At 69.9% G+C, this 57,263-nt stretch carries 48 protein-coding genes and 1 pseudogene (1 of these 49 running past the window's edge); 24 read left to right on the top strand and 25 right to left on the bottom strand.

Annotation, left to right across the window (positions count from 1 at the left end):
- Positions 1 to 614 carry the 3' portion of an endonuclease/exonuclease/phosphatase family protein gene (locus SAOR_RS05930; protein WP_123630627.1) on the top strand. Its footprint begins 223 nt before the window's first position, so 614 of the gene's 837 nt are visible here — the last part of the coding sequence; its start codon lies beyond the left edge, outside the window; it ends in the stop codon at positions 612 to 614.
- Between the two features lie 292 nt (positions 615 to 906).
- Here SAOR_RS05930 and SAOR_RS05925 read toward each other — a convergent pair whose 3' ends face one another.
- The 6 genes from SAOR_RS05925 to mnmG all read right to left on the bottom strand — a co-directional run bounded on the left by SAOR_RS05925 (position 907) and on the right by mnmG (position 8,629).
- Entirely contained in the window at positions 907 to 2,358 is a 1,452-nt protein-coding gene (locus tag SAOR_RS05925; RefSeq protein WP_123630626.1) for a phospholipase D-like domain-containing protein, read from the bottom strand.
- Entirely contained in the window at positions 2,355 to 3,167 is an 813-nt protein-coding gene (locus SAOR_RS05920; protein WP_123630625.1) for an ABC transporter ATP-binding protein, read from the bottom strand. The genes SAOR_RS05925 and SAOR_RS05920 overlap by 4 nt, the downstream gene beginning before the upstream one ends.
- A 20-nt stretch (positions 3,168 to 3,187) precedes the next feature.
- A complete protein-coding gene (locus SAOR_RS05915; protein WP_123630624.1) occupies positions 3,188 to 4,072 on the bottom strand; it encodes an ABC transporter permease subunit in 885 nt (294 codons plus the stop codon).
- Positions 4,069 to 4,986 (bottom strand): oligopeptide ABC transporter permease OppB, encoded by a 918-nt coding sequence (oppB, locus tag SAOR_RS05910; protein ID WP_123630623.1) that lies wholly within the window; start codon positions 4,984 to 4,986, stop codon positions 4,069 to 4,071. Before oppB ends, SAOR_RS05915 begins: the two co-directional genes overlap by 4 nt.
- 19 nt (positions 4,987 to 5,005) lie before the next feature.
- Positions 5,006 to 6,649 carry a peptide ABC transporter substrate-binding protein gene (locus tag SAOR_RS05905; RefSeq protein ID WP_185015565.1) on the bottom strand — a complete coding sequence of 548 codons (1,644 nt, stop codon included), beginning with the start codon at positions 6,647 to 6,649 and terminating at the stop codon, positions 5,006 to 5,008.
- A 66-nt stretch (positions 6,650 to 6,715) separates the two neighbouring features.
- Entirely contained in the window at positions 6,716 to 8,629 is a 1,914-nt protein-coding gene (mnmG, locus tag SAOR_RS05900; protein WP_123630621.1) for a tRNA uridine-5-carboxymethylaminomethyl(34) synthesis enzyme MnmG, read from the bottom strand.
- Positions 8,630 to 8,895: 266 nt separating this feature from the next.
- Between mnmG and SAOR_RS05895 the strand changes: the two genes are divergently transcribed.
- Positions 8,896 to 10,611, top strand: a complete 1,716-nt coding sequence (locus SAOR_RS05895; RefSeq protein WP_123630620.1) for a sugar phosphorylase — start codon at positions 8,896 to 8,898, stop codon at positions 10,609 to 10,611.
- 45 nt (positions 10,612 to 10,656) lie between these two features.
- On the opposite strand, the gene SAOR_RS05890 is transcribed toward SAOR_RS05895, so the two are convergent.
- The 3 genes from SAOR_RS05890 to SAOR_RS05880 are packed head-to-tail and all read right to left on the bottom strand — an operon-like array spanning position 10,657 to position 13,484.
- Positions 10,657 to 11,442, bottom strand: coding sequence for an Ivy family c-type lysozyme inhibitor (locus SAOR_RS05890; protein ID WP_123630619.1), 786 nt, complete (start codon positions 11,440 to 11,442; stop codon positions 10,657 to 10,659).
- A complete protein-coding gene (locus tag SAOR_RS05885; RefSeq protein ID WP_123590652.1) occupies positions 11,420 to 12,652 on the bottom strand; it encodes a glycosyltransferase family protein in 1,233 nt (410 codons plus the stop codon). Before SAOR_RS05885 ends, SAOR_RS05890 begins: the two co-directional genes overlap by 23 nt.
- 1 nt (position 12,653) lies before the next feature.
- Entirely contained in the window at positions 12,654 to 13,484 is an 831-nt protein-coding gene (locus SAOR_RS05880; RefSeq protein WP_185015564.1) for an HAD-IIB family hydrolase, read from the bottom strand.
- A gap of 122 nt (positions 13,485 to 13,606) precedes the next feature.
- Between SAOR_RS05880 and SAOR_RS05875 the strand changes: the two genes are divergently transcribed.
- The 6 genes from SAOR_RS05875 (at position 13,607) to SAOR_RS05850 (ending at position 19,446) form a co-directional block, all read left to right on the top strand.
- On the top strand, positions 13,607 to 14,287 hold the full coding sequence (locus SAOR_RS05875; protein ID WP_123630617.1) for a response regulator transcription factor: 681 nt from the start codon (positions 13,607 to 13,609) through the stop codon (positions 14,285 to 14,287).
- On the top strand, positions 14,277 to 15,560 hold the full coding sequence (locus SAOR_RS05870) for a sensor histidine kinase (protein ID WP_123630616.1): 1,284 nt from the start codon (positions 14,277 to 14,279) through the stop codon (positions 15,558 to 15,560). The genes SAOR_RS05875 and SAOR_RS05870 overlap by 11 nt, the downstream gene beginning before the upstream one ends.
- A 21-nt stretch (positions 15,561 to 15,581) precedes the next feature.
- Entirely contained in the window at positions 15,582 to 16,742 is a 1,161-nt protein-coding gene (locus SAOR_RS05865; protein ID WP_123630615.1) for a glycosyltransferase family 9 protein, read from the top strand.
- A gap of 70 nt (positions 16,743 to 16,812) precedes the next feature.
- A complete protein-coding gene (locus SAOR_RS05860) occupies positions 16,813 to 17,772 on the top strand; it encodes a chorismate transformation FkbO/Hyg5 family protein (protein ID WP_123630614.1) in 960 nt (319 codons plus the stop codon).
- Positions 17,773 to 17,843: 71 nt separating this feature from the next.
- A complete protein-coding gene (locus SAOR_RS05855; RefSeq protein ID WP_123630613.1) occupies positions 17,844 to 18,953 on the top strand; it encodes a glycosyltransferase family protein in 1,110 nt (369 codons plus the stop codon).
- 163 nt (positions 18,954 to 19,116) lie between these two features.
- On the top strand, positions 19,117 to 19,446 hold the full coding sequence (locus SAOR_RS05850) for a hypothetical protein (RefSeq protein ID WP_123630612.1): 330 nt from the start codon (positions 19,117 to 19,119) through the stop codon (positions 19,444 to 19,446).
- 261 nt (positions 19,447 to 19,707) lie between these two features.
- On the opposite strand, the gene SAOR_RS05845 is transcribed toward SAOR_RS05850, so the two are convergent.
- The 3 genes from SAOR_RS05845 to SAOR_RS05835 form a co-directional block, all read right to left on the bottom strand.
- Positions 19,708 to 20,250, bottom strand: coding sequence for a gamma-glutamylcyclotransferase family protein (locus SAOR_RS05845; protein WP_123630611.1), 543 nt, complete (start codon positions 20,248 to 20,250; stop codon positions 19,708 to 19,710).
- Positions 20,251 to 20,596: 346 nt separating this feature from the next.
- Positions 20,597 to 21,313, bottom strand: coding sequence for an RNA polymerase sigma factor FliA (fliA, locus tag SAOR_RS05840; protein ID WP_184947459.1), 717 nt, complete (start codon positions 21,311 to 21,313; stop codon positions 20,597 to 20,599).
- A 299-nt stretch (positions 21,314 to 21,612) separates the two neighbouring features.
- Positions 21,613 to 22,950, bottom strand: coding sequence for a sigma 54-interacting transcriptional regulator (locus SAOR_RS05835; protein WP_184947461.1), 1,338 nt, complete (start codon positions 22,948 to 22,950; stop codon positions 21,613 to 21,615).
- 114 nt (positions 22,951 to 23,064) lie between these two features.
- Between SAOR_RS05835 and SAOR_RS05830 the strand changes: the two genes are divergently transcribed.
- Both SAOR_RS05830 and corA read left to right on the top strand, forming a co-directional pair.
- Positions 23,065 to 24,201, top strand: a complete 1,137-nt coding sequence (locus SAOR_RS05830) for a glycerate kinase (RefSeq protein WP_123590663.1) — start codon at positions 23,065 to 23,067, stop codon at positions 24,199 to 24,201.
- 48 nt (positions 24,202 to 24,249) lie between these two features.
- Positions 24,250 to 25,206, top strand: coding sequence for a magnesium/cobalt transporter CorA (gene corA / locus SAOR_RS05825; RefSeq protein WP_123590664.1), 957 nt, complete (start codon positions 24,250 to 24,252; stop codon positions 25,204 to 25,206).
- A gap of 278 nt (positions 25,207 to 25,484) precedes the next feature.
- Here the strand turns inward: corA and SAOR_RS05820 are convergent, their stop codons facing one another.
- From SAOR_RS05820 to SAOR_RS05805, 4 genes are all read right to left on the bottom strand, one after another.
- Entirely contained in the window at positions 25,485 to 26,261 is a 777-nt protein-coding gene (locus tag SAOR_RS05820) for an MlaA family lipoprotein (protein ID WP_123590665.1), read from the bottom strand.
- The gene (locus SAOR_RS05815; protein ID WP_123590666.1) at positions 26,258 to 27,553 is read right to left on the bottom strand and encodes an alpha/beta hydrolase; all 1,296 of its coding nucleotides are present in this window, start codon (positions 27,551 to 27,553) and stop codon (positions 26,258 to 26,260) included. Before SAOR_RS05815 ends, SAOR_RS05820 begins: the two co-directional genes overlap by 4 nt.
- A gap of 319 nt (positions 27,554 to 27,872) precedes the next feature.
- Positions 27,873 to 28,535, bottom strand: coding sequence for a hypothetical protein (locus SAOR_RS05810; protein ID WP_123590667.1), 663 nt, complete (start codon positions 28,533 to 28,535; stop codon positions 27,873 to 27,875).
- Between the two features lie 194 nt (positions 28,536 to 28,729).
- The gene (locus SAOR_RS05805; RefSeq protein WP_123630609.1) at positions 28,730 to 30,151 is read right to left on the bottom strand and encodes an amidase; all 1,422 of its coding nucleotides are present in this window, start codon (positions 30,149 to 30,151) and stop codon (positions 28,730 to 28,732) included.
- Between the two features lie 161 nt (positions 30,152 to 30,312).
- Between SAOR_RS05805 and SAOR_RS05800 the strand changes: the two genes are divergently transcribed.
- Positions 30,313 to 31,359, top strand: a complete 1,047-nt coding sequence (locus tag SAOR_RS05800) for a M23 family metallopeptidase (RefSeq protein ID WP_221179889.1) — start codon at positions 30,313 to 30,315, stop codon at positions 31,357 to 31,359.
- A 173-nt stretch (positions 31,360 to 31,532) separates the two neighbouring features.
- Here the strand turns inward: SAOR_RS05800 and SAOR_RS05795 are convergent, their stop codons facing one another.
- The 5 genes from SAOR_RS05795 to SAOR_RS05775 are packed head-to-tail and all read right to left on the bottom strand — an operon-like array spanning position 31,533 to position 36,653.
- Positions 31,533 to 32,480, bottom strand: coding sequence for an oxygenase MpaB family protein (locus tag SAOR_RS05795; protein ID WP_123630607.1), 948 nt, complete (start codon positions 32,478 to 32,480; stop codon positions 31,533 to 31,535).
- A 57-nt stretch (positions 32,481 to 32,537) separates the two neighbouring features.
- Positions 32,538 to 33,134 (bottom strand): exonuclease domain-containing protein, encoded by a 597-nt coding sequence (locus tag SAOR_RS05790; protein WP_184947463.1) that lies wholly within the window; start codon positions 33,132 to 33,134, stop codon positions 32,538 to 32,540.
- A 25-nt stretch (positions 33,135 to 33,159) separates the two neighbouring features.
- Entirely contained in the window at positions 33,160 to 34,641 is a 1,482-nt protein-coding gene (locus SAOR_RS05785; protein ID WP_123630606.1) for an SLC13 family permease, read from the bottom strand.
- Positions 34,638 to 35,237, bottom strand: coding sequence for an LOG family protein (locus SAOR_RS05780; protein ID WP_123630605.1), 600 nt, complete (start codon positions 35,235 to 35,237; stop codon positions 34,638 to 34,640). Before SAOR_RS05780 ends, SAOR_RS05785 begins: the two co-directional genes overlap by 4 nt.
- 39 nt (positions 35,238 to 35,276) lie before the next feature.
- Entirely contained in the window at positions 35,277 to 36,653 is a 1,377-nt protein-coding gene (locus SAOR_RS05775) for a hypothetical protein (RefSeq protein ID WP_123630604.1), read from the bottom strand.
- A 235-nt stretch (positions 36,654 to 36,888) separates the two neighbouring features.
- Between SAOR_RS05775 and SAOR_RS05770 the strand changes: the two genes are divergently transcribed.
- Positions 36,889 to 37,875: a TerC family protein gene (locus SAOR_RS05770; RefSeq protein ID WP_123630603.1), complete on the top strand. Its 987-nt coding sequence runs from the start codon at positions 36,889 to 36,891 to the stop codon at positions 37,873 to 37,875.
- Positions 37,876 to 38,045: 170 nt separating this feature from the next.
- Here SAOR_RS05770 and SAOR_RS05765 read toward each other — a convergent pair whose 3' ends face one another.
- The 3 genes from SAOR_RS05765 to SAOR_RS05755 form a co-directional block, all read right to left on the bottom strand.
- Positions 38,046 to 39,461 (bottom strand): alpha/beta hydrolase family protein, encoded by a 1,416-nt coding sequence (locus SAOR_RS05765; protein WP_123630602.1) that lies wholly within the window; start codon positions 39,459 to 39,461, stop codon positions 38,046 to 38,048.
- A gap of 506 nt (positions 39,462 to 39,967) precedes the next feature.
- Complete coding sequence (locus SAOR_RS05760) at positions 39,968 to 41,254, bottom strand: Glu/Leu/Phe/Val family dehydrogenase (RefSeq protein WP_245965407.1); 1,287 nt, start codon at positions 41,252 to 41,254, stop codon at positions 39,968 to 39,970.
- 77 nt (positions 41,255 to 41,331) lie between these two features.
- Positions 41,332 to 42,258 (bottom strand): LysR family transcriptional regulator, encoded by a 927-nt coding sequence (locus tag SAOR_RS05755; RefSeq protein WP_123630601.1) that lies wholly within the window; start codon positions 42,256 to 42,258, stop codon positions 41,332 to 41,334.
- Between the two features lie 146 nt (positions 42,259 to 42,404).
- Here SAOR_RS05755 and SAOR_RS05750 point away from each other — a divergent pair, with 146 nt between their 5' ends.
- The 9 genes and pseudogenes from SAOR_RS05750 (at position 42,405) to SAOR_RS05710 (ending at position 52,313) form a co-directional block, all read left to right on the top strand.
- The gene (locus SAOR_RS05750; protein WP_123630600.1) at positions 42,405 to 44,366 is read left to right on the top strand and encodes a ligand-gated channel protein; all 1,962 of its coding nucleotides are present in this window, start codon (positions 42,405 to 42,407) and stop codon (positions 44,364 to 44,366) included.
- Positions 44,367 to 44,460: 94 nt separating this feature from the next.
- On the top strand, positions 44,461 to 45,387 hold the full coding sequence (locus SAOR_RS05745; RefSeq protein WP_123630599.1) for an ABC transporter substrate-binding protein: 927 nt from the start codon (positions 44,461 to 44,463) through the stop codon (positions 45,385 to 45,387).
- A 47-nt stretch (positions 45,388 to 45,434) separates the two neighbouring features.
- Positions 45,435 to 46,427, top strand: a complete 993-nt coding sequence (locus tag SAOR_RS05740; protein ID WP_123630598.1) for a FecCD family ABC transporter permease — start codon at positions 45,435 to 45,437, stop codon at positions 46,425 to 46,427.
- Between the two features lie 62 nt (positions 46,428 to 46,489).
- Positions 46,490 to 47,522, top strand: a pseudogene (locus SAOR_RS17285) (FecCD family ABC transporter permease).
- Positions 47,519 to 48,364 (top strand): ABC transporter ATP-binding protein, encoded by an 846-nt coding sequence (locus tag SAOR_RS05730; protein WP_123630597.1) that lies wholly within the window; start codon positions 47,519 to 47,521, stop codon positions 48,362 to 48,364. The pseudogene SAOR_RS17285 and the gene SAOR_RS05730 overlap by 4 nt, the downstream one beginning before the upstream one ends.
- 65 nt (positions 48,365 to 48,429) lie before the next feature.
- The gene (locus SAOR_RS05725; RefSeq protein WP_123630596.1) at positions 48,430 to 49,068 is read left to right on the top strand and encodes an O-methyltransferase; all 639 of its coding nucleotides are present in this window, start codon (positions 48,430 to 48,432) and stop codon (positions 49,066 to 49,068) included.
- A gap of 159 nt (positions 49,069 to 49,227) precedes the next feature.
- Positions 49,228 to 49,782: a cytochrome b gene (locus SAOR_RS05720; RefSeq protein WP_245965404.1), complete on the top strand. Its 555-nt coding sequence runs from the start codon at positions 49,228 to 49,230 to the stop codon at positions 49,780 to 49,782.
- A 411-nt stretch (positions 49,783 to 50,193) separates the two neighbouring features.
- A complete protein-coding gene (locus SAOR_RS05715; RefSeq protein ID WP_123630595.1) occupies positions 50,194 to 50,931 on the top strand; it encodes a sulfite exporter TauE/SafE family protein in 738 nt (245 codons plus the stop codon).
- Positions 50,932 to 51,563: 632 nt separating this feature from the next.
- Positions 51,564 to 52,313, top strand: a complete 750-nt coding sequence (locus tag SAOR_RS05710) for an SDR family oxidoreductase (protein ID WP_123630594.1) — start codon at positions 51,564 to 51,566, stop codon at positions 52,311 to 52,313.
- A 305-nt stretch (positions 52,314 to 52,618) separates the two neighbouring features.
- Here the strand turns inward: SAOR_RS05710 and SAOR_RS05705 are convergent, their stop codons facing one another.
- Positions 52,619 to 54,253, bottom strand: coding sequence for an acyl-CoA synthetase (locus SAOR_RS05705; RefSeq protein ID WP_123630593.1), 1,635 nt, complete (start codon positions 54,251 to 54,253; stop codon positions 52,619 to 52,621).
- A gap of 161 nt (positions 54,254 to 54,414) precedes the next feature.
- On the opposite strand from SAOR_RS05705, the gene dsbG reads away from it, so the two are divergent.
- From dsbG to SAOR_RS05690, 3 genes are all read left to right on the top strand, one after another.
- Complete coding sequence (dsbG, locus tag SAOR_RS05700; RefSeq protein ID WP_123630592.1) at positions 54,415 to 55,194, top strand: thiol:disulfide interchange protein DsbG; 780 nt, start codon at positions 54,415 to 54,417, stop codon at positions 55,192 to 55,194.
- Positions 55,195 to 55,456: 262 nt separating this feature from the next.
- Entirely contained in the window at positions 55,457 to 56,200 is a 744-nt protein-coding gene (locus tag SAOR_RS05695) for a (Fe-S)-binding protein (protein WP_123630591.1), read from the top strand.
- Positions 56,197 to 57,263 (top strand): LUD domain-containing protein (locus SAOR_RS05690; protein ID WP_148077370.1); only part of this gene is annotated, 1,067 nt, incomplete at its 3' end. The genes SAOR_RS05695 and SAOR_RS05690, both read left to right, overlap by 4 nt.

Here is a 57,263-nt window from a genome sequence, read left to right as displayed (position 1 = left end):
GCCGCAGCGGCTATCGCAATCAGATCGAGCAGCTCGCCGAGCAGGCCGGCTTCGGCTACTGGCGGGTGCAGGTCAATCGCGACCTCGGCCGCGTCGCCCAGCACGGTCTCGGGCTGATCAGCCGCTTCCAGCCCTTCGAGGTCAGCGAACACAAGCTGCCGGGGCGGCTGCCGGGGCGCGGCGCCCTGCTCGCGCGCTTCGGCGAGCCGGGCAATGCGCTGACCGTGGTCATCACCCATCTGGCCCTGGGCGCCGGCAGCCGGGCCCAGCAGCTGGCGGCAATCTGCGAGCTGGTGGACGGCCACGACCCGGTCCTGGTCATGGGCGACACCAACTGCAGCGCCGCGGCCCTGATCGCCGATCCGGTCCTGGCGCGCAGCGGCCTGCGCGTCCACGAGGCGAACCTGCCGACATTCCCGAGCTGGCGGCCGCGCCGGGGCATCGACCATATCCTGACCTCGCCCGGCCTCGAGGTCGTGGACGCCGGCGTGATCGACGCCGTGCTCTCGGACCACCGGCCGGTGCACATGCGCATCGCCCTGCCGCCGCGGCTGGCTGCGGCGTTCCCGGGCGCGGCGCGGCCGGCGCCAGCGGCCGACCGCCCGGCCGGCTAAGGCCTGTCAGCGCTTCATAAGAGCGCCGCGTTTGAGACCGCATCTCGTGCGCGGGTCGCCGATCGTGGCGCGCCACGATCCAGACTGACAACGCCGCAGCGCACGCATGGTTGTTTCACGGGCGGCCGACCCCGAAGACGAGCGCCCCATGAAACGACCGGGATACGGCAATCCAGCGCTGTCGCACGCCGGCGCCGAGTGACTCCGCGGCGCGCACGGCGCCTCGTCCTGCCGCCTATAGTCGATCTTCAGGAAGCGCTTGGCGCCGGCTCACATGAAGTGTTGACAGCCCCTAGAGATAGGGCGAGAACAGCCAGAAGAAGGAGTCGCGCAGCCGGGCCGGCCAGCGACGGCGTCTCAGATCGGCCAGGGTATAGCGACGGCTGTCCGCGCGCGTGTCGCGCAGGTGTTCGGCCAGCCGCGCCACCGCGGCCGTATCGAAGATCTCGACCGCCAGCTCGAAGTTCAGGCGCAGGCTGCGCGGATCGAGATTGGGCGAGCCGACCAGCGCGTAGTCGTCGTCGACCACGAACAGCTTGGTGTGCGCGAACGGCGGCGGCCGATGATAGATGCGCACGCCGCGGGCTAGCAGCTCGCCGAGCCCGTGGCGCGCGGCCCAGGCCACGAACGGCAGGTTGTTGCGCTCGGGCAGCACGATCGACACGTCCAGGCCGCGCAGGGCCGCGGCCTGCAGGGCGCCGATCAGCGCCGGGCCGGGCAGGAAGTACGGCGTCATGATCAGCACCCGCTCGCGGGCGCTGGTCACCGCGGTGGCCAGCAGCGTGGCCAGACGCTCGGTGTCGCGCGTCGGCCCGTTCTCGACCGTACGGCAGGCGGCGCTCCCGTTGGCGGCGATGCGGCGCCGGCTCACCCCGCTCTGGCGCCCGGTGGCGAACGCCCAGTCGGAGAGGAACACGGCCTCGATCTGGCGCACGACCGGGCCGGCCAGCCGGAACTGCAGGTCGGCGGTGCCGCCGGTCTCGGTGACCATGTGCCGGTCGCCGATGTTCATGCCGCCGGTGAACGCCAAGCCGGCGTCGGTGACCAGAATCTTGCGGTGGTTGCGCAGGTTGAGCTGCAGCGACGGCGGGATCAGGCGCGGCGGCAGGAAACGCGCGGCCTGCACGCCTTCGCGGCGCAGCAGGGCCACCGCGCGACGGCCGGGCCAGGCGTAGTATTCGCCGACGCCGTCGATGAGCACCCGCACATCCACGCCGCGGGCCGCGGCCCGTCCCAGCGCCGTGATGAAACGCCGGCCCACGGTGTTGGTCTCGAGGATGTAGGTGGTCATGTAGACGAAGCGCGTCGCCCGTTCGATGGCCTCGAGCATGGGCGGATAGGCGGCCTCGCCGTTGTGCAGCACGGCGACGTCGTTGCCGGGCACGATCGGCCAGGCCGAAAGCCGGTCGCCGGCCGCGGCCAGGCCGTAGCGACGCGGGTCCAGAAAGGCGCTGTAGTCGCGCAGCGGCGCGTTGGCGCCCGGCTGGTGCGCGCCGAGACCGTGCCGCGAGGCGCGATCCAGCCGCCGCGCCCGGATGCGCACGCGGTTGATGCCGAACATGTAGTAGAGCAGCGGCCCGACCGGCGGAAACAGTAGCGAGACGCCGATCCAGCCGAAGGCGCCGCTGGGCGTCTCGCGGGTGAGCAGGGCGTGGATCGCCGCCGCCAGGGCGCTGCCGACCACGATGATGACCGTGGCCCAGAACTGCAGGGCGTCGACGAACTCGGCCGAGATCCCGGTCACGAGCCGCCCCCGCCGGGCGGATCGAGCCGTGGCACCGCCGCCAGCAGGGCCCGCGTGTAGTCGTGCTCCGGCGCGGCGAAGATGCCTTCGATGCCGCCGCGCTCGACGACCTCGCCCTCGCGCATGACCAGCATCCGCTCGCACTGGCCGGCGACCACGCCCAGATCGTGGGTGATCAGCACCAGCGCGGCGCCGGTGCGGGCGCGCGCCTCGGCCAACAGGTCCAGGATCTCGGCCTGGACGGTCACGTCCAGCGCGGTGGTGGGCTCGTCGGCGACCAGGATCTCCGGCTCGCAGGCCAGCGCCATCGCGATCATCACGCGCTGGCGCATGCCGCCGGAGAACTGGTGCGGGAAGTAGCGCGCGCGCCGGGCCGCATCGGGGATCCGCACCGCTTCCAGCATCTCGATGGCGCGTGCCCGGGCCGCCCGCCCGCGCAGGCCGCGGTGGCGCACCAGCACCTCGGCGATCTGGGTGACGATCCGCAGATGCGGATTGAGCGCGGTCATCGGATCCTGGAAGATCATGGCGATACGCGCGCCGCGCACCCGCTCCAGCACCCGGCGCCGCGCGCCGATCAGCTCGATGCCGCCGTCACCGCCGGCCAGACGCGCGCTGCCGCTGACCCGGGCGTTGGCGGCCAGCAGGCCGAGCAGCGCCAGCACGCTCTGGCTCTTGCCCGACCCCGACTCGCCGACGATGCCCAACGACTCGCCGCCGGCGAGTTCGAAATCCAGCCCGCGCACGGCCTCGACCACACCGTCGGGCGTGTCGAAGCGCACCTGCAGATCGCGGACGTCGAGCAGCATGGCGCCAGTCTAACCGCGGCTCAGCGGTCTTTCGGATCGAGCGCGTCGCGCAGCCCGTCGCCGATGAAGTTGAAGCAGAACAGCGTCGCCGCCAGCAGCACCGCCGGCACCACCAGCAGCCACGGCGCCCGGCCCATCTCGTCGGCGCCGTCCTTGATCAGCGCGCCCCAGGAGGTGGCCGGCTCGGCCACGCCCAGGCCCAGAAAGCTCAAAAACGACTCGAACAGGATCACCTGCGGGATCGTGAGGGTGATGTAGACCGCCACCACGCCGAGCAGGTTGGGCACGATGTGGCGGGCGATGATCGCGGGCGCCGGCGCCCCGGCCATGCGCGCGGCCTCGATGAAGGGCTGGCCCTTGAGCGCCAGCGTCTGGCCGCGGACGATGCGCGCCATGTCCAGCCAGTTGATCGCGCCGATCGCAACGAAGATGAGCAGGATGTTGCGGCCGAAGAACACCATCAGCAGGATCACGAAGAACAGGAACGGCATGGCGTAGAGGATGTCGACGATGCGCATCATCACCCCGTCCACCCGGCCGCCGAGATAGCCGGCAGTGGCGCCGTAGACCACGCCGATGACCAGACTCACCAGCGTCGCCACCAGCCCGATCAGCAAGGACATGCGCCCGCCCTCGAGCGCGCGCACGAACAGATCGCGGCCCAGGCTATCGGTGCCGAACCAGTGGGCGTCGGTCAGGCCGGGCTCGACCCAGATCGCGCCGTAGTCCTGGGTGAAATGGTCGTGCGGCGAGAACCACGGCCCGGCCACGCAGGCGGCCACGATCACGCCCAGCACCGCCAGCGAGGCGATCGCAGCGCGATTGGCCCGCAGCCGCACCAGCGCATCGCGCCAGAGACTGCGCCCGCGCACGGCCCGCTCGAGCGTCTCGGCGCGGGCGTTCATCGGTAGGCGACCCGCGGGTCGAGCCAGCCGTAGAGCAGATCGACCAGCAGATTGAAGCCGACGATGAGGATGCCGTAGAACAGCACCACGCCCATCACCAGCGTGTAGTCGCGGTTGAGCGCCCCGGAGACGAAGAACTGCCCCAGCCCCGGAATGCCGAAGATCGTCTCAATGACCACGGAACCGGTGATGATGCCGGCCGCGGCCGGGCCGAGGAACGACACGATCGGCGTCAGGGCGGCCGGCAGCGCGTGCACCCAGACCACCCGCGCCGCCGACAGCCCCTTGGCGCGGGCGGTGCGCACGTGGTTCGAGCGCATGACCTCGATCATCGATGCCCGCGCGAGCCGGGCCACATAGGCCATCATCGCCGTGCCCAGTGCGATCACCGGCATGACGTAGTGCTGCCAGCCGCCGAGCCCGCCGGCCGGCAGCCAGTCGTTGTAGACCGCGAACACGAGGATCATCAGCGGCGCGAGCACGAAGTTGGGGATGGAGATGCCGAGCATCGCCGCGGTCATCGCGGTGTAGTCGACCGCGCCGTTCTGGCGCAGGGCCGCGGCCATGCCCAGGGGCACGCCGAGGATCAGCGCGAAGGCCAGCGACGCCGCCCCGAGGGTGGCCGAAACCGGGAACCCGGAGGCGATCAGATCGTTCACGCTGACGTCGCGATACTGGAACGAGGGGCCGAAATCGAAGCGGGCGACGTCCCAGAGATAGCGCCCGTACTGGACATACAACGACTCGTCGAGATGGTACTTCGCCTCCAGATTCGCGCGCACCTGCGGCGGCAGCTCACGATCGCCGTCGAACGGCCCGCCGGGCGCGGCGCGCATCATCACGAACGCCAGCGTGAGCAGGATGAACAGGGTGGGCACGGCGCCGGCGAGCCGGCGCAGCGTATAGCCGAGCATCAGCGCAGTCCCTGCCGCATCACGGTTCGATCGCCAGATCCTTGCTGTAGTAGATATCCAGCGGATTGCCCTCGAAGCCGGTCACATAGGGCTTGACCAGATACTTGCTGGTATAGAAATAGATCGGGATCACCGGGCTGTCGGCGAGCAGCCGCGCCTCGGCGGCATGCATGACCTCGTCGCGCTCGGCGCCGTCGGGCATGTGCGCCTGTTTCTCCTGCAGCCGATCGTAGGCATCGCTGGCGTAGCCGGTGCCGTTCAGGCCGAAATCGGAATTCATCAGTTCGAAAAAGGTGTTGGGGTCGTCGTAGTCGCCGATCCAGGCCAGCCGGTAGGCCTCGGTGTCGCGGCCGCTGCGGACCGCGTCCAGAAACACCTTCCATTCCTCGTTGCGCAGTTCGACTTCCGCGCCGAGCACGCTCCGCCACATCGCCTGAATCACCGAGGCGATCTTTTTGTTGGCTTCGTTGCTGTTGTAGCGGATCTCCACCTGCAGCGGCTCGTCCTCGGAATAGCCGGCCTCGCGGTAGAGTGCCCGGGCCCGCGCCTCGCGTTCGTCCGCCGGCAGATCGGCCCATTCGAAGCGCGCGCCTTCGTAGCCGTCGACCGCCGGCGGGATCCAGCCGTAGGCCGGGATCTCGCCGCCACGGGTGATCTTGTCGACGATGACCTCGCGGTCGATGGCCATCGACAGGGCCTGGCGCAACTCGGGCGCGTCCTTGAAGGGCGCCCGCCGCACGTTCAGCCCGTAGTAGTACACGCCCAGAGTGGGCTCGATCTGCAACTGGTCGGGTATGTGCTCCCGGGCGGCGTCCAGCCGCGACGGCGGGATCATCGACGCCCAGTCGAGCTCGCCGGCCTGATAGCGCGACAGCTCGGAATTGGCGTCCACGATCGGGTAGTACTCGACGCGATCGATCGCGGTGTCGGCGTCGTCCCAGTAGGCGTCGTTGCGGACCAGGCTGATCCGCGAGTTCACCCGCCACGCGTCCATGGTGTAGGCGCCGTTGGTCACCGCGTTGCCCGGCTGGGTGAAGGCGTCGCCGTGCGCCTCCACCGCCGGGGCATAGACCGGAAAGCTGCTCGGATGGGCCAGCGTGCCAAGGAAGTACGGCGTGGGCTCGGCGAGCGTGATCTCCAGCCGATGGTCGTCGACGGCACGCACGCCGAGGCTGTCCGGCGGCCGGTCACCGTCGATTATCGCCGCGGCGTGCTCGATCGGCGTGTGCAGCTGGGCGTAGGGCGAGGCCGTGGCCGGATCCACCGCCCGGCGCAACCCGTAGACATAGTCCTGCGCGGTGACCGGCTCGCCGTTGGACCAGCGGGCGTCGGCCCGCAGCTCGAAGATGTAGGTCAGCTTGTCGTCGCTGATCGTCCAGTCGGCGGCGTTGCCCGGCTCCACCTCGCCCGTCGGCGAGATCGAGACCAGCCCTTCGTAGAGATCACGCAGGATGTTGGCCGCCGGCACGCCGCGCGCCTGATGCGGGTCCAGCGTCCCCGGCTCGGCGCCGTTGCCGCGCCGGAAGACCGTGGTGCCGTCATCGCGGACCTCGGGACTGATCTCCACCGGGAAACTCGACCGTTCGTCCTCCCCGCCGCCGCCGCAGGCAGCCAGGAGCAGGGACGTCACCACCAGCCAGCAGAAAAGCGGAACAGCGCGCATCGGGCGATCCAAACGGGGTTGCAGGCCAGCGGCCAGACTACACGACATGCCGCGCGCGCTCTGCCGCTAGGCGCTCTTGGCCAGGGCCGCGCCGGTCTTTTTCAGATGCACCAGCAGCAGCGAGACCGCCGCCGGGGTCATGCCCGGAATACGCGCCGCCTGGCCGAGCGTGGCCGGGCGCACGGCCTCGAGCTTGCCCTGCAACTCGTTCGACAGCCCGGACACGGCCGCGTAGTCAAGATCGGCGGGCAACTCCGTCGCCTCGTGCGCGCGGGTCTTGTCGATCTCCGCGTTCTGGCGATCGATGTAACCCGCGTACCTGGCCTGGATCTCGACCTGTTCGCACACGGCCTCGGCCGCTTCGGCGTCGAGATGATCGAGCACCGGCGCGCCCACCGACGCGATCGCAGCCACGTGGGCATGATCCACGCCCGGGCGCTTGAGCAGATCGGCGGCGGCCGTGGCCTGCTTGAGCGCGCCGCCCAGCCACGCCGCGCCGCCGTCGGCGCCCAGATCCGCCGGCTTGACCGTGATCGCGGCCAGGCGCGCCTGCTCGGCCGCCACGGCGTCACGCCCGGCCTCGAAGGCCGCCCAGCGGGCGTCATCGACCAGCCCCAGTTCGCGCCCGATCGGCGTGAGGCGCGCGTCGGCGTTGTCCTCGCGCAGCAGCAGACGGTGTTCGGCCCGGGATGTGAACATGCGATAGGGCTCGAGCGTGCCGCGCGTGACCAGATCGTCGACCAGCACGCCGAGATAGGCCTCGTGACGCGCCGGCGACCAGCCATTCTTGCCGGCGACGGCACGCGCGGCGTTGATGCCGGCCAGCAGGCCCTGGGCCGCGGCTTCCTCGTAGCCGGTGGTGCCGTTGATCTGGCCGGCGAAGTACAGCCCGGCCAGCGCCTTGGTTTCCAGCGTGGGCCGCAGCGCGCGCGGGTCGAAATAGTCGTACTCGATCGCATAGCCGGGGCGGGTGATATGCGCGTTCTCGAAGCCGGCGATCGAGCGCACCACGGCGAGCTGGGTCTCGAACGACAGGCTGGTGGAAATCCCGTTCGGATAGACCTCGGCCGCCTCCAGGCCTTCCGGCTCGATGAAGATCTGGTGCGAATCCTTGTCGGCGAAGCGCACCACCTTGTCCTCGATCGACGGGCAGTAGCGCGGCCCGACCGAGTCGATCCGGCCCGAGTACATCGCCGACTCGCCGATGTTGTCGCGGATGATCGCGTGGGTACGCGCGTTGGTGTAGGTGATATGACAGCTCACCTGGCGCGGATGCTCGGCGCGCCGGCCCATGAACGAGAACACCGGCGCCGGGTCGTCACCCGGCTGTTCGGCGAGCTGCGCATAGTCGATGGTCTTGGCGTCGATGCGCGGCGGCGTGCCGGTCTTGAGCCGGCCCACCGGCAGATCGAGCGCGCGCAGGCGCTCGGCGAGCGCGTTCGAGGGCGCATCCCCGGCGCGACCGCCGCCGAAGCGCTTGTGGCCGACATGGATGGTGCCGCCAAGGAAGGTACCGACCGTGAGCACCACGGCGGGCGCGTGGAACGTGAGGCCCATGGCGGTCTGCACGCCGGTCACGCGATGATCGTCGACGACCAGATCGGCCACCGACTGCTGGAACAGATGCAGGTTCGGCTGGTTCTCGACCATCGACCGCACCGCCGCCTTGTAGAGCGCGCGGTCGGCCTGGGCGCGGGTGGCGCGCACGGCCGGGCCCTTGCGCGCGTTGAGCCGGCGAAACTGGATCCCGCCGCGATCGGCCGCACGACCCATGACGCCGCCGAGGGCGTCGATCTCGCGCACGAGATGGCCCTTGCCGATGCCGCCGATGGCCGGGTTGCAGGACATCTGGCCGATGGTCTCGATGTTGTCGGTCAGCAGCAGCGTGCGCGCGCCGGCCCGGGCGGCCGCGGTCGCGGCCTCGGTGCCGGCGTGGCCGCCGCCGACGACGATGACGTCGAAATGGGTCTGGCTGCTCATGCGGGCGTTGTCGTCCTGCCGGGCCGCGGTCCGCGACCGGCGCGATGGCTGGAGTCGACCGCACAGTATAACGCCCAGCCCGCGGCGACCCTAACGGCCCCGGCCGGGCGCGCCTGTCAGCCGGCGTGCGCGCGAACGGTGCATCCGCGATGCACCGTCAAGGGCCCGGAGCGGCGACGTGCGGCCGCAGACCTGCGCCCACGGTCGTGAGGCCGCACGACGGCCGTCATAATGGCTGCTGGCACAACTCTTGGATCACATGGCGCATGCTCGATGCGAATGAAACCGCGGCGCCGAGCCGCGACGACCTCCAGGACTGGCTGAGCCCGCTCTACGGCGAGCGCGCGGCGGCCGAATGCGTCGATGCCGCGGCCGCCGCCGCGGTGCGTCACGGCCTGCCGATCGCCAGCGAGACGTCGATCGACGCCGCCTTCAACGTGCTCATCACCTATGCCGACATCGTGCAGCGTCCGGGGGAATCGCCGCTGGCCACGCTGCGCGCGTTCATGGCCGCGCATCTGGCCGACGCAATCTCGGCGATCCACATCCTGCCGTTCTTTCCCGAGAGTTCGGACGACGGCTTCTCGGTCATGGACTATCGCGCCGTCCATCCCGAACTCGGCGACTGGGACGACGTCAGCGCCCTGGCCGCGGATCACCCGCTGATGTTCGATCTGGTGCTCAACCACGCCTCCCGCAAGGGCCAGTGGTTCGCCAACTACCTGGGCGACACCGATCCCGGCCGCGACTATTTCATCGAGGTGGATCCGAAGACCGACCTGCGCGCGGTGGTGCGCCCGCGCAGCACGCCGCTGCTGGCCGAAGTCGCCACCGCCCGCGGCACGCGGCATCTCTGGGCGACCTTCTCGGAGGATCAGATCGACCTGAATTTCTCCAACCCGAGGGTGCTCGACGAATTCATCGACATCATCTTCGAGTACGTGGCCCGGGGCGCCCGGCTGCTGCGCCTGGATGCGGTGGCCTTTCTCTGGAAGGAACTCGGCACGCCCTGCATCCACCTGCCGCAGACGCATCGCCTGGTCAAGTTCCTGCGCGCCCTGCTCGACCACTACGCGCCGGGCGTGCAGCTGATCACCGAGACCAACGTCCCGCATGCGGAGAACATCTCCTATCTCGTCGACGGCGACGAGGCGCATGTGGCCTATCAGTTCGCGCTGCCGCCGCTGGCCTCGCACGCCCTGCTCACCGGCGAAGCGAGCGCGCTCACGGCGTGGGCGAAGACGCTGCCAGCGCTGCCCGAGGGCTGTCATTTCCTGAACTTCACCGCCAGCCACGACGGCGTGGGCCTGCGCGCGGTGGAAGGCATCCTCGACGCCGAGGCCATCACCACGCTCGTCGACGCGACCCGCGAACGCGGCGGCTTCGTCTCCACGCGCGCGGTCGCCGACGGCTCGCACCAGCCCTACGAGCTCAACATCGCCTACTACGACCTGCTCGCGGCGCCGGAGGAACACGACAGCAACGCACATATGGACCGCTTCATCTGCAGCCAGGCGATCTCGATGGCGCTGGCCGGCATCCCGGCGCTGTATTTCCACAGCCTGACCGCCACCCACAACGACCGCGCCGGCGTGGAGCACAGCGGGCGCTACCGTTCGATCAACCGACGCCGCTGGGACATGGGCGAGCTGGAGTACAAGCTCGGCGCCGACGGCGCGCACGCCCGGGTGTTCGCGCGGCTCAAGCGACTGCTGGCCATCCGCGCGCGCCAGCCGGCCTTTCATCCCGAAGCCGCGCAGCAGGTCGTCGACCTGGGCCCGTCGCTGTTCGCGCTCCAGCGCCGGCGCGGCGACCAGACCCTGCTGGCGGTGCACAACGTCACCGACCGTCCGGTCCAGCTACCGGTCCACGTCCTGCCGGAGGCGCGGGTGCGCCGCAACGTCACCGCGGCCACCGAGATCAGCGGCTCCAGCCGCGCGATCCGCCTCGATCCCTACGAGGTGGCCTGGATCAGCGACTGACGCCCGCGATCAGAGGCCGCATGCGCCCCGCGCCGCCGGCATCCGCTAGCGGAACAGATAGGCCGCAATGAAGCGCCGCTCTGCCCGGTCGGGCTCGCCGAGCCAGGTCAGCGTCGAGCGTTTCGGGCCGAAGCCGGCGTCACCCCGATTGACGGCCAGCGCGCCGACGGCCGCGTCGCCGCCCGGCCGCAGGAGGGTGACGAGACTTTCGGCAGAGCAATCGTGCGGCTTGCAGCCCGACAGGACCACGTATTCGCTGCCGTCGAGCGTGATTCGGCTGATCGGCGTCTCGGTACCGCCGTCCTCGACCCAGCCGTGCTCGTCCGCGACCGGCTCGATCATCGCCTGATACTGCGCGGCGACCGCCGGCCGCTGCTGTCTGAGTTCGCTCGGATAGAGTGACTCGTCACCCTCGGCCGCCGTGGCGCCGGCGGCCGTCGACACAAGCGCCAGCAGCGCGGCGGCGCGGATCAATCGAGTGCGGTTCATGGCATCGTCTTCTTCGGCGGGAATGGAGTCGGCTCTGTCGTCACGTCGTGCGAGCCCGCGCCGAGCGCCGTTCTGCGGCAAGACGAGGCGGCGCGCGAACCACGCGGCCATGCTGCGCCCGCGTGCGACGGGGCGCGATTGTCGCATCCTGTTGATGCAAGGGAACGCTTGACCCGACGGGCCGGCCGCGAACGACGCATCGTCGGCGGCCTGCGGCGTGGCGCGTCTCGATCGTGGCGCGCCGAGATCGGCGGGCCGCGCCCTCCAGGAGCCGATATGCGGCGGCCGGCGCGGCGTGCGTACGACGTGTCGGCAGACCCTAGCGCGCGGCCCGGACCGCATCGGCGTGGTCGGCCTCGACCGCTTCGTGAAAGTCGCTCAGAAACTCCGGCAGCGCGGCGCGCACGCGGTTCCATGTCGGCATGAACGGCACTTCCATCGGATTGGCCAGATACTGTTCGCCGGCCCGGATGATCGCCTCGACGAAGACCTCCACGGTCTTCTCCTCCTTGTGGCGGTCGTAGTCCAGGCCGTTGATCTGGGCATCGAAATAGAACCGCTCGACGCTGTCCAGCGCGTTGCGCAGATAGACGGCCTTGATCGTGCGGATGGTCTCGGGCGTGAGGACCACACCGTAGGTGGCCAGCTTGCGATACAGCGCCTTGGCGATGTCGGTGCTCATCTTGGCCAGGCCGTTGTCGGCCTCGTGGTCCGAGACCGGCTGGTGCTTGTGGTCGTAGGCGTCGGCGATGTCGACCTGGCAGATGGCGTTGGGCGTGTAGTTGCGGTGCACTTCCGCCAGGATCCCCACCTCCAGCCCCCAGTCGCTGGGAATGCGGATGGATTCGGCCACCGAGGCGGTCATCGCGCACTCGCCCGACAGCGGGTAGCGGAAACTGTCCATGTAGCGCAGATAATCCAGGTCGCCGACCACCGTCATCAGCGCCCGCAGCAGCGGCGTGGTGAACAGCCGCACGACGCGGCCGTTGATCTCGCCGCCGGCGACCCGCGCGTAATAGCCCTTGGCGAACTTGTAGGTGAAGTTCGGATGCACCATCGGATAGAACAGGCGCGCGAGCAGATCGCGGTCGTAGGTGCGGATGTCGCAGTCGTGCATGGCCAGCACGCGCCCGGTGCCCGAGGCCAGGAAATAGCCCATGCAGTTCCAGACGTTGGCGCCCTTGCCCGGGCGCTCCGGCGCCAGCGACTCGGCGTCGAGCCGGTCGTAGAGCGCGCTCAGGCGCGGGCCGTCGTTCCAGAGTACGCGGTGCGGCTGGCCGAGGCGCTGGAAGAAGGCGTGGGCGTGGGCGAACTGGTCGGCGTCGGCGGCGTCCAGGCCGATGATGATCTCGGCCAGATAGTCGACGCGGGACAGCTGATCGACGATCGCCGGCAGCGCGTCGCCCTCCAGCTCGGAATACAGACACGGCAGCACCAGCGACATGGGCCGACGCCGGCCGAAGCGCCGCAGTTCGGCCTCGAGCGCGTCGATGGGGCGCTCGCCGAGCCGGTGCAGCGTGGTGATGATGCCGTTCTGGTGAAAATCGGCCATGTCAGCGCTCCTGGAGTTCGTCGTTGTCGATCAGCGCGCGGATCGCCGCGGCCCAGCCGTCCGGACCAACCCCCGGCGCGTGCCGGATGGCGCCGCCGGCCGGGGCGTGATAGCTGCCGTCCGGCCGCGCGACCCAATAGCCGATATCGGCCGCGGCGAGCATGTCGGCATCATTGGCACTGTCGCCCAGTGCGATAGCAAGAATCGGGCCCTGCCGGGCGGCAAAGCGCGCCCGCAGCCAGGCCAGCGCGTCGCCCTTGCCGGCCCGACCGAGCATATGCACGAAGCGGCCACCGGTGCGAGTGGTGAAACCCGCGGCGGCCACGCGGGTGGTGAAATCGGCCAGTGCGGCCTCGCTGTCGCGCCAGAGCAGCGGCTCCGAGGCCTCCCGCTGGCGCGCGGCGGCGGCCGCGGCCTCGTCCAGCCCGGTCGCCGCGACGACCTCGCCGGTGTCCATGTCGCCGAACCCGGTGAAGCGATAGCCGCGCTCGGCGCGCAGCGCGACCGCCAGCGCCCGCAGTTCGGCGTAGGGCGCCCCGAGAGTGATGCAGTCGCAGGGGGTGTCGGCGTCCACGGGCGCGCCCTCGAAGTAGCCGCGGGGCACGGCCACCGCACCGCCGTTCTCGACCGCGAAGGGATGCGCGTTGTCCAGGGCCCGGCGCAGGGCCGCGACCTCGGCCCGGGTCTTGCTCGTGACCAGGCACACGGGCACCGCACGTGCCGCCAGCGCCGCCAGCGCGGGGGCGGCGGGCGCCCAGCCGTAGTCGTGGTGGTCGAGCAGCGTGGCGTCGAGGTCGGTGAACACCACCCCGCGCGGGGTCGCCTGCGTCATCGGTGCGCCGCGCGTGCCGTGTCGGGTCATGACCGCAGTGTAGACCAGCGGCGCCCGCGCCGGTCACGTGCCGCACGCGAATTGATTAAGATGGCGCCAGCACCCGCTCGCCGCCCGCTGCAATGCGCATACTCGTCATCGAGGACAACGAGGATCTCGCCGCCAACATCATGGAGTTCCTGTCGGCACGCGGGCACGTCATGGACAGCGCCACCGACGGCGTCACCGGGCTGCATCTGGCGGTGGTCCACGAATTCGACGCCATCGTGCTCGACCTGATGCTGCCGGGCATCGACGGCTTCGCGCTGTGCGCGCGCCTGCGCGAGGAGGCCGACAAACAGACGCCAATCCTGATGCTCACCGCCCGCGACACGCTCGAGGACAAGCTGGCAGGATTTTCCTCCGGCGCCGACGACTACCTGATCAAGCCCTTCTCCCTGCTGGAACTCGAGGCCCGCCTGACTGCGCTGGGCAACCGCGGCCCGCGGCGCAGCCAGCATTTGCTGCAGGTGGGCGACCTCACGCTGGATCTGGACACCTGGCAGGCCGAGCGCGCCGGCCAGCACATCGGCCTGACGCCCACCGCACTGCGGCTGCTGGAGACCCTGATGCGCGCCTCGCCCAAGCTCGTGCGCCGCGCCGAACTGGAAGCCGCGATCTGGGGCGACCACCCGCCGGACTCCGAGGCGCTGCGCACGCACATCCACGCCCTGCGCGCGGCCATCGACAAGCCCTTCGCCAGCGCGCTGCTCCACACGGTGCCGACCATGGGCTATCGACTCGTCGATCCGGATGCGGCCTGACTCCCGGCTGAGGCGTCTCGGGGGCAGCCTTCAGTTCCGCGTCACCGCCGCGCTCGCCCTGTTCGTCGCGGTGGTGTCGACGCTCATGGCGGTGGCCCTGTTCGCGATCAACGAGCGGCTGGAGACCGACCTGCTCAACGGCATCGTCTCGCACGAACTCGACGAGCTCGAGGCCGAGTACCCGCGCGAGGGCGAGGCCGCGCTGCCGAACTCGGCGACCATTCGCGCCTTCGTGGTCGAGCCCGATGCGCGCGACACTCTGCCCCGGCCGCTGCGCGGACTGCCGGCGCATCAGCGCGGGCTCAACCTGACGTTCTCCGATCGCACCTATCGCGTGGCCACCACGGTCGTCGAAGGCAAGCGCGCGTTTCTGGCCTACGACATCACCGCGATCGAGGATCGCCAGCGGCTGTTCAAGATCGTGCTGATCGCCTTCGCGCTCATCGTGCTGGCGCTGGCGGTGCCGCTGGGCATCTGGATCGCCCGGATCAGCCTCAAGCCCATCAACGCACTGGCCGACCACCTCGGCGACCTCGAGCCGGGCACCGGCACCGAGCCGCTGGCCCGGCGCTTCGACGGCTACGAGGTCGGCCTGATCGCCCACGCCTTCGACCGCTTCATGAACCGGCTGGACGGTTTCGTCGAGCGCGAGCGCAGCTTCACCGCGGACGCCAGCCACGAACTGCGCACGCCGCTGGCCGTGATCCAGGGTGCGATCGAAGTCCTCCAGCAGGACGAGCGCGTGGCCGGCAGCCCGCCGCTGACGCGCATCGACCGGGCCGCCCGGCAGATGGCCGAACTGATCGAGGCGCTGCTGTTTCTCGCGCGCGACGAGCCGCAGGAAGCCGACGGTGCACAAACCACCTGCCGCGCCGACCACGTCGTTCGCGAGGTCATCGACGCCTACCGGCCGATGCTGGGGCCCGCCGGCGTCTCGGTACCCGCCCTGGATCCCTGCACCGTCAGCGCGCCGCGCATCGCGCTGGTGATCGTGGTGGGCAATCTGCTGCGCAATGCGCTGCGCCACGGCGGCGGCACCATTCGCATCACCCTGGCCCACGGCCTGCTGACCGTGGCCGACGACGGCGAGGGAATGCAGACTGAACAGATCCGGCGCGCCTTCGAACGGGGCTATCGCGCGGGGCCGAGCGCGGGCCTCGGGCTGGGGCTGTATCTGGTCAAGCGCGTCGCCGACCGCTACGGCTGGCGCATCCGCCTGGCCAGCCGCCCCGAGGAAGGCACCCGAATCGAGCTCCGGCTGGCCGGCCCTTAACGCGTTCTTTACGCGTCACTCATGCGCGCCGCAGCCGTTGTACGCCACGCTCGCCGCAGAGATTTCGACCTGCATTCCTTCGTGGCCCAGGATTCGCATTCCGCCGTCAACGCCCACGGCTGGCGCGCGCTGGTCAAGCGCCTGCGCCGCGCCAATCGCGAGCGCCTCAACCGCTGGCTCACCCGATTCATGGGCACGGCCCGGCCGGTGCGCGCGCCGCTGGCCGCCGACACCCGGCGCGTGCTGGTGGTGCGCCTGAACAAGCGCCTCGGCAACATCCTGTTCCTGACGCCGATGCTGCGCACACTGGCCGCCAGCCTGCCCACGGCCTCGATTGACGTCCTGATCCGCGATCCGCGCCAGAAACCGCTGCTCGAAAGCCTGCCCGGCATCGGCCGCGTGTGGGTGCAGCCGCGCGGCCTCGGCGCGCTGATCGGTCTGATCCGGCGCCTGCGCCGGGAACGCTACGACCTCGCCATCGACCCCACCGGCAACTCCTCGAGCAACCGCACCGCCGTGGCCCTGTCCGGGGCCCGCCAGCGCATGGGCTTCGCCTCGAACAGCCAGTGGCTGCGCCTGACCCACGCCGCCGGCCGGGCGAACAGCCGACATCAGGCCGAGCAGGCGGTCGCGCTGCTGACCGACAGCGTCGACGAGCTGGATTTCAAGACCTTCGACACGCTGGCGGTGTTTCCCGACAATCGCGCGCAGACGGCCGCCCGCGCCCACTGGGTCGAGGCACTCGGACCGGGTCCGACCCGCGGCCCGGTGATCGGGTTCTTCACCCGGGCGACCGGTCGCAAGGCGCTGCCCGCGGCCTGGTGGCGGGACTGGTGCGAGCAGATGCATCACCTCGCGCCCGCGGCCACCCTGCTCGAAATCCGCCCGCCCGGGGCGGAGCCGACCGCCGACACCGCCAGCGTGGCCGTGGCCGAGCTGGACGTGCTCGCCGCGCTGCTGTCCCGACTGTCGGTCTTCACGGCCGCCGACAGCGGCCCCATGCACCTGGCCGCGGCCGCCGGCGTACCGGTCGTCGGGCTGTTCCGGGCGACCCGTCCCGAAGCCTACGCGCCCCTCGGTCAGGGCTGCACCAGCGTCGCCGGCGAGACGTTCACCGGCGCCGAGGCCGCGCGTGCCGCCGCCCGGGTGCTGGCCGCGGAGCAGGCATCGGGCGTGGCTTGAGGCGGCCGGCGCTGGCCCGGTGCGCGCGTGCCGGCTAGACTGCTCGTCGCCATCCGCCCGTTTGACCCGCATGCCCGACGCTCCGACCGGCCTGCGCTGGCGCGCCGACGCCGACGCTGACGACGCGACGCTCGCCCGCGTGGCCTTCGCGCCCGACGCCGACGTGTTCTGCTGCCCGCTGCCGGTGATCGCGGGCGATTTCGAGACCGAACGCTGGCAGTGCCCGGATGACGGCCCGGTCGAGACCGGCACGATGGCGGGCTGGTCGTATCGACGCGGCCCCGACATCGCCTTCGCCGCCTGCCACATCGACGACGATGCCGCCGATCCGGCGGCGATACAGCGGGCCGGCGAGACCGCCTACCGGGAGCTGATCGCACTCCAGCGCGCGCTCGATCTGCCCCGCGTGCAGCGCATCTGGCACTGGCTGTCCGAGCCCACCGCCGGCGCGGGCGACGACCAGCGCTACCAGCGCTTCTGCCGGGGACGCGCCGAGGCGCTCGACGCCCCCGGGGGCGCGATCGAGCCGCTGCCCCCGGCCACGCTGGTCGCCGGCCACCGCCACGGCCTGCGCATGCACGCGCTGCTCGGGCGCGACAGCGTCCGGCCGATCGAGAACCCGCGCCAGGTCAGCGCCTATCGCTATCCGCGGGACTACGGCATCCGGGCCCCGGCCTTCGCCCGCGCCGGCGTCGCGAATCTGGCCGGGGCCCGTTTTCTGCTGATCTCCGGCACCGCGAGCATCGTCGGCCACGCCACCCGGCACGCCGGCGACGTCGAAGCCCAGGCCGGCGAGGCACTGGACAATGTCGCCGCGGTGATCGAGGCCGCGGAGCCGGCCATCGGGCGGCGCATGAAGCCCGGCGATCTGCAGTGCGTGAAGGCCTATCTGCGCGACCCGGCCGATGCCGAAACGGTGATCGCGGTGCTCGACGCCCGGCTGCCGGCGATCCCGCGCGTGCTGCTGCACGCGCCGCTGTGCCGGGACGACCTGCTGGTCGAGTTCGAGGCCCAGATGACGCTGGACTGACACACGCCGGTCACGGTCGCGTCATCACCGGCGCCTAGCCTCGTCGACAGACCCGACGCGGAGGCCGTGCCATGCGAATCGCCTACACCGTCATGGGCTACGGCCGCGGCCACGCCATGCGCAGCGCTGCCGTGCTGCCCGCTCTGGAGCGCCAGCACACCGTGCGCGTGTTCGCCGGCCGCGATGCCCACGAAATGCTGCGCGGCGCCCACGACAGCATCGAGATCCCGGTCATCGGCTATCAGTACGGCGTCAACGGGCGCATCTGCGCGCGCCGCACGCTCTGGCGCAACGCGCCGCGGGTGGCGGACCTGCTCGCGGCGGGCCCGCGCACGCGCACGGTCTGGCAGCAGATGGCGGACTTCGAACCGAATCTGGTGATCTCGGATTCGGAAACCTACGGCCACCGCTTCGCGCGCCACCACGGTATCCCGCGCATCGGCTTCGATCATGTCGGCATCATGGCCTATTGCCACTGCGACTTCGCGCCGGGCGACGCCATCGCAGGGCGCCGCGACGGCCTCGGCTACCGTGTCTTCATGGGTGATCCGGACCGGGTGATCGTGTCCAGCTTCTACCCGGCGCCGCCGCGGCGCGCGAACGTGCAGGTGGTGGGTCCGATCCTCCGCACGCCGGTACGCACGGCCCGGCCGGAGACCGGCGATGCGCTGATCGTCTATCTCAACAAGGGCGCGCACCAGTACACCGCGGCGCTCGACACCGCCCTGCGCGCCTGCGGCGAACCGGTGATCGTCTACGGCACGGCCCATCGCGGCCGCAGCGCCAATCTCCACTTCAAAGCGCCGTCGCAGCAGGGCTTCATCGACGATCTGGCCGCCGCGCGCGCGGTGGTCTCGACCGCCGGCAACCAGCTGCTCTCGGAGGCGATCCATCTCGGCAAACCGGTACTCGCCCTGCCCGAGGACGCCGTCGAGCAACGCCTCAACGCCCGCGCGCTGGTGACGATGGGCGTCGGCGAAAGCGCGTCGCTGCACCGGCTGCCGCTGAACCGGCTCGGCGGTTTTCTGGACAACGTGCCGGCCTACGCCCGTGCCACCGCGCGCCATCGCAGCGACGGGCTCGCGCCCGCGATCACGGCGCTACAGCGCCATATACGCGAGCTGACGGCCGCGCCGCGCCCCGCGCCGGGGCCGCTCGCGCGACTGACCGGCGCCTACTGAGCCGCGGCCACTCCGGTACCGCCGTTCGTCCGGCGTGCCAGGAGAATGTCCCGCGTCCCCCGGCACTTGCGGTGCCGCACCCGAAAAGCGTCGAAAACGATGCGATGGGTGCGGCCCGGCGCGGTCCAAGCTTCGGAGTCTGTCCGACTACTGGAGACTTGTGATGCACGCACCTCACCATGCGCTCGACAATGCCCTCTGCGGGGCAATGCTGACGGGCCTGCTCGGCTTCGCCGGCGCCAGCCTCGCCCAGGAGGAGGCGATCGCGGATTACAACCGCTATCTGGAAAACCGCGCCTCGAAGACCGTGACCTATCCGGAACCGGATGCCGCACAGGCCGCGGTGATCCGGGACCTCGAACTACGGATCGATTGCCTGGAGCTCACGCAGATGCCCTGCGCGGGCCGCGGGCTCGCACGGGAACGCGTGCCGAGCAACACCGATGCCGCTCCGGCTGCCGGCGCCGCGCCGGGTGCCGCCGGCATGCAATAGCACATCAATGCGGGCGCGCTCGCCCTCAGGCGCCGCGCCGGCACGGGCGGCGCCATTCCCTTTCCTTCCGGTCGCCGCCGTCGCCTGGCAGTCCGCTGCTGCCATGCGGCCCGGATCGTCCACCGGGACGCGTGCCAACGACGGTCATAGCCGGCGAGGCATCGGGCTGGATCGACGTCAGCGATACGACGGGCGTCTTTCAGCGCCGCCGGGCAGGGCCGGTCACCCGATCGCGGCGCGGGCCCTCCGTGCGCCGGGCCGCTACCCGCCGGCCATCGGCCGTACGTTGGTCGCGCGTCGGTGCAGGATCTCGCGGTTGTGTGCGGCGCGTTCGGGGTCGGGATCCGCCCGATTCGGGACGGCGGCCAGCATCGCGACGTAATCCGCCGGCAGGCCGTGCTCGCGGGCGCCGTGGACGACGAAGTCGCAGTACCAGTCGAAGGGCACCAGCGTGTCATCGAGAAACTCCGGGCGGCCGCGATAGGTGGCGGCACGCACCGCGCCGGCGGGCGTACCGATCTCGAGTTCGAGAAAGGCGTAGGGCGGGCCCTCGGCGGCATGCAGCCGCTCGAGCCGGTCGGCGTCCAGCTCGTAGAGCGCCCCGTGGACGATATCGGCGCCGTCGCCGGTGTGCAGCACGTTGCACTTGCCGGATTCGTCGCTGCCGCTCAGGTGAAAATGCAGCCGGTGGCCGGTAAGCCAGCCGCGCCCGGCCGGACGGACCGTGGGCACGCGCGCGGCCAGCCGCGCAGTCAGCATGTTGGAGCCGTAGGCGAAGTAGTACATCGCGATCTGAAGCGTCAAAACACCGGAGCGTACCGCAGACAAAGAAAGACCGCCCGAAGGCGGTCCAATCGGAGAAGCCGGTACAGCGGTGTTCGTACGGCCCGCCAACACTTCATGCAAACGTCGCGTTGAAGACCGCAAATCGTGTGCGGTCAAGCACGAGTCTGGATCGTGGCGCACCACGATCCAGACGTGCAACGCCGCAGCGCGCCCATGGTTGTTTCATGGGCGGCCCAACCCGTAGTGCCAAGCGCCCTATGTAACGACCAGAGTAACTGCGCGGCGCGCACTGCGCCTTGCCTTGCCGACCATAGTCAATTTTCAGGAAGCGCTTGGCACGGGCTCGCATGGCGTATTGACAGGCCTAAGCGAATTCCCCGAGTTGCTCGCGCACCTTGCGGATGGCCCGCCCGTGCAGCTGGCAGGCGCGGGACTCGGACACGCCGAGCCGTTCCGAGATCTGGCGCAGATTGTAGCCCTGCTCGTAGTAGAGCTCGAGCAGCCACTGCTCGCGCTCCGGCAGATCCTGTGCCGCGCGCACGATGGCCTCGCACAGGTCCTGGCGCTCGACCAGGCGCTCCGGGATCGCCGCCGCATCGGCCGAGACTTCGAGCGCCGGCTGATCGGCCAGCGTCGCGTCCAGACTGGTCAGGTGCGTGAGCGTGATGTCGTCGCAGAGGCGCCGGTACTCTTCGCTCGTCATGCCCAGCTCCGTGGCCATGGCGGCGCTCGTCGCGCTGCGGCCGTCGCGCCGCTCGATGTCGCTGCGGGCCCGCTTGAGCGCGCGCGCGGCCCGATGCAGCGACCGCGGCGCCCAGTCCCCGCGCCGTATCTCGTCGAGCATGGCGCCGCGAATCCGGATACCGGCAAAGGTCGCGAAGCTGGCTTCCTCGTCGGACTGGAAACGCTCGACCGCCTCAAGCAGGCCGATCATCCCGGCCTGGATGAGGTCCTCGATCTGAACGCAGGTCGGCAGACGACGGTGCAACCGCCAGGCGATCCGCTTGACCAGCTCGGCGTGGTCGTCGAGCAGCGGTGCCACATTCCCCACCCCGGCATACATCACCGCAGCGTTTTGCATGACTGATCCCCCGTATCGTGGATGTCGACCTGCCGGGGCATGATCGACGCCATGTGCCATGCGAAGCGCGGATTGGAAGTCCTGTTCTGACGCCCGCTGCGCACATTTTCCCAATCGCTTTCGCAAACGCCGTGCCTGAAAATAAAATCATTCGTTTTCAAATAATTGAAAAAGAATAATCCAAAGCGGCACGCCAGCACGGCGCAAAAGTGACCTAAAACGTCATTTGATGACGTTATATGTCACATCCGATGCGGGTGCAAGTGATGCCCGGCACGGCGCCGGGGTGTCGCGCCGCGTCAGTCGACCGCGATGCCGTAGCGGCGAAGCTTTTCGATCAGGGTGGTACGGCGCAGCCCCAGCCGCCGCGCCGCCTGCGCCACGACGCCGTTCTGACTGTCCAGGGCCTGTCGTATCAGCTGCCTCTCGACGTCCTCGACGAACAGGCGCAGATCGAGGTCTTCGTCGGGCAGGCGCAGGCTCGGCGGGCGCACGGTCGCAGCCTGCTCCGTGGCCGGATCGCACGCTGGCGATGACGCCAGATGACCGTCGAGATGCGCGGCATCGATCGGCTCGCCGGGATACAGGATTGCCAGACGTTCGACGACGTTGGCGAGTTCGCGCACGTTACCGGGCCAGTCGTGGCGCTTGAGCCGCGCGGTGGCGGTCGCATCAAAACGCGCGGTCGGCCCGTCGAGCCGGGCCGCCAGCGCCTCCATCAGAGCCGGGATATCGGCCCGGCGCTCGCGCAGCGGAGCCAGCCGGATCGGAAACACCGCCAGCCGGTGATACAGGTCGGCACGAAAATCGCCTCGCTCGATCGCCTGCGTCAGATCCCGCTGCGCCGCCGCGACGATGCGCACATCGACGGCGCGGTCGCCCGCGCTGCCGCCGGCCTGGAAACATCGATCCTCGAGCAGGCGCAGCATCCGCACCTGCAGATCGAGGCTCATGTCGTCGATGCCGTCGAGAAACAGGGTGCCGCCCGCCGCCCGTGCCAGACAGCCGGCGCGGGGCCCCGACGCAGACTTAGCGCCGTCATCGTCGCCACCGAACAGCTCGGATTCGAGGCGTGCGTGCACAATCGCGCCGCAGCCCAGCGTCACGAACGCCCCCGAGCGCCCGGATCGGCGGTGTATCTCCCGGGCCGCCCGCGTCTTGCCCGTTCCGGACTCGCCGACCAGCAGCACAGTCGAGCCTGTGCCCGCGATCCGGGCGATCATCTCGTTGACGGTCCGCATGGTCGGGGTTTCGCCCACCAGCCCCGTTGCCCGGGCGCCGGCCGCGAGCTCGGCCCGGACCCGGCGATGCAGCGTCTCCGGCGAGGTGTCGGTATGGAGCACGGTCACCTGCGCATCCAGCCGGTCCGGCGGCGTATCAGAGACGAGGAGACAGCGGATTTCAGAGGTCAGCGCGAGGACGCCTTTATGAATCGAGGACTCGCTGCCGAAATCCACGAACACCGCGAGATCGTAGGGCGTCAGCCGATACGGCGGATCGTGCGCCAGATCCCCGGGGCGCGCGAAGCCGCAGGCGACCCCGCAGGCGTCGAGATGATCCAGCAGCGACTCGATCGCCTCACGATCCGAGGCCACCACGAGCACCGAGGCGGTATGATCCGAAGCCGTTGCCGCCATGGGCTGCTTGCCACCTGTGTCTGCGCGCGTACCGTTATCCTGTAAAGCTGTATCGGCCGACCTCGACATGACCTACAGACACCGCATCGAAAAAATCCACGGACCGCGCCGCCCATGAGATCGCCGACCGTGATCATCGCGCCGGACAGCTACAAGGGCAGCGCCGAGGCGGCCGACGTCGCAGCGGCGCTGGCCGCGGGCCTGACCCACAGCTGCCCTGACGCGACGATCGCCGAAGCGCCCATGGCCGACGGCGGCGAGGGCACGCTGGCCTGCATCGCCGCCGCGCGCCCCGGACGCTGGCAGCACGCCTCCGTCGAGGCCATCCACGGCGAACGCGTGACGGCGCCCTGGTACCGGACCGAAACCGGGCTGGGCGCGATCGAATCCGCCCGCGTGCTCGGACTGCCCCTGATCGAGCGCAGTGACCGCGCCCCGGGACTGGTCGACCGCGGCAGCGGCGCGCTCGGCCGGCTGATCCGTGCGGCGCTGGACGCCGGCGTGCGCGAGATCGCCGTCGGCCTGGGCGGCAGCGCCTGCAATGATGCCGGCCTGGGCCTGCTGCTCGCCCTCGGCGCCCGGGCGCGCGACGCCGGCGGCCGTGACGTCGCGCCGACCCTGGCCGGCCTGCTCGCCCTCGATACGCTGTCACTCGACGACATCGATCCGCGGCTGGCCGATACCCGGCTGCGCGTGCTCTGCGACGTCGACAATCCGCTGCTCGGTGCGACCGGGGCGAGCCGGGTCTATGGCCCGCAGAAGGGCCTGACCGCGGCCGAGATCGACGCGGTCGAGCAGGCTTTCGCCCGGCTGGCCTGGGCCACAGGAGCACGCGCCGATGTCGATGCGCCCGGCAGCGGTGCGGCCGGTGGCCTGGGCTTCGCTCTGGCCGCGCTCGGCGCCACACTCGAGCCCGGCGCCGACACCCTGATCGAGCTGACCGGGCTGAAGCGACAGATGGCCGCCGCCGATCTCGTGATCACCGGCGAAGGCCGCTCGGATGCCCAGACTCTGTCCGGCAAACTGCCGCTGGCGATCGCGCGCGCGGCCGCGCCAGTGCCGACCGCGCTCCTGTCCGGCGCCATTGCGGACGACGCCCGAGACGCACTCGAAGGCGCCTTCGCCGGCTGTTACACGCTGGTCGAGCGGGCCGGCTCGACCGAGGCGGCACTCGCCGACCCCCTGTACTGGATACGCACGGTCGCCGCCCAGATCGGCCACGATATCGACCGGCTGCGCGCCCGCGGCTGAGGCGCAGCGCACGGGCACGCCACGGGCATTCCATCACCATCGAGACCCATGCTTCGCACCTTTGAAATCGTCGGCCAGACCATCGTCGAACGCAGCGCCCCCGCGCCCGACGACCGGGGCGCGGACCTCGCCGCGGCGAGCTGGATCGACGCCCAGGACCCGACCGCCGAGGAACGCGAGAGTCTCGGCCGGTTCCTGGCCGACGAACTGCCGGAAAGCCATGTCGTCGAGGAGATCGAGGCCTCCGCCCGGTTTTTCGTGGACGTCGACGGCATCCACGTGCACTCGCTGTTCCTGTCCCAGAGCGAAGGCCGCCACGACACCGACACCGTGGCCTTCATCCTGCAGCCCGAACGCCTGATCACCTTCCGCGAGGGCGATCTCGCCGACTTCCGGCTGCTGCGCATGCGCGCCCGGCGTCACCAGGTCGAGGCCGACTCGCCCGCCGCCCTGCTGGCCACGATCTTCGAGCAGAAGGTGGAGAATCTCGCCGATACGGTCGAGGACATCCACTTCAAGCTCGAGCAGGTCAGTCACCTGGTGCTCGAGGACGAAGAGGCGGACCTCGAGGACGCGATCGATCGGCTCGCCAAGCTGGAGGACTCCAACGGCAAGATCCGCCTGTGCCTGATGGACACGCAGCGCTCGATCTCGTTTCTGCTACGGCATCTGCCGGCCCGTTCGCCGGTGCGCGACACCGCCCGCGAGATCCTGCACGACCTGGACACGCTGATGAGCCACATCGCGTTCCTGTTCGACAAGATCAACTTCCTGATGGATTCCACCCAGGGCTTCATCAACATCGAACAGAACCAGATCATCAAGATCTTCTCGATCGCGGCCGTGGTGTTTCTGCCGCCGACGCTGATCGCCAGCATCTACGGCATGAACTTCCAGCACATGCCGGAACTGGCGCTCACCTACGGCTATCCGATCGCGCTGGTGGCGATGGTGCTGGCCGGCATCGCGCCCTACGCCTACTTCAAGTACAAGAACTGGCTCTAGGCGCCCAGTCCGCGCCAAGCGCTGTCTTGCGGCGAGACGAGGCGTCGTGCGGTCGTCCTCGCAAGCGTGCCAGGACGCCGGGTTGCCGCACGACAGCGCCTGGCCCGAAGGCCGGACCGCCCATGAACAAACGACCATGGGCCACTGCGGCGTTGCCGGCCTGGTCCGTGGCGCGCCCCGATCGGCGACTCGCGTCTTGCCGCACACGATCTGCGATCTCCAATGCGGCGCTCGCAAGAAGCGTTAGCAGGCCCCGGCCGCGGCGCGCGACGCCCGACTCACTGTTCCACCTGCAGGGCGCGATAGTTCATGTAGACCAGCCGCACGAGGGTGTACTCGAACGGCGATCCGGTCTGGTAGTAGCGGAAATTGACGGTGTCGCGCGTATTGATCACGTACAGGGTCCAATACGGCAGGCGCGCCCACGGATGCTCGTCGAGCTGTAGCGGGTCGATGGCGTAGAACAGCCCCTGATCGCCGGCCAGGCCGATGCTGTCACGCAGCGACGACGGCCCGAAGAACGGCAGCACCAGGTACGGCCCGGCGCCCACGCCGTAATAGCCCAGCGTCTGGCCCAGATCCTCGTCGCGCTGTTCCAGGCCGATGGCGCCGGCCGGGTCGAACAGCCCGCCCAGGCCGACCGTCGAGTTGATCACGAACCGCGACAGCGTCACCGCGGAGCTTTCGGGCTTGGCCTGCAGGACACTGTTGGCGAAGGTGTTGATCTCGCCCAGATTGGAGAAGAAGTTCTGCACCCCCGTGCGCGCGAAGCCCGGCGTGATCGTGCGATAGACCTGGACCGCCGGCATCAGGACATAGCGGTCGGCGAGCGCGTTGAAGCGATACACGCGCCGGTTGAAGCCCTCGAAGGGGTCCGAGATCGCCAGCGGGTTGGCGGTGGTCTCGACCACCGGCACCCGGTCCGGCGTGTCCGCGTCAATGGTCCGCGGCGGTGGCGTGCTCGCACAGGCGCCCAGGGTCAGGCAGACGAGCGTCGCCCACAGCAGTCGCTGCTGGGCGGCAAATCGGCGGATGGGGCGTGCAGGGCCGTTCATGGCGAGAAGAAGTCCTGTAGGGCGGCGATGGTGTCGCGATAGCCGAGATTGCCCAGATGACCGCCGTGCGGCCGGATCCGCGCGCGCGAACCGAAGGTCGAGCGCAGGAACGACACGTCGCCGTCGCCCAGAATCGGATCGTCGGCGTTGGCGAACACGGCGATGTCCTCGTGCCGCGCGAGAAAATCCTCGATATGGCGCAGGTCGGCCTCGGCGATCAGCCGGCGCCGCGAGAGATCGCGGCCGTCGCGGTTCCAGTACGGCAGCAGCAGCTCGTCGATGTAGTCGGTGAACGACATCCGGAACGAACGCTTGATATAGGGATCCATCGAGTCGTAGGGGCCGAGCTCGACGTTGCGCGGCACGATCACGTCGGACTGGGTGAGCACGTCGGCGGCGAACGACATGTTCGCCAGCGCCAGCCGGAAGGCCAGGCCCACGATCGCGGCGATGTCGGCCCGGTCGGGCGACTGGCTGGTATAGGCGCGATAGAGGAAGTCCTCATTGAAGCGCAGGCTGTCGCCGCTGGAATAGATCCGCCTGAGCCCGCCGAGACCGCGCGCCACGAACGCGGGGATGCCGTCGATGCCGCCGTCCAGATTGCGTTCCAGCAGCGCATCCATGCGCCGGACCGAATCCCAGACGCTGACCGCCGGATTGAGCAGCAGCACACGCGAGAAATCGAAGGTGCCGACCTTGGCGTCGTGCGCCGCCACGAAGGCGGCCTCGGTCGCGCCCAGGCTCCAGCCCGTCAAGGCATAGCCGGTGACCTCGGTCGTCTCCGGCAGATCGTCGCGCACCGCGCCCATCAGCCGGTAAAGCTCCTCGACGTCCGCCGACATGCGGCCGGGCACCGGGTGCTCCGCGGCCCCGAGCATGAACGGAACGCTGGTGGGCGATGGCAGGCAGGCGACGCTGTAGCCCACCTCGTGCAATGCGCGCGAGAGCAGCACGCACTTGCTGGACAGCGCGCTCGCGCCGGTACCGGCGATCACGAACGCCAGCGGCGCCGGCTCGTCCTGCGTGACCAGCAGATACTGCAGCGGCCGCGCATAGCGCAGCGATGCCGGCGTCTCACGCTCGACCAGCGGCTCGAGCGTACGCACCGCGAAATCCAGATCGGCGGGCAGCTCGGCTTTGAGATCGGCCGGGGTACCGACGACCGTGGCAGCCAGACCGTCGGTGATGGGATAGCCGGCGGCAGCGCCGCCTTCGGCCTGGGCCTGCGCCAGCGCTGCGGGGGCGCACAGCACCAGCCACAGGAAGAGCAACCCCGCACGCATTCGCATCATCGCCTGTCCACCGCATAGATCCGGAACATGACGCGCCGCATCATACGCGATTACGACGCCCGCCAGCGGTCGCCGGCCCGCCGGGCAGGCGCCGTGGGCGCCGGACGATTACGCGGGTACTGCTGCACATGACAGCGACAGCTTGCCACGAGAGGCCACGCCGCGACAGTCGGGCACCGGGCGACCGCCCCGCATGCCGCCGAACACACCGCCGGCGCAGGGCCTGCGGGCGAGCGTCCGCGATCCGCGCCGGCGCCGGAGCCGGAAGAACAGACTCGGAGCCGTTCCAGCGCCGGGAGCAGCGGCGGCACGACCGACGTCAGCGGCGCCGGAACGCCGCATGCGCCAGCACCACGCCGGCGATCGGCGGCAGCAGCAGCGCCCAGTCCGGCGGCCCGACCGGGCCCGCCATGGGCTGCATCGCCAGTGCCCGCAGGCTGGCGAAGATCTCCACGTAAGTGCCGATCAGCAGGAGGCCCAGACCGATGCAGGCCGCGCGCACATAGCCCCGCCGCGCGCCGCGATGGAACAGGACCGCGCTCAGGGCCGCCAGCAGCAGCACGCCGGCTTCCGGGAGGTCGAAACGCATGCCCGCAGTGCCCAGATTCGCCAGCACGATCGAAGCGCCCAGCGACACGGCCGCGGCGAAACCGTAGCCGTTGCGCGGGCGGCCGCTGGAGACACGTCCGCGCCTTGGGGATTCGACCGGCGCGGGGCCGGCCGCGCGCGAACTGGAGACGTCGGTCACCACACCGCCCAGCCGGCGAAAACGCACCTCGGCGCCCACGCGGGGTGATTCGCGATCGCGCCAGGCGAGCGGCCCAAAGGAATCGTAGCGGCCCGAGGCGTCGACGATCTCGCCGCAGCCGTCCACCGGGTCATAGCTCGCGATCCGGCCCGTCGCCTCGCGGCGCATTCGCTGGCCGGGCTCGTCATCGTCCGGGGCGCCGCCCGCGGCCAGCCCGGCGATCGCGCGGTTCATGGCATTCGCCGCATCGTCGGACGGTATGCCCGGTTTCTGTCTCAAGCGAGCGCTCCCCCGAAGCGGGTCGCCGCGACCGGGTCCTGCCCCGTATCGCGGCGGCGGCGCATACGCGCGACGGGCGGCCGGTCCGACGAACGCCTCATCGACATGGCGTACGCAGATCGAAAGACGACGATATGGCCCCGATCAATTCAGCCGTACTCGGCCGGATCCGGGACCGCCGGGAAACGCGGCGGATGCGCCGACATGTAGGCATGACAGGCCCGCAGCACCCGGACGTCGTCGAACTTGCCGCCGGCGAGCTGAAAGCCGACCGGCAGTCCCTGGTCGGTGAATCCGCAGGGCACGGATGCCGCGGGCTGCTGGCTGAGATTGAACGGATAGGAGAACGGGGCCCATTCCTCCCAGTCGCGCATATCGCTGCCCGGCGGCACCTCGTGATTGACCTCGAACGGCTCGAGCGGAACCGTGGGCGTCATCAGCAGATGATAGTCCTGATTGAAGTGCTCGAGACGCTGGGTCAGGCGGGCGCGATCGGCATAGCCGCGGAACAGATCCAGGGCCGACCAGTTCTCGGCGTGGCGGGCGTTGGCCACCAGCCCCGGGTCCAGCTCCTGGCGCCCGGTCTGGTCGCACTGCGACCAGACCTCGAGCGAGGCCGTGAACCACAGCCGCCGAAAGATATCGATCGGGGTCTCGAAGCCGGGATGGATCTCGACGATCTCCGCGCCCAGTTCCTCGAGCTTGTCCGCCGCCTCGCGCACGCGGGCGGCGATCTGTTCATCGACATCGGCATAGCCGAGATCCGGGGAATAGGCGATGCGCAGGCCCCGCAGATCGCACTCCAGGTCGACGCCCCAGTCGTCGGGCTGACCGCGCGTGGCGTAGGGATCGCGATAGTCGTAGCGGCCGATGACGTTGAGCATTCGCGCCGCGTCGGGAACGCTGCGCGTGAGCGGGCCGATGTGCGACAGCGTGGGCATCTTGGCCGGCGGCCACTGCGGCGTCCAGCCGAAGGTCGGCTTGAAGCCGAACACGCCGGTGAAGCCGGCGGGGATGCGGATCGAGCCGCCGGAGTCACCGCCCTGGTGGAGCACTCCCATGTTGAGCGCGGCCGCCGCGGCGGCGCCGCCGGAGGAGCCGCCGGGCGTCAGCCGCGTGTCCCAGGGATTGCAGGTCGCACCGAACACACGGTTGTCGGTGACCGCCTTCCAGCCGAACTCGGGCGTGTTGGTCTTGCCCAGCATCACCGCGCCGGCTTCGCGCAGCCTGGCCGCTGGCGGCGCGTCGGCGTCGCACAGCGCCTCCGACGTGGTCAGGGAGCCCTCGCGCGCGGGCATGCCCGCCACCTCGGTGAGATCCTTCATCGACACCGGCACGCCGTCGATCGGCGACAGCGGCTGGCCCTGGCCCCAGCGGCGGGCCGAGGCGCGGGCGGCGTCCTCCGCCCCCTCGCGGTCGACGTAGACGTAGGCGTTGACCTTGTCGTTGAAGCGCTCGATGCGATCGAGCGCGGCGCGGGTCGCCTCCAGCGGCGAGGCGTCGCCGCTGCGGAACAGTTCCGCAAGCCGGCCGGCGTCCAGGGTTCCAAGATCCGTATCGTTGCCGCTCATGAGTCCCCTTGTTCGTTCGGCATCGGTGTTCGGCGTGCGGAGGCTAACCGGGCCGTCGCCGTCGACCAATCCGGAAAACTACCCAACGACGAGCGCCCCGCACGGCCCACATCCAGGTCGGGGACCGCGGCGTAATGCGGGTATCATTCGCGGGCGCGACCATGAACGCATCCAAGGACACAGACACCCCGGCCCGGACCCGGTTCCGGGCCGATGACCGCGACCGTTCGAGGTCGCCCCTGCGGCCGTGGCTGCTGTTACTGCTGCTCGCCGCCCTGATCGCGCTGCTGGCCAGCCGGCCTGAGCTGCGCCGGGACGCCGCGGCCAGCGGCCGCTCGGCCGTGTTCGACGGGCTGAACATCGCCCCGCGCCGGATCTACGCCTGGCGGCTGTGGCTCGCCGGGCTGGACGACAGCGCGCTGGGACGGCGCTGGACATCAGCGGTCGAGCGCGCCGGCGCGGACCCGATCGTGCTGGGCGAGCGCTACCGCGACACGCACCGCTTCGCCCCCGACACCATCGAGGCGCGCGTCTTCCGGACCACGCTGGAACGCGGCCGGCAGCTCGCGCTCCGCGTGACCCGCACCGACGACGGCCGCGACCGGCTCTATGCCAGCGTCGAACACCGCAGCGACGGCGACGCGGACTGGTCGACCGTGGCCTCGGTGCCGACCGACGGCACGCGTCGCCGGATCATGGCCGAGGTCGACGGCGACTACCGTGTCGTGCTGCAGCCGGAACTGGCGGCCGACGTGGCGTTCACGCTGGCCGCGGCCACCGGCGGCTCGCTGGCGTTTCCGGTGGAAGGCGCGGCCGAGCCGGACATCGGCAGCGGCTTCGACGCGCCCCGCGACGGCGGCACCCGCGACCATCACGGCGTGGACATCTTCGCCGCCCGGGGCACGCCGGTGCGCGCGGTGGCCGACGGCCGGGTGCGCACCGGCACCGAAGGCATCGGCGGCAATCACGTCTGGCTGTCGTCGGGCATGCTCGGTATCGGCGGCGCCCGCTACTACTACGCCCACCTCGATGCATTCGAGGTCGAGTCCGGCGACTCGGTCGCCGCAGGCGACGTGCTCGGCACCGTGGGCAACACCGGCAACGCCCGCACCACCCCGCCGCACCTGCACTTCGGCATCTATCTGAGCGGCGGCCCGGTCGATCCGGCGCCCTTTCTCGGGCCGCCGCCGCGGCTACCGGCACAGTAACCGGCGCCCAGGGCCGGCGCGGCGTTCGAGTCGGCCCGGCATACCGCCTCGACGGCAGGCGGTGGCCGGGCCGGACCCGCGCGCCCTGGGCCTATCGGGCGAGAATCAGCGCATGCGTACCGGCGGCCCGAGCCCACAGCGCGCGTCGCGCGCACGGGTTGCCGCCCCGCCCATCACTCGAAGCGCAGACAGTCTCGCTCGGCCCCGGCGCGCCGGGCCGAGCGCACGGCCACGCCCTCCGACATCGCCGCGCGGATGAGCGGGCCGATGCGGTGCAGGCTTTCCGCCGAGGCACGATCGACCAGACGCTGGCGCGAGGTGCGTTGGATCAGGGTCCGCGCCCAGGGCGGCAGCAGCGCCGCCCCCGCGCCGAGGAACATGCGGCGGGAGACGCCGGCCACCGGGATCGGCAGCGCCATGGATTCGAGCACGGCCAGGGTCTCGCGCGAGCGATGGTCGAAGCGCAACGCCGGCTGCATCGCCGCGAAGTACTCGTCCATCTGCGCCTTCGATGCCGGCACGTCGGTCGCACCCAGCGCCTCGGCGATGCGCCGCGTCTCGTCGAAGTAGGCGTCCTGGGCCGCGCGCCTCAGATCCGGCCGGCGATACCGCCGGTAGCCGGCCAGAAAACTGGCCATCTCGGTGCAGTGCACCCAGGTGAGCAGGTCCGGATCGTGGGCGGAGTACGGTTCGCCGGCATCGGTGGTGCCGCGCACGCGGTCGTGGATGCGATCGACCATCTCGATGATGCGACGGGCGTCCGCGGTCGGCGCATAGGTGGTCGCAGCCACGAACATGGTCGTGCGGCGCAGGCGCCCGAGCGCGTCGTCGCGGAAGTTGGAGTGGTCGACCACGCCGGCCAGCGCGCGCGGATGCAGCGTCTGCAGCATGAGCGCGGCGATGCCGCCGGCCATCATCCCCGGAAAATCGGCGTGGATCTTCCAGGTCACCGACCCCGGCCCGAACAGACCCGGATCGCCCGCGGGCGCGTCGTAGTCGATGCCGAAGTCCTCGGTCGTGGCCACCACGCCGACGATGGCCTCGCGCAGGCGCGTGTACACCGGGGTCAGCAGTGCGTCGGGGCCCGGCAGGCGGCGGGACAGGCGATCGAGTCGGGACATGGGCTCAGGATAGCGGGCGTGTCGAGACAATACCGGCGGCGGCGGTACGCGGATGCGTCAGCGCGCGGCGTCCACGAATTCCCGCAGCGGCCGGTGCGCGGCCAGCAGCCAGTCCTCCACGCCGCGACCGCTGGCCGCGATCGCCGCCAGCAGCACCTCGCCGGCGGCGCGCGCATCCTCGCCGGCGTCGTGATGCGCGAACACGATGCCCAGATGTTCGGCCAGACCGGCCAGCCCCCAGCCGCGGCGGGCGAACTGCGGAAACGCACGCCGCGCGACCCGGGCCGAGTCCAGCCAGCGGGCGGCGATCGGCGCGAGATCATCGGCCGCACAGGCGCGGGCCAGCGCGGTGACGTCGAAGGCCGTGTGCGAGACCGCGATCCGGCCGGCCAGGCGCGCCGCGATCGTCGGCCGCAGCGCCGGCCAGTCCGGCGCGTCGCGCACATCGGCCGCATGCAGCCCGTGGATGGCGATATTGTGCGGCGAGAAATGGGCGCGCGGATTGACCCGCCACACCGCACAGTCGACCAGCGCGCCGCCGGCGAAACTCGCCAGACCGATCTGGCAGATGCTGCCCGGATCGGCGTTGGCGGTCTCGACGTCGACGGCGATGAAATCCGGCGCCGGCGCGGCGCGCCCGATGGGCCGTGCCACGCTCAGCCGCCGCCGCGCGTGGCGGCTACCACAGCCAGCCGATCAGCAGATAGGGCACCAGCGTGGCGATGATCACGCAGATGACGTTGAGCACGAAGCCGGCGCGGATCATCGACTGGATGCGCATGCGACCGGTAGCGAACACGATGGCGTTGGGCGGCGTGGCCACCGGCATCATGAACGCACAGCTGGCCGCGAGCGCGGCCGGCACCGTCAGCAGCAGCACGTCGACGCCGACCGATCCGGCCAGAGCCCCGAGCAGCGGCATGAACACGGCCGCGGTCGCGGTGTTCGAACTGACCTCGGTCAGCGAGATGATTACCAGCACCACGGCGCCGATCAGCAGGACGGCCGGCAGCGTGCCGAAGATCTCCATCTGGGTGGCGATCCATTCCGCCAGCCCCGTCTGCTTGATCGCGCCGGCCAGTGCCAGACCGCCGCCGAACAGCAGCAGCACGCCCCAGGGCACGTTCGCCTCGTTCTCCCAGCTCATCAGGCGCGCGCCCTTGCCGTCGCCGGCCGGAATGACGAACAGGGACACGCCGATGGCCATGGCGATGAGTGCGTCGGACAGCCAGTCGAGGCCGTAGTCGTTGAGCAGCGGCCGGCTGATCCACAGGGCGGCGGCGAGCAGGAACATGCCGCCGACGCGCTTTTCCGCACTCGACATCGGCCCGAGCTCGTCCAGCTCGCCCTTGAGCATGTCGCGGCCGGCCTTGCCGGTGTCCAGCTCGAAACCGCCGCGCACCAGCCACGCCCAGGCCGCCGCCATCATGAGCACGGAAACCGGCAGCCCCACCATCATCCACTGGGCGAAGCCGATGTCGATGCCCTGCTCCGAGGAGAGATAGCCGGCCAGCAGCGCGTTGGGCGGCGTGCCGATGAGGGTGGCGACACCGCCGATGGAGGCGGAATAGGCGATCGCCAGCAGCAGGCGCGTAGCGTAGCGCTCGACCGCGGGCGCCTGCTCGCCCTGGGGATCGTCGGCCATCAGGCTGACCACCGACATGCCGATCGGCAGCATCATGATCGAGGTCGCAGTGTTGGACACCCACATGCTGATGAAGCCGGTGGCGATCATGAAGCCGGCGATCTGGCGCTTCGGCTGGGTGCCGACGGCCAGCAGCGTGGTCAGGGCGATGCGCCGGTGCAGGTTCCAACGCTGCATCGCCAGCCCGATCAGAAAGCCGCCGAGAAACAGGAAGATGATGTCGTCGGCGTAGCCGTGGGCCAGCTCCTGGAAATCGCCCATGCCGATCGCCGGGCCGAGCGCGAGCGGCAGCAGCGAGGTGGCCGGTATCGGGATCGCCTCAGTGGCCCACCAGGTGGCCATGAACAGCGCCAGCCCGGCGCAGTGCCAGGCCGGCGCGTCCATACCGGTGGGCGCCGGCAGCAGCAGTGTCGCGATCAGGAACAACGGCCCCAGCGCCAGGCCGATGCGTCCGGCGCGGCTGGCGGCATGGGCATTCTGCTGGTTCGCGCTGACGCTTTCCTGGCTGGAACTCATGGGCGGATGGCCTCATCGGTCGTGGTGGGCGCGGCCTCGGCGGCACCGAGACGCGCGAGCAGGGTCGTCGGCTCGGCGGCGACCCGCACGCGCTCGACCTGGGCGGCGGCGACGAAGCCTTCGGCGCACATGTGCGCGAGGCAGTCGCGCAGCGGCGCATAGAAGCCGTCGATGTCGAGCAGGCCGCAGGGTTTGTCGTGGTGGCCGAGCTGATGCCAGGTGAGCACCTCGAACAGCTCCTCGAGCGTGCCGAAGCCGCCGGGCAGGGCGATGAAGGCGTCGGCGTTGTCGATCATCAGGCGCTTGCGCTCGTGCATGCTGTGGACGATGCGCAGATCGGTGAGCCCGTCATGGGCCAGCTCGCGGTCGAGCAGCGACTGCGGGATCACGCCCAGCACCTCGCCGCCGGCCGCGCGCGCGGCGTCGGCCATCGCCCCCATCAGGCCGATCCGGGCGCCGCCGTAGACCAGCCGCAGCCCCGCCGCCGCCAGCGCGCAGCCGAGTCCGGCCGCAGCCTCGCGGTAGATCCGCCGCCCACCGTCGCGCGAGCCGCAGTAGACACAGACCGATTGGATACGCGCGGGCGCCTGACTCATGTCAACAGCATACCGGCCCCGGCCCGCCGCCGGCGACGGTCAGCGCGCATCGTCGCGGTCCTTGACGAAGGTTTCATCGGTCTCGCCCCGGAAGAACCGCCGACCGTAGATCAGCAGGCACAGGCCGATGCCGACCCCGAACGCCCAGGCCGCGCCCTGGGTCACCAGCACCCCGGCAGTCACGCCCGCGATGCCCAGATCGCGCTGGCTGCGCGCCTCCATGATGCCGATGCGCACGCTGACATAGCCCTGAATGAGCAGCGTCAGCGCCAGAGCCACGCCGAGAATCGGCTGAATGACCGAGACGATCGGCAGCAGCAGCAGACCGGTGTTGGTGCCCCAGCGGAACGAGCCCGCGCCGCCGAAGATCGAATCCATCGCCTTTCGGCCTTCCTTGTAGCGTTCGGTGATGACCACGTGCATCGCCGCCCACAGCGGGCCGCACATGGCCACGTCCGGGCCGAACACGCTCATCGCGGCGTTGCGGCTGCCGAAGATCATGTGCGCCCGGTCCGGGCTGTAGTCGATGGACTCGTCCGGACGCGACCCCTCGGCCTCGTCCAGCAGCGCCTTGGACTGGAGCACGTCGCCGAAGAGCACGATATAGGTTGCGGCCACCATCGGCAGGGCCTGGATGAAGAACCATAGCGGCGGCAGACCCACACCGAAGACCGTGTACTCGCGCCAGAGGGTGACGAAATCGGGCTTGGAGAAGCCCCATTCCACATCCGGCCACGGCGCCTCGCCGAACAGCGGCGCGAGCACGATCGCCAGGGCGATGATGGGGAATATCCCGAGCTTGCCGATCAGGCCGAACACGACGCTGCGCTGCTTCAGAGCGTTGAACCCCTGCGAGAAGATCAGCAAAAAGGCCAGCCCGACCGCGATCGAGATGGTGAACGGAAAGGTCCAGAACCGGCCGTCGTCGGCGAACACGGTGTCCACCGCCGCCAGGCCCGCGCCCATGATGATGCCGGCCTTGAGCGCCGGCGGCACGAAACGCACCACCTGTCGGGCGAGCCCGGTCACGCCCAGCCCAATGGACAGCGCGCCGAGCATGAACTGAAAGGCGATCAGCGCGTGCACCCGATCCGTGCCCTCGGGAAAGCCCTCGCAATAGGCGATCAGCAGCGGGATCGCGGGCGTGATCCAGCCGGGAACCACCGGATCGCCAAGCAGATGATGGGTGAGATAGAGCAGACCGTTGAGCATGACCACCGCCAGTGCGGCCTCGAAGGGCATGCCCAGCAGGTCCGTCATCAGCGGGATCGCGGCCAGATCCACCGCACACATGAGCAGCCCCTGCAGATAATCGGGCCACTCGAAGCGGTAGTGAAGGAACGGCAGGCGCAGCTTGAACGGCCCCATGCCCCAGTACGGCGCTTCGCCGCGGGTGCGATCTCCCCAGTGCGTCATATGCTTGCGTTACGGTCGCTGAACAGGCCGCAAGATTATTGACCCGGGAGCCGAACACGCAACTGTTCGCGATTTCTGGTCGGCGACTAACTCGCGCCGGCCGCGTGAGCGAAGCAGGCGTGGCCACCGAACCGAGTACAGGCGCCGCGGTCTTAACAGCGCGTTGAGGCGAACGGCGTTAAGCTCGCGCCGGCCGCGCCGCGGCCCGAACGCGATCATCAAAGCGAGAATCCACATGCATGTGCCGGTCTGGGTCTGGGCTACCACCATTGCGGGCATCATCGCCCTGCTGATCTTCGATTTCGTCGCCCACGTGCGCAAGCCGCACGAGCCGAGCCTGCGGGAGGCCGGCGGCTGGTCGGTGTTCTACGTGGTGCTCGCGCTGCTGTTCGGCGCCGGGCTCTGGTACGTCTGGGGCCAGCAGCACGGGGTCGAGTATTTGGCCGGCTATGTCACCGAGAAGAGCCTGTCGGTCGACAATCTGTTCGTGTTCGTCATCATCATGTCGGCCTTCGCCGTGCCCAAGGCCTACCAGCAGAAGGTGCTGCTGATCGGCGTGGTGATCGCGCTCATCCTGCGCACCATCTTCATCGCCCTCGGCGCGGCCGCCATCGAGCATTTCTCCTGGGTGTTCTACATCTTCGGCCTGTTCCTGCTCTACACCGCCTACAGCCTGGCGACGTCCAGCCACGACGAGGACGAAGCATTCGAGCCCAACATCATGGTGCGGCTGGCGCAGAAGTATCTGCCGGCGACCGACGAATACAACGGCGCGAAGATGACCGTCGTCGAAAATGGAAAGCGCATGATCACGCCCATGCTGATCGTGATGATCGCCATCGGCGCCACCGACATCCTGTTCGCGCTGGACTCGATCCCGGCGATCTACGGGCTCACCAAGGAGCCCTATATCGTGTTCACGGCCAACGCCTTCGCCCTGCTCGGCCTGATCCAGCTCTACTTTCTGCTCGGCGGCCTGCTCGACCGGCTGATCTATCTCAGCAAGGGTCTGGCGCTGGTGCTCGGCTTCATCGGCGCGAAGCTCATCGTGGAGGCGCTGCACGGCAACGAACTGCCCTTCATCAACGGCGGCGAGCCGGTGCACGCGGTACCGGAGATCCCGATCTGGTTCTCGCTGTCGGTCATCATCGGCATTCTGGTGGTCACCACCGTCGCCAGTCTGATCCAGTCAGCGCGCGCGGACCGCAAGAACGGCCACTGACCCCCGAGGCCCGCGTCCATGGCCCAAGCGCGGAGACGCACTCCGGCATTGCGGCGCCTGCACGGGACTCGGAAGGCGGGCGCGGTGATACCCGGCGCAACTGCTACCGCCTGCGGGCATGAAAAAGGGCTGGAGCGCATGCCCCAGCCCTCGACGGGCGCCGGCCCCGATCAGGACGCCGGACAGGCGGGGATGCCGGCCCGCTGCTCACGGGTGAACTGGCAGCCGTAGTTCTCGTCGTCGATCGCGTCACGTGAGACCGAGTCGCCGGCCGGCTTCTGGCCGTTCTGCTCCCAGGCGATCATGGCGTTGAAGGCCTCGACGAGTTCCGCCGGCTCCCAGTCGCAGTGCGGCGAGGCCCGTATCGCGCGCTGAACCAGCAGATCCTCGTTGCCGTTGGCCTGGGCGCGCTCCCGGTAGAGCTGTTCGTGCAGGAAGGGCACGTACAGATCGCCGGTGTTGTGCAGCGTCACCACCGGCACGCTGAACTCGCCGTTGATCTTCGGAATCCAGCGCAGACCGTCGGGCTGCGGGGGATTGGCATCCGGGTTCGCGTTCACCCGCAGCATGCTCTGATTGAACAGGCTCTCGTCATCGCTGACCGCGTCGGGGTCGCCGTCGTAGTTGTAGTGCACCTCCGGGTTGCCGAAGCTGTTGCGCGCCAGGATGCCGTTGACCGTGCCGTCACGCCCCCCGGTACCCATCACGACGTTGTAGTAGCCGCCTCGGAAACCCTGCTCGAACGCCGGCCGGTCGCCCCCGCTGAGCGTGCGGACGATGTTCTCCAACCGCAGGCCGGCCTCGGTGGGCACGCCCTGCTGTTCGAAGCTCGGAGGTGTCTCCCAGAGCACCGCATCGATCGCCGACTGGTCGAACTCGGCCGGATAGCTGTTCGGTCCGAGATCCGCGGCATGCTGGGCCGCAAAGGTGACGTTGCCCAGGTAATCGAACTCGGCGGTACCTCCGACCACGCCACAGCGCGGCACGGCGCCGGCATAGCTCGTCTTGTGGTTGGCGTTGGCCAGGGTCTCGGCTTCGATGGCGGCGGCGGTGACGTGGCCGCCCATCGAATCGCCGGTGATATAGATCTTGCTCGGCGCCATGAGCGTACGCCCGTTCTCGGCGGCGATATCGGTGATCGCGTTGGCCAAGGCGTTCGTATCCTCCACGCCGACACGCACGTCGTAGTAGTTCTTGCTGTAGCTCGAGGCGGCCCAAGCATAGCCCTGACTGATGTAGTAGCTGCGCAGCGGCGCATTACCCACCGTGAGCTGTTCGCCCTCGCCGCGATAACCATGCGCATACATGACGAGCATGCCGTTCCAGTTGCCCTCGGCGGGCACCTCGACACGGTAGCCCGCGCCGTCCAGAACACCCCACCAGCGGTCGGTCTCGACGCCGTCCAGCGCCTCGAACGGTAGCGTCGACTCATCGACGGAAAAACTGCGGTCGTCCTGCAGCCTGACGGTTTCGGCGTTGTCCGTGTCGTCGACGGCCACGTCATCGCCGTCGTCGCTCGAGCACCCCGCCACCAGCGCACTCGCACAGGCGAGCGCCAGGACCTGAGTCCAGCGTAGATCGATCATCCTTCCCCTCCTGCGCACCGTTGCCGCGGCCTCGTGGCGACCGTCTCGCTCCGGCGCGATTATTTTCGGTTGGTATCCGCTCCCGGTCGGCGTAAAACGAAACACGATTTCACCGACAGCATCGAGTAATCCACCGTCGCACTGCACAAGTCAAGTGCGCGGACGCGAGCGGCCACGAGCACGACGCGAACCCGAGTGGTCTCAAGCCTGAGAGCACGCCATTTTTTATTCGATTCGTCAGTCGTTTGACGGAATGGCACCGAAAAGCCCTCGATCAGCCGCCGGGGCGCCCCGCGTAATTTGGGATGCCGTTACTGCACCACGATCGCGCGATCACCCCGTGCCGGACACACCGAAGCAACAACCGTCGCGCGGCAGGCCAGGCGCGCGCCAATCGTGCGCCGACAAACGGGCGGCGCCCGCTGCTTACGGCCCAGACGCATCGAGCCTGCCGCAGCAACGCGGGCCGCGGCGCCGCTTCGCGAACCCGCGATCGGAACCTGTGTTCAGCCGCCGTCGCGGAAGAAGCTGCTCGTACCGCGGGCGCGGGCGGCGGCGTCGAGCTTTTCGAGGGCGATGACGTAGGCCGCGGTGCGGTGGTCTATCTCCAGCGACTCGGCGCGGTCGGCAACGCGTTTCGTGGCATCGACCATGCGCTGCTCGAGCCGCTCGGCCACGGTCGACGCGTCCCAGTACCAGGCCTGGCGGTTCTGGACCCACTCGAAATAGCTCACGGTCACGCCGCCGGCGTTGGCCAGGATGTCGGGCAGCACGGCCACGCCGTTGGCCGCGAGGGTCGCGTCGGCCTCGCTGGCGACCGGGCCGTTGGCGATCTCGACGATCGTGCCGGCGCGCACGCGGTCCGCGTTGTCGGCGGTGACGACGTTCTCCAGCGCGGCCGGGGCGAGGATATCCACATCCAGCTCGATCAGCTCGTCGTTGCCGAGGGTCTCGCCGCGGCCGGCGCCGCCGACATCGCCTTCGCTGTAGCCGGAGGCGACCGACCGGTGCGCCTCCTTATGCGCGATCACGGCGTCGATGTCGAGGCCGTTCGGATCGTGGATGGCGCCGCTGGAATCGCTGACCGCAACCACGGTGTAACCGGCCTCGGCACAGCGCCGGGCGAAACGCGCGCCGGCGTTGCCGAAGCCCTGCACGGCGACCGTCGTGCCCTCGGCCTGCCGGTCCCAGCGCTGCATCATCGTGGTGAGCGTATGGAAGGCCCCGTCGCCGGTGGCGGTCGCGCGGCCGGCCGAGCCGCCCATCTCGACCGGCTTGCCGGTGATGACCTCGCGCACCTCGCCGCGGTTGATGATCCGGTACTGATCCATCATCCAGCCCATGACCCGCGGATTCGTGTTCACGTCCGGGGCCGGGATGTCCGTGTTCGGGCCGATGAAGTCGGCGACCTTGTCCACCCAGGCCCGCGACAGGCGCTCGAGCTCGGCGGGCGAGAGCCCCTTCGGGTCGACCGCGACGCCACCCTTGCCGCCCCCGAAGGGCAGGCCAAGCACCGCGCACTTGATGGTCATCCAGAACGCGAGCGTGGCGACCTCGTCCGCACCCACGTCCGGATGAAAGCGGATGCCGCCCTTGGCCGGGCCGAGGGTGTCGTCATAGCGCACGCGGTAGCCGGGGTATAGCGTCAGCGTGCCGTCGTCGCGGCGCAGCGGCACCGACACCTTGAGCGCGGTGTCCGGCTGGGCCAGACGCTGGGCGGTGTCCTCGGAGATGTCGACGTGTTCGAGCGCGGCGCTGATACGCGCGCCGGCGCCATCGAAGAGACTGGGCATGATCGATCGTCCAGGCGTTGAGCAATATCTTCTACCTGACCGCGGAAACACGCCGAATCAAGGGGCCGGCGGATGTTTCAGGTCGGTCGGGGCGGCGCGTCACCGGCCCGACGCCAGTCCGGCGGGATGGCCGCGCGCAGATGATCGAGCAGACACAGCGTCTTGCGCGGCAGACGACCGTGCGGGCAGGCCAGCGTGATCGGCACGGCGGGCAACGTCCAGTCCTGAAGACAGGACACGAGCGTACCGGGATGCGCGCGCAGGCGCCGGGCGACCATCCAGTCCGGAAGAACGCCCAGCCCGCGCCCGCGCACGATGGCATCGGCCTGGAGCACATCCTGGTCGGCGCGCGAGCGCGAGCGCAGCGGCGCCAGCCGATGGGCCGAGCCGTCCGCACGCCGCAGCGTCAGCCCGTCACGCAGGGCCCCCAGCATGTCCACCCAATCATGTGCGGCCAGATCGCGCGGGTGCAACGGGGTACCGCGCTCGGCCAGATAATCGGGATGCGCGTAGATGCCGCGGGTGAGCCGGCCCACGGTTTCGGTGCGCAGCCCGCAGTCCTCGAGCGCGCCCGGCCAGAGACAGATGGCGATGTCCGACTCGGCCGTGGGCGGCTGGGTGAGCGTCGCCAGCGTCAGCTCCATTTCGGGAAAGCGCTCCAGAAACGCCTCGACCCGATGCGTGAACCAGCCACGCATGAACAGCGGATGCGCGTGGACGGTCAGCTGGCCGCTGACCCGTTCGCGCAGATTGTCCAGCGCGTGCCGGCTCTCGCGACTGAGATCGAGCATGTGCCGGCAGTAGCCGGCGAAGGTCTCGCCCGCCTCGGTCGGTACCAGACGGTTGGAGCGGCGTTCGAGCAGCGGCTGGCCCACCTGTGTTTCCAGACGGCCCAGCCGCCGGCTGAGCGTGGATTTCGACAGCGCCATATCGCGGGCGCTGGCCGTGAGACTGGCGTTTTCGACCACGGCCACGAACACCGCGAGATCGTCCAGATGATGCATCGCTCGCCTTCTCCCTCGCTCGGCACTGCCTCCGGCGCCCCTGATGTTGCAGCAATCGGGATGACACGTTGCCGCCGGCGCAACGGCATTTATACCACAATACAAATGATATTGATTCGTATTTAATAAACGCAAAAGGGGGACACATGCGTATGACGCAACGCACGGGCATCTCGATGGCGGCGGCCGCCGCCCTGTGCTGGGGCTTCGGCGCCGAGGCCCAGGAGAGCATGGCACTCGGCGAGGTGGTGGTCACCGCCTCCGGCCACGAGCAGGACGTCAAGGAAGCCCCTGCCTCGATCAGCGTACTCGATCGCGAGGACCTCGAGGATCGCTACTACCGCAACGTCACCGACGCCCTGCGCGAGGTCCCCGGCGTGATCGTGACCGGCGGCGGCGCCGGGGACAACGGCCGCGATATCAGCATCCGCGGCATGCCCTCTTCATACACGCTCATTCTCGTCGACGGCAAGCGTCAGAACACGCGCGAGACGCGTCCGAACGGCAGCGCCGGCTTCGAGCAGGATTTTCTGCCGCCGCTGCAGGCGATCGAGCGCATCGAGGTCATCCGCGGGCCAATGTCCACGCTCTACGGCTCGGACGCCATCGGCGGCGTGATCAACGTCATCACCCGCAAGGTGCCCTCGAAGTGGGGCGGCGCCGTCCAGTTCGACACCTTCATTCAGGAGGACGGCGACTCGGGCGATCGCCAGCAGGCGAACTTCTACACCGCCGGTCCGCTGGTCGAGGATCTAGTCGGTCTACAGCTCTACGGCGAAGTGAGCCGGCGCGAGGAGGACGAGATCATCAACGGCTATGAGGGCAAGGATCTGCGCAACCTCACGGCCAAGCTCGCCTTCACCCCGACCGAGAACCAGGACATCACCCTGGAGGCCGGCGCCGAGGAACAGACGCGCGAGCAGAACGTCGGCCGCTCCGGGCAGGTTACCGGCTGCCGCGGTGGCTGCACCGATGTGTTCGGTCGCTACACGCGCGAGCACTATGCCCTGTCGCACGAGGGCCGCTGGGGCTTCGGCACCACCGATTCCCACATCCAGCGCGAAACCTCCGAAAACAAGCGCCGCGAGATCGAGATCACCAATACGGTGGCCAAATCCAGCGTCGTCGTGCCCCTGGGCATGCACGTGCTCACCTTCGGCGGCACGGTCGAGCGCCAGGAGCTGTCCGACGGCACGACCAACCAGATCTCCGACCGCACCGACATCGAGAAGGACAACTGGGCTCTGTTTGCCGAGGACGAGTGGATGCTCACCGAGACCTTCGCGCTGACCGGCGGCGTGCGCCTGGACCACGATGAGAATTTCGATAGCGAAGTCAGCCCGCGTCTCTACGGCGTCTGGAACCCGACCCGCAACTGGACCCTCAAGGGCGGCGTGTCCTCCGGGTTCCGGGCCCCGGATCTGCGCGAGATCACTCCGGACTTCGGCCAGGTCAGCCGCGGCGGCGACGTCTACGGCAACCCGGATCTCGAGCCCGAGACCTCGCTCAACAAGGAGTTCGCCGTGCTCTACAGCGCCGACTGGGGCGCGAGCGCGGGCGTGACGGTCTTTCACAACGACTTCGACGACAAGATCACGCGCGTGGCCTGCCCGATCGACATCTGCACGGACGGGCCGAACCAGTTCGGCGCCGATCCGACCTACCGCATCAACGTCGACGAGGCGGTCACCCAGGGCGTCGAAGTCAGCCTTTCGACCCCGCTGACCAACACGCTCGAGGCCAGCGCCAGCTATACCTACACCGATTCCGAACAGAAGACCGGCGAATACGAGGGCGAACCGCTGACCCAGCTGCCCAAGCATCTGGCCACCGCCTCACTGAACTGGCAGCCGACGGAGCGGCTGTCGCCCTGGGCGCGGCTGACCTATCGCGGCGAGGAGAGCCAGCCCACAACCGGCCCCTCGCAGAGCGCGCTTGTGGCCCCCTCCTACGCCTTCGTCGACACCGGCTTCGGATACCAGCTGTCCGAGGCCACCACCGTCAACCTGGGCGTCTACAACCTGTTCGACGAGGACATCACCTACGACGAATACGGCTACGTCGAGGACGGCCGCCGCTACTGGGTCGGTATGAACCTGGAGTTCTAGCGCCGCGACACAGCCGCCGCCGTAGCGTGGCGGCCCTTCATCAATTCTGCGCGGGCGCGAGACGCCCGCGCCGCTTACCGGAAGACCCGAACGCATGCTCATCACCATTCGCAAGACCGGCCTCTGCCTGGCGCTGACGGCTCTGCTCGCCGTCAGCCTGCCGGGCGCCGCGCGCATGCTGGACACCCGCTACGGCACGATCGAGATCGACGGCACCCCCGAGCGCGTGGTCACACTCCACGAAGGCGCACTCGATGCCGCGGTCGCGCTCGGCACGACACCGGTCGCCGCCGTCGCCACCCGGGGCGGCGACGGCGTGGCCCGCTACATGGACGGTCGCGTGGACGACATCGCCATCGTCGGCACCGCGCGCGAGACCCATATCGAGGCGGTGGTCGCGCAACGGCCCGACGTCATCCTCGCCGCCGCGACGCTGCCCGAGTCCCAGTATCGACTGCTGTCGAACATCGCGCCCACGGTGGTACCGAAGGGCTCGAACTTCGCCCCCGACGCCTGGCAGGCGCACACCCGCCTCTACGCTCGCGCCCTGAACGCAACCGATCGCGCCGAAGCGCTGATCAACAACTTCGACACGCGCACCGCGGCAATCGCCACGCAGGTGCCGGAGGCCGCCGAAGCGACGCTAGCGCGCTGGATGCCTCAGGGGCCGCTGGTCATGGCCGACATCATCTTCGCCAGCCGCGTGCTCGCGGCTGCGGGCTTCACCGTCAACGACGCCGGCGTCGTCGCCGAGGGGCGCCCGCACAGCGACCCGCTGAGCCTCGAGAACCTGGATCGCATCGACAGCGACTGGCTGTTCCTCGCCACGCTCAACGCCGACGGCGAGAACGCACTGGCCCAGGCCCGGTCCTCGCCCGGCTTCGAGCGTCTGGACGTGGTCCAGCGTGATCGCGTGGTGGCCGTGGACGGCCAGCTCTGGACCAGCGCCTCCGGCCCGATCGCCGCCAACGCGATTCTCGACGACATCGCCGCGGCGCTGGATCTCGATCGTCAGCCTTGACCGGCCTGCCGCTCGTATCGGTGCCCCGGAACCGGCCACGCCTGTGGTTGGCGCTGCTGTCTGCCGGGCTGGCCGCCGCCTGCGTGGCGAGCCTGCTGTTCGGCGCCGGATCGACAGGCCCCGGGGCGTCGCTGCGCGGCCTGCTGGCCTGGATCGCCGGGCTCGACGCCGGGCCCGACGACGCCCGGGCCCGTTTCGTGGTCGAGTCGCTGCGCGCGCCGCGCACGCTCATCGGCGTGCTCGTGGGCGCCGCGCTCGGCGCGGCCGGCGCGCTGTTGCAGGCGGTCACGCGCAATCCGCTGGCCGAGCCGGGCCTGCTGGGCGTGAGCGCCGGCAGCGCGCTGGCGGTGGCGATCGCCATCGCCCTGGGCGCGAGTGCCGCGACCCTGCGCGTGCCGGTGGCCCAGCTCGGCGCCCTGGCCGGCTGCGTCGCCGTGCTCGCGGCCTCGCGCGTGCGCGGGGTCGGCGATGATCCGGTCCGCCTCGTGCTCGCCGGTGCGGTACTCTCGGGGCTGCTGGGATCGCTGACCTCGATGATCCTGCTCTTCGACGAGCGCACCGCCGACGAGATCCGGTTCTGGGTCGTGGGCAGCCTCGCCGGGCGCCGGCCCGCCGACATCATGGCGCTGCTCCCCGGCCTGGGCGTGGCACTGGCGATCGTGGTCGTGATCGCCCGGCCGCTGGCCGCACTCGCGCTCGGCGAGCGGGTGGCGACCGGGCTCGGTCACCGGCCGCGGACCGTGCGCCTGCTCGTGATCGTCGCGGTCGCGCTTCTGGTGGGCTCGGCGACCGCCATCGCGGGGCCCATCGCCTTCGTCGGCCTGGTGGCGCCGTTCGCCGCGCGCCTGCTCGCCGGCCCGGACATCCGCCGCACGCTGGGGCTGTGTCTGCCGATCGGCGCCCTGCTGACGGTGGGCGCGGATATCGCCTCGCGGCTGCTGGTGCGGCCCTCGGAGCTGCCGCTCGGCGTACTGACCGCACTCGTCGGCGCGCCGGTGCTGGTGGCCGTGGTCCGGCTGCGACGGCTGCCCGGCCTGTGAGCGCGCTCGAGACGACCACGCGGGCCCGCGCCGCCGCGTCGCCCGTGGCGCCGCCGCCAGCGATGTGGCGTATCGCCGCGCGCGGGCACGACGGACGCTGGTCGATCCTGGTCGACAAGCGCGCCACCGCGGCCAATCTGGTGCTGACCGGACTGCTGCTGGCCGCCAGCCTGGCGTCGCTGTGTCTGGGCAGCGCCTCGATCGGCGCGACGGCCGCGCTGCGCGGCCTGTTCGGTCACGGCGACGCCATGACCGTGTTCGTGATTCGGGAACTGCGCCTGACCCGGCTGGCCGCCGGCCTGCTCTCGGGTGCCGCCTTCGCCCTCGCCGGCTGTCTGATGCAGACACTGGCCCGCAATCGGCTCGCCACACCCGGCATCATCGGCATCGACAACGGCGCCACGGCGTTCGCGGTGGCCTCGGTCGTCGGCACGGGGTTCGGCCTCGCGCCGCCGGCCATGGCGCTGGCCGGGGCGGCCACGGCCACAGCGATCACCTTCGGCCTGGCCGGCGGCGTGGGCACCCGCGGCTATCGCTTTATCGTGGCGGGCATCGGCGTCGGCGCGGCCTTTGGCGCCGGCACCCAGCTGATGCTGGCCCGCGCGCCCATCGACAACGCCAACACGGCCTACCCCTGGACCGTCGGCAGCCTGAACGCCGCCAACCCGCTCGCGGTCGAACTGCTCGCCGTGGGCCTGCCGGCGGCACTGGTCGGCGCGGGCCTGCTGGCGCGCGCTCGCCGCCGTGCGTTTCTCGGACGCCGTAGCCCGCGGGCTGGGCATTCGCGTCGGCCGGTGCCGCCTGCATGCGCTCGCGCTTGCCGTGCTGCTCAGCGCGCTCGCGGTGGCGGTGGCCGGGCCGGTCGGCCTGATCGCCCTCATGGGCCCGGAGATCGCGCGCCATCTGTCGTCGCGCCTCGGCGTGCCGCTGTTCGGCGCCGCGCTCGCCGGCGCGCTGATCATGGTGGTCGCCGATCTCGTCGGCCGCCGCGTGCTGGCGCCGATCGAGATCCCCGCCGGCCTGATCACCAGCGTGGTCGGCGCGCCGTTTCTGCTCTGGATACTGCTGCGCCCTGGCCACAGGATCGGCGCATGAACCACCTGGCCTACGGCCCGCCGGCCGACACGCCCAGCCCACTCCGCGCCCACGGCCTCACGCTGGCCCACGGCCGCGTACCCGTCATCCGCGATCTGGACCTGGCCCTGCCGCGCGGCCGGGTGACGGCCATTGTCGGCCCGAACGGTTGCGGCAAGTCGACGCTGCTGGCCGGGCTGGCACGCCTGCACGCTCCCGAGGCCGGCCGCGTGACGCTCGACGACCGGGACATCCGCGATTTCGGCGCACGCGAACTGGCCCGCGCGCTCGCCCTGCTGCCGCAGAGCGTGACCGCACCGGAGGGCCTGACGGCCGCCGAGCTGATCCGCTTCGGCCGCCAGCCGCATCAGGGCTGGCTGCGCCAGTGGTCCGCCGAGGATGCCCGCGTGGTCAAGGCCGCGCTCGCCGCCGCCGATCTCGAAGCACTGTCCGACCGGCCCCTCGACGCCATGTCCGGCGGCCAGCGCCAGCGCGCCTGGATCGCCATGGCCATCGCCCAGCAGACGTCGTTGCTTTTGCTAGACGAGCCCACGACCGCCCTCGATCTGGGGCACGCCATCGAAGTCTTCGAGCTCGTGCGCGATCTCGCGGCCGCCGGCAAGACAATCGTCATGGTGCTGCACGATCTGGGCAACGCCTGCCGCTATGCCGATTATCTGGTGGCGATGCGCGCCGGCGAGATCGTCGCCGCCGGCGCGCCGAGCGAGGTCGTGACGCGCGCGCTGGTGCACGAGCTCTACGGCGTCGACTGCACGCTGCTCACCGACCCCGGCACCGGCGCACCGATGCTCACCAACGTACGCCGCGCGCGGGCGCCCAAGTCCGCGTCGGCCGACACCTGATCCGCCACACAACGCACACCGGAATGCCGGGCGCCGCATCTCATTTCATTCCCACCGGAGACTGCATGGACGAACGCATCGACAACGTACTCGCACACTACGACACACTGCGGGACGCAGAGCGCGCGCAGCGCGACGACCCCGCGGCGGCCCGCAACCGACACACCGACCGCGACCGCCGCCTGCTCGCCGTCGGGCCGGAGACCGGCCGCCTGATCAACGTGCTCGCGCGCAGTCTCACGGCGCCGCATATTCTCGAACTGGGCACCGCCTACGGTTATTCGACGATCTGGCTCGGCGAGGCGGCACGTGCGGCCGGCGGGCACGTCACCACCATGGAGGTGCACGCCCACAAGGCCGCCCATGCGCGGGATATGGCAACGAAGGCCGGACTGAACGGGTACATCGACTTCCACGTGGGCGACGCGGTCGAAATGATCGGCGCGCTGGCCGAGCCGATCGACTTCGTGCTGCTGGATCTCTGGAAGGACCTCTATGTGCCCTGTCTCGAGGCGTTCCACCCGAAGCTCGCGCCGGGGGCGATCATCGTTGCCGACAACATGCTGCGCCCCGGCGGCGACAGCGTGCAGCGCTACGGCGAGGCCGTGCGCGCTCGGGCCGGCGTCACGAGCGTACTGCTACCGGTGGGCAGCGGTCTGGAGGTCAGCCGTTTCACGCCCACGCAAGCACGCGACAGCGGCTAGACTGGTCGCCGACATGTTGCTGATTTCGCGACGCGACGTTGCACACGCCGCACTTGCGTGGCGCACCCGATCCGGGCCACGGTTCGAAGCGGCACGGGATAACGGCTGCCGGGTGCGCGCCCTTCGGCGTGCGGTCCGGCCCGCAAGGAAGGAAAACCAATGGATACGCGCTTGATGGACCACGAATACGGCTACGGGCTCGTCAGCCGATTCTTCCACTGGGCCATGTTCGCCCTGCTGCTCTGGCAGGTGACCTCCGCCGCGCTGCACTATCTGCTGGACGAGGCGGCCATCACCGATTTCTTCTTCGGTTTCCACTATTCGATCGGCGTACTGGTGCTGTCTCTCACCGCACTGCGCGGCGTCTGGGGCCTGATCAACCTGTCGCGCCGGCCGTCGCACGCCGGCGGGCTGCACCGGATCGCCGCGCTAGGCCACGTGGCGATGTATCTGCTGCTGATCGCCGTGCCGGTGATCGCGATCATCCGCGCCTACGGTTCCACCCGTCCGTTCTCCGCACTCGGCGTGCAGATCTTTTCCGGCATGGAGACCGAGATCGAGTGGATGACCAACCTCGGCGGCGAATGGCACGGCTTTCTCGGCTGGACGCTGTTCGCGCTCATCGCCGGGCATATCGCGATGGCGTTCGTGCACACCTATGCCTGGAAGGAGCCGCTGATCGCGCGCATGACCAAGGGCAGCGAGCTGAGATAACCGCTCGGCGACGGCCGGGGCAGGCGAAGGCGGGCCGAGCAGGCCGGGCTCGCAGGCGGGGTCATACCGTCACCCGAACCCATGGCTGATCGCCCGTTTCGTCGTCCGCTTATCTGCGCTGCCCCATAGGCTGACACCGAGCCGATCCGGCGCCGGGCGAACCAGCGCCCGGCGAACCGGGCCGGAACACACGCGGACCGGGGCGACCGGCGTGACCGCAACGCGCCGGACCACGGCCGAGCGGGGCCGCTCTTCCCGCGCGCCGTCGGCCACGCGCCCTCGCCGCGCCGTGCGGCCGTGAGGAGATCGTGCCCGGTGGGCAGGTATGGCGCGCTGCATTCTGCGCGCCGCCCGCCGCCGGCCCGAGCGGGTATCATCAGTCGCCTGCCTGCCTTCGACGCCTCGCCCGCCTTGGAACTGGTCCTGTTGTTCATCGCCGCACTGGCCGCCGGCGCCATCAACGCGCTGGCCGGGGGCGGCAGCTTCATCACGCTGCCGGCGCTGCTGTTCCACGGCCTGCCGCCGACGGCGGCCAACGCCACCAGCGCCGCGGCGGTGCTGCCGGGCTATCTGACCACCGTGGCGCGCTTCCGGCGCGACATCGCCCCGCCGGCGGCGCTCAGCCTGCCGGCGATGGTGGCGATCGCCGCGGCCGGCGGGGTCAGCGGCGCGCTGCTGTTGCTCGCGACCGGCGATGCGGCCTTCGAAGCCCTGGTGCCGTGGCTGATGCTGGTCGCCACCCTGATATTCGCCGCCGGCCCCTCGATCAAGACCGCCCTGCAGCAGCGCGAGGCGAGCACGCCGGTGGCTGCGATCGCGCTGTATCTGGCCTGCAGCTACGGCGGCTACTTCAACGGCGGCGTCGGCATCATCGTGATCGCGCTGTTGGCCCTGCTCGGCCAGAATCGCCTGCTGACGTCGGTGGCGATGAAGGCGGTCATGTCCGGCACGCTGACCACCATCTCAGTGGCCACCTACGCCGCCTTCGGCCTGATCCACTGGTCGCTCGCCCTGCTCATGGCCGCCGGCGCCATGATCGGCGGCTGGCTGGGGGCCTCCTTCGGCTATCGCATCGCCCCGGCCTGGCACCGCGCCGGCATCGTGGTGATCGGGCTGGCGATGACGGCGCTGATGTTCCTGCGCGTCTAGACACCGACACCGGCCGACGCCACGGGTCGGACCGCAGACGATCCCGCCCCCGGACCGGCACCAACACACCGCAAGGCGCGCTCGCAAAAACGGAGGGCGCCGGGCCCGCCGAAACCGAACATCAGCACCACGCCGGACGGCGCCGTACCAGGAGACAGCGCCACGATCGGCACCTCGCACCCGCGCCCGACACGCTTTTCGGCGACGATCCAGGCGTGCGCCCACTCCAGGCAAACGCCCTGGTCGACAAAGCAGGGGCGACCACCGCCGCGGCGCCGAGGCTGACCGAACGAAGCCCGATCGAAGCGTGGGCGGCGGGCTTGCACCCGACGAGGCAGGCGCCGCGGCGGCGCCCGTGGACGCGACTCGCCACAACGCCCGCCAGTGGCACGCCGACGCGCGGCGCGGCGACACCTGGCGATACGACGCGACGCACCACGGCCGGCCCGGGTATGACCGCCGCCGTCTCGTCAACGACGAAAGCCGCTCGTCGACGGCCGAGCGGAGCCCAGCGCCTGTACTCGGTATCGCGTCGCGAGCCGCCGGCCCGCCCAACAACCGCCGCGCTGGCGCGCAGGCGGTCCGATTGTCTAGGCTTGGGGCGGTTTCAAATTCGAGCGAAGGAGTCCTCCATGGACAAGATCATGATCGTGACCGGCGGCAGCCGCGGCATCGGCGCCGCGACCTGCCTGATGGCGGCCAAGCACGGCTACGCGGTGGCCGTGAACTATCGCGGCAATCGCGAGGCCGCCGAGGGCGTGGTCTCGGCGATCGAGGCCGACGGCGGCACGGCCATCGCGGTGCAGGCGGACATGGCCGTCGAATCCGAGGTGGTCCAGCTTTTCGAGACGGTCGACGATCGGCTCGGGCGCGTCACCGCGCTGGTGAACAACGCCGGCATCGTCGATCAGCCGTCCCAGGTCGCCGACATGAGCGCCGATCGCATCGCCCGCATGATGAGCGTGAACGTGGTCGGCCCCTTCGTCTGCGCCCGCGAGGCCGTGCGGCGCATGAGCAACGAGCGCGGCGGTGCCGGCGGCGCCATCGTCAACGTCTCCTCGGCGGCCAGCCACGCCGGGGGCGGCGGCGGCGCGGGCACCTACGTCGACTACGGCGCTTCCAAGGGCGCGATCGACACCCTCACCGAAGGCCTGGCCCAGGAAACGGCCGGCCAGGGCATCCGCGTGAACGCCGTGCGCCCCGGCGTCGTGGACACCGAGATCCACGCCAGCGGCGGCCTGCCGGACAAGCCCGAACAGGCGAAAGCGGCCATTCCGCTCGGCCGCGTCGGCCAGCCCGAGGACATCGCCGAAGCGATCCTGTATCTCACCGAGGCCCAGTTCACCACGGGCGCCTTCCTGGACGTCGACGGCGGCGTCTGAAACCGTTCCTGCTGCGCCGGCGCTTGGCCCCGCAGCGGCGGGAGCGGGGCAACGGCCGGGAATCGCGGCCGCCGACGCAGCGGGCACCGGCCGCCCGAGAGCTTGCGCTGCCGGCAGGGGCTGCCCGAGAGCTTGCGCTGCCGGCAGGGGCTGCCCGCTTCGGCCGTCGCGAGGGCGGTCTTCGGGCCGGGCCGCGCAGCGCCGATTGGCGCGCCCGGCCGCCCGGTCCGGGTCACGGCCCGAGGCCGGGCGAACGCCCGCGACGGGATCGGCGTACACCCCGCCGTCGGGCCGTCCGGCCCGGATCAGGCGCCCAGTTCGGCGGCGCTCGTGCGCAGCTCGTACTTCTGGACCTTGCCGGTGGAGGTCGTCGGCAGCGGCCCGAAGACGACGGTCCGCGGGCACTTGAAATGGGCCATGCGCTCGCGGCAGTAGGCGATGATCTCGTCCTCGGTCGCGGTCTCGCCCTCGCGCAGCTGGATGAAGGCGCAGGGCGTCTCGCCCCATTTGTCGTCGGGCCGGGCGACGACCGCGGAGGCGGCGATCGCGGGGTGGCGGGAGAGCACGCTCTCCACCTCCAGCGAGGAGATGTTCTCGCCGCCGGAGATGATCACGTCCTTGGCCCGGTCGGCGATGCGGATATAGCCGTCGGCCTCGACCACGCCCAGATCGCCGGTGTGATACCAGCCGCCCTCGAAGGCTTCGGCGGTGGCCTCCGGGTTCTTCAGATAGCCCTTCATGACGATGTTGCCGGCGAACACCAGCTCGCCCAGCGTCTCGCCGTCGTGCGGGACTTCGGCGCCGGTCTCGCGGTCGACGACCGTGAGCGCGGCCTGGGTCGGGTAGCGCACGCCCTGGCGGGCGTTCTTCTCCACCCGCGCTTCCAGCGACAGCGTCGCCCAGTCGTCGTGCTTGGCGCAGAGCGCGGCCGGGCCGTAGGTCTCGGTCAGGCCGTAAACGTGGGTCAGCGAGAAGCCGATGCCCTCCATGCCCTCGATCATGGCCGCCGGCGGCGCGGCCCCGGCGACCAGGCCGTGGACGGTCTGCTCGATGCGCGCGAGCTGGTCCGCGTCGGCATTGACGAGCATGGAATGCACGATGGGCGCGCCGCAGTAATGGCTCACGCGGTGACGCGCCATGGCGTCGATGATGGGTTCCGCGGCGACCTGGCGCAGACAGACGTTGGTGCCGGCCTTGGCCGCGATCGTCCAGGGAAAGCACCAGCCGTTGCAGTGGAACATCGGCAGCGTCCACAGATACACCGCGTGGGTGGGCATGTCCCAGGCCATGGCGTTGGTCATGGCGTTCAGATAAGCGCCGCGGTGGTGATAGACCACGCCCTTGGGGTTGCCGGTGGTGCCGGAGGTGAAGTTCAGCGAGATCGCGTTCCACTCGTCCTCGGGCAGCTGCCAGTCGAAGGCCGGATCGCCCTCGGCCACCAGCGCCTCGTATTCGATCTCGCCGATCGGCGCCTCGTCGCCGTCGTATTCCGGGTCGTCGATATCCACCACCACGGGCGGCGTATCGAGCTTGGCGATCGCCTCGGCCATCACGGGCGCGAACTGGCGGTCGACCATCACCATCTTCGCGCCGCCGAAATCGAGCATGAAGGCGAGCGTGTCCGCGTCCAGGCGCACATTCAGCGCGTTGAGCACCGCGCCGGCCATCGCGGGGGCGAAATGCATCTCGTAGGTGGCGGGAATATTGGGCGCCATGATCGCGACCACGTCGCTCTTGCCGATGCCGCGACGGGTCAGCGCGTCGGCCAGCTGGCGGCAGCGGCGATAGGTCTCGCCCCAGGTCCGGCGCAGCGTGCCGTGCACCAATGCGACGCGGTCGGGGTAGACGCCGCCCGACCAGGCCAGAAAGCTCGTCGGCGACAGGGCCGCGTGATTGGCGGCGTTGCGGGGCAGGCTCTCGAACGGATTGTCGGCGGTCATGGCGGCTTCGGCGGTGGTGGTGTCTCCTCGCAACGAATCGTGCCACAACGCCGCGCCCCGGTGCCGGCATCGGCCGAGCGCCGTGGAACGACCCGGGCCGGGCGCGTGTTTTAGACTGGCGCCTCGACCGCTCAGCCGGCCATCGCATTCAGGAGCCCTCCATGTCGCGCACCGTCCGCATCGCCACCGCCTGCCTGCTGGGCCTCGCCCTTGGCGCGTTCGGCGCATTGGCGCAGGCCCAGCCCTGGCCGGCGCCGATCCGCAGCATCGAGGACAAGGGCGTGACCATCGTCGGGCAGTTCGACGCGCCCGGCGGCATGCAGGGCTTCGCCGCCCGTGCCGGCGACCGGCCGGTGGCGCTCTACCTGACACCGGACGGCGAGCACGTGATCGTCGGCACCATGCTCGACGCCGACGGCGAGAACGTCTCCAAGCCGAAACTGGACGCACTGGTGAAGACGCCGAGCCGTGCCGACGCCTGGGCCGAGCTGGAACAGGCGCACTGGATCGGCGACGGCGACGACGACGCCCCGCGCACGCTGTATGTCTTCACCGACCCCAACTGCCCCTACTGCCACAAGTTCTACGAGGCGGCCCGGCCCTGGGTGGAGGCCGGCGCGGTGCAGCTGCGCCACATCCCGGTGGGCATCCTCAAGCCCACCAGCGAAGGCAAGGCCGCCGCGCTGCTCGCCGCGGACGATCCGGAAGAGGCGATGCGCGCGCACGAAAACAACTATCGCAGCGGCGGCATCGAGCCCATGGAAGATATCCCGGAGGAGCGCCGCGAACAGGTCGCCGCCAACAATCAGCTGATGTCGCGCGTGGGCGTGCGGGGCACGCCGGGCATCTTCTACCACGACAGCGCGGGCGAGGTGCAGGTCAAGCAGGGGGTACCCCGCGGCGAGCTGCGCGAGGAGATTCTCGGGCCGAAGCCCGACTAGGGCCACCGGGCCGACAGCGGATCGTCCCGCCGGCCGGCATGGCGTGCAGGCCGGCGCTGCGCGCTGCCGGCGCGTCGTCTCGCGCCCTCGAGCAGGCGACAGGCCATACGGGCGACGTCGCCCGTCGACCGGGCCCCATGGCGATTCTTTCAGGCCCGGCCGCGCCGTGCGGGCCGTGGCACGGTCATGCGCGCGTTACACTGGCGGCCAGAACGCCGCCGCGACGCGCGTTGCGGCCCCGTGACGGATCGCCGGAGACCCCATGCGAATCGGACTGTTCGTGCCCTGTTTCATCGACGCCTTCTATCCCGACGTGGGCATCGCCACGCTGGAACTGCTCGAGCGCTTCGGCTGCGACGTGGACTACCCCTTCGACCAGACCTGTTGTGGCCAGCCGATGGTCAATTCCGGTTGTCATGACGAAGCGCGCGCAACCGAAGCACTGTTCGTGAAGAACTTCGCGAAATACGATCGCATCGTGGCGCCGTCGGGCTCCTGCGTGCACCAGGTACGCGACAACCTAACCGCCATCGAACAAACGGCGGAGGTCAAGCATGTACGCGAGAACACGCTGGAACTGGTCGAGTTCCTGCACGATGAGCTCCAGGTCGAGGCTTTTCCCTGGGCGAACTTTCCGCACCGCGTGGGCTATCACGATTCCTGCAACACGCTGCGCAACCTCGGCCACGGCAAGCCGAGCGAGCTGCACGGCGAATACTTCTCCAAGCCGCGCGCGCTGCTGGAGAAAGTCGCCGGTATCGAGCTGGTAGCGATCGACCGGCCGGATGAATGCTGCGGTTTCGGTGGCACGTTTTCCGTGACCGAGCCTGAAGTGTCTACACAGATGGGACAGGACAAGATCGCCGATCATGGCCGCAACGGCGCCGAATACATCGTCTCCGCCGATTCGTCGTGCCTGATGCACCAGTCCGGCTGTGCCGCGCGCATCGGCGCGCCGATCCAGTTCAAGCACATCGCCGAGATTCTCAACGGGGCGAGCCAATGAGCACGAACCAGCCCGATCCAGCCGCGACCATCCAGAGCAAAACCGCCACCCGCGAAGCCCAACCACGCCCGGCCAAGGCCGCCGACGGCAAGCGTGTGGATCACGCCCGTTCGGCCAAGCAGTTTTTGAATGCACCGGAGCATGCCAAGTCCCACGACACACGCGTCTGGGCCATGCGCACCAAGCGCGACAAGCAGGCCCATACGATCGAGGAATGGGAGGAACTGCGCGAGCTGGCCAGCCAGATCAAGACACACACGCTTACCAACCTCGACACCTATCTGGAGCAGTTCGAGGCCAACGCCAAGGCCAACGGCATCCACGTGCACTGGGCCGCCGACGGCGCCGAGCACAACCGTATCGTCCACGAGATCTTCAAAGAGCACGGCGTCAAGAGCGTGATCAAGGCCAAGTCCATGCTCATGGAAGAGTGCGGCTTTCGCCATTACATGGACAGCATCGGCATCGACATCGTGGAAACCGATCTCGGCGAGCGTATCCAGCAGCTCGACGGCGAGGACCCGAGCCATATCGTGGTCCCGCCCGTACACAAGATGCGCTCGGACGTCGCCCGCCTGTTCGCCGAACAGCTCGGCTCCGATCCCGACAACGACGACGCCCACTATCTGGCCGGCGCACAGCGCGATGCCACCCGCCCGCTCATTCTGGACGCCGATGCGGGCATGACGGGTGCGAACTTCGCGGTCGCCGAAACCGGCGGCTTCGTGGTCTGTACCAACGAAGGCAATGCGGATCTATCCGCCAACGTGCCGAACCTGCACGTAGCCTCGATCGGCATCGAAAAGCTCGTGCCGCGGGTCGAGGACATGGGCGTATTCATCCGCCTGCTTTCTAGATCCGCGCTCGGCTCGCCGATCACCCAGTACACCTCGCATTTCCGTGCGCCCAAGCAAGGCGGCGAAATGCATATCGTGCTGGTCGACAACGGCCGCTCCAAACGGCTGGGACAGGAGCGCTTCTGGTCGTCGCTCAAATGCATTCGTTGTGGCGCCTGCATGAACACCTGCCCGGTATATCGGCGCTCGGGCGGGCTGAGCTACGG

It is taken from the genome of Salinisphaera orenii subsp. orenii MK-B5 (assembly GCF_003788635.1).
Taxonomy (GTDB): Bacteria; Pseudomonadota; Gammaproteobacteria; order Nevskiales; family Salinisphaeraceae; genus Salinisphaera; species Salinisphaera orenii.
This window is presented reverse-complemented; position numbering and strand designations above follow the sequence as displayed.

What these genes read in the sequence shown, in the direction of transcription:
- SAOR_RS05835 (WP_184947461.1), bottom strand. Translation starts at nt 22,950, where the DNA reads ATGGCGGCAACGGCTTCGGATCATACCGCCTCGGTGCTCGTGGTGGCC.
- SAOR_RS05860 (WP_123630614.1), top strand. Translation starts at nt 16,813, where the DNA reads ATGCCCGACGCTCCGACCGGCCTGCGCTGGCGCGCCGACGCCGACGCT.
- SAOR_RS05890 (WP_123630619.1), bottom strand. Translation starts at nt 11,442, where the DNA reads ATGCGGTCCGGGCCGCGCGCTAGGGTCTGCCGACACGTCGTACGCACG.
- SAOR_RS05920 (WP_123630625.1), bottom strand. Translation starts at nt 3,167, where the DNA reads ATGCTGCTCGACGTCCGCGATCTGCAGGTGCGCTTCGACACGCCCGAC.
- mnmG (WP_123630621.1), bottom strand. Translation starts at nt 8,629, where the DNA reads ATGAGCAGCCAGACCCATTTCGACGTCATCGTCGTCGGCGGCGGCCAC.
- SAOR_RS05885 (WP_123590652.1), bottom strand. Translation starts at nt 12,652, where the DNA reads ATGGCCGATTTTCACCAGAACGGCATCATCACCACGCTGCACCGGCTC.
- SAOR_RS05850 (WP_123630612.1), top strand. Translation starts at nt 19,117, where the DNA reads ATGCACGCACCTCACCATGCGCTCGACAATGCCCTCTGCGGGGCAATG.
- SAOR_RS05750 (WP_123630600.1), top strand. Translation starts at nt 42,405, where the DNA reads ATGCGTATGACGCAACGCACGGGCATCTCGATGGCGGCGGCCGCCGCC.
- dsbG (WP_123630592.1), top strand. Translation starts at nt 54,415, where the DNA reads ATGTCGCGCACCGTCCGCATCGCCACCGCCTGCCTGCTGGGCCTCGCC.
- SAOR_RS05810 (WP_123590667.1), bottom strand. Translation starts at nt 28,535, where the DNA reads ATGAACCGCGCGATCGCCGGGCTGGCCGCGGGCGGCGCCCCGGACGAT.
- SAOR_RS05805 (WP_123630609.1), bottom strand. Translation starts at nt 30,151, where the DNA reads ATGAGCGGCAACGATACGGATCTTGGAACCCTGGACGCCGGCCGGCTT.
- SAOR_RS05710 (WP_123630594.1), top strand. Translation starts at nt 51,564, where the DNA reads ATGGACAAGATCATGATCGTGACCGGCGGCAGCCGCGGCATCGGCGCC.
- SAOR_RS05905 (WP_185015565.1), bottom strand. Translation starts at nt 6,649, where the DNA reads ATGCGCGCTGTTCCGCTTTTCTGCTGGCTGGTGGTGACGTCCCTGCTC.
- SAOR_RS05775 (WP_123630604.1), bottom strand. Translation starts at nt 36,653, where the DNA reads ATGACGCACTGGGGAGATCGCACCCGCGGCGAAGCGCCGTACTGGGGC.
- SAOR_RS05760 (WP_245965407.1), bottom strand. Translation starts at nt 41,254, where the DNA reads ATGCCCAGTCTCTTCGATGGCGCCGGCGCGCGTATCAGCGCCGCGCTC.
- SAOR_RS05830 (WP_123590663.1), top strand. Translation starts at nt 23,065, where the DNA reads ATGAGATCGCCGACCGTGATCATCGCGCCGGACAGCTACAAGGGCAGC.
- SAOR_RS05725 (WP_123630596.1), top strand. Translation starts at nt 48,430, where the DNA reads ATGGACGAACGCATCGACAACGTACTCGCACACTACGACACACTGCGG.
- SAOR_RS05875 (WP_123630617.1), top strand. Translation starts at nt 13,607, where the DNA reads ATGCGCATACTCGTCATCGAGGACAACGAGGATCTCGCCGCCAACATC.
- SAOR_RS05745 (WP_123630599.1), top strand. Translation starts at nt 44,461, where the DNA reads ATGCTCATCACCATTCGCAAGACCGGCCTCTGCCTGGCGCTGACGGCT.
- SAOR_RS05720 (WP_245965404.1), top strand. Translation starts at nt 49,228, where the DNA reads ATGGATACGCGCTTGATGGACCACGAATACGGCTACGGGCTCGTCAGC.
- SAOR_RS05815 (WP_123590666.1), bottom strand. Translation starts at nt 27,553, where the DNA reads ATGATGCGAATGCGTGCGGGGTTGCTCTTCCTGTGGCTGGTGCTGTGC.
- SAOR_RS05880 (WP_185015564.1), bottom strand. Translation starts at nt 13,484, where the DNA reads ATGACGCAGGCGACCCCGCGCGGGGTGGTGTTCACCGACCTCGACGCC.
- corA (WP_123590664.1), top strand. Translation starts at nt 24,250, where the DNA reads ATGCTTCGCACCTTTGAAATCGTCGGCCAGACCATCGTCGAACGCAGC.
- SAOR_RS05785 (WP_123630606.1), bottom strand. Translation starts at nt 34,641, where the DNA reads ATGAGTTCCAGCCAGGAAAGCGTCAGCGCGAACCAGCAGAATGCCCAT.
- SAOR_RS05730 (WP_123630597.1), top strand. Translation starts at nt 47,519, where the DNA reads ATGAACCACCTGGCCTACGGCCCGCCGGCCGACACGCCCAGCCCACTC.
- SAOR_RS05780 (WP_123630605.1), bottom strand. Translation starts at nt 35,237, where the DNA reads ATGAGTCAGGCGCCCGCGCGTATCCAATCGGTCTGTGTCTACTGCGGC.
- SAOR_RS05765 (WP_123630602.1), bottom strand. Translation starts at nt 39,461, where the DNA reads ATGATCGATCTACGCTGGACTCAGGTCCTGGCGCTCGCCTGTGCGAGT.
- SAOR_RS05755 (WP_123630601.1), bottom strand. Translation starts at nt 42,258, where the DNA reads ATGCATCATCTGGACGATCTCGCGGTGTTCGTGGCCGTGGTCGAAAAC.
- SAOR_RS05705 (WP_123630593.1), bottom strand. Translation starts at nt 54,253, where the DNA reads ATGACCGCCGACAATCCGTTCGAGAGCCTGCCCCGCAACGCCGCCAAT.
- fliA (WP_184947459.1), bottom strand. Translation starts at nt 21,313, where the DNA reads ATGCAAAACGCTGCGGTGATGTATGCCGGGGTGGGGAATGTGGCACCG.
- oppB (WP_123630623.1), bottom strand. Translation starts at nt 4,986, where the DNA reads ATGCTCGGCTATACGCTGCGCCGGCTCGCCGGCGCCGTGCCCACCCTG.
- SAOR_RS05915 (WP_123630624.1), bottom strand. Translation starts at nt 4,072, where the DNA reads ATGAACGCCCGCGCCGAGACGCTCGAGCGGGCCGTGCGCGGGCGCAGT.
- SAOR_RS05800 (WP_221179889.1), top strand. Translation starts at nt 30,313, where the DNA reads ATGAACGCATCCAAGGACACAGACACCCCGGCCCGGACCCGGTTCCGG.
- SAOR_RS05820 (WP_123590665.1), bottom strand. Translation starts at nt 26,261, where the DNA reads ATGAACGGCCCTGCACGCCCCATCCGCCGATTTGCCGCCCAGCAGCGA.
- SAOR_RS05795 (WP_123630607.1), bottom strand. Translation starts at nt 32,480, where the DNA reads ATGTCCCGACTCGATCGCCTGTCCCGCCGCCTGCCGGGCCCCGACGCA.
- SAOR_RS05895 (WP_123630620.1), top strand. Translation starts at nt 8,896, where the DNA reads ATGCTCGATGCGAATGAAACCGCGGCGCCGAGCCGCGACGACCTCCAG.
- SAOR_RS05695 (WP_123630591.1), top strand. Translation starts at nt 55,457, where the DNA reads ATGCGAATCGGACTGTTCGTGCCCTGTTTCATCGACGCCTTCTATCCC.
- SAOR_RS05870 (WP_123630616.1), top strand. Translation starts at nt 14,277, where the DNA reads ATGCGGCCTGACTCCCGGCTGAGGCGTCTCGGGGGCAGCCTTCAGTTC.
- SAOR_RS05770 (WP_123630603.1), top strand. Translation starts at nt 36,889, where the DNA reads ATGCATGTGCCGGTCTGGGTCTGGGCTACCACCATTGCGGGCATCATC.
- SAOR_RS05865 (WP_123630615.1), top strand. Translation starts at nt 15,582, where the DNA reads ATGCGCGCCGCAGCCGTTGTACGCCACGCTCGCCGCAGAGATTTCGAC.
- SAOR_RS05855 (WP_123630613.1), top strand. Translation starts at nt 17,844, where the DNA reads ATGCGAATCGCCTACACCGTCATGGGCTACGGCCGCGGCCACGCCATG.